Below are 55207 nucleotides of genomic sequence, written 5' to 3'. Positions count from 1 at the left end.
ACTACGCGTTGCGTAAAGGGATGAGCGTGGCGGAAGTTGAACGCTGGTTAGCGCCGAATTTGGGATATGACGCGGACTAATTGGTATTGCCGGGGCGTTTAGCGCCCCGGCTTTGCAAATAGTTGCTCAATGGATTGGGTTGGGTAAAACAGCGCGTTGTTGTTGTTACCGCTTAAAGGAATAAACCCCAGGCTAATGTAAAATTCTCTGGCCTTTTCATTGATTGCCTCAACAAAAAGTCCATAAATACCCACGGCGTGTGAGGCGTGATAGACGACGTTCATCGCATGAGCTACTAGCGTAGAACCCCATCCAGCACCTTGTAGCGATTTGTCTACCGCCAGTCTGCCGAGCATGACGCAGGGAACATTTTGATAAATGACTTTCTTCTGCTGTGAACGTGACGGCAGCGTCGCTTTTTCAAAACTGCTGCCTGACAGCGTGTAATAGCCGAGAATTTTAGAGGCGGGCGAGACCGTCCTGAGCACGTATCCCCTTAATATTTTGCCATCATGTTGCCTTCTCAGATGTGCAGTCAGAAAGGTGTTTAACGTGGTATCGCCGCAGTCAAATTCATCCATGCTATAGAGAAGGTTATCAGATAGCATCTCTATACGAAGTTCATCCATGTTTTATTCCATATCACGCAGACGTCGGGCCGCTTGCCGTAACCGCTCGTTAGGTTCAGGCGGATTACTGATGGCTTCCATTACCTGATTCCAGGACTCCTCGTTCAGCTGTAAGCGGCGATGCTGTTCAATGACCTCCGCTGCGTGCGCAGAAGCGCTGCTCACCATAAATTGGGTCATTGACTGGTTCGTGAGTGCGGCGGCTTCTTCAATCATGGACTTATCATCTGGGGTTAATCGCAGATCGATTCGTTGTTTTTTCAGTACGGTCATAACGTGTCTTTTAATCTAAATGTACGGTGATAATCCGTACATTTAAATGTAGTGATGTCGGTATGTTTTTTCAACAGTTATTTCTGCGGGGATTTGATGGTGCCATCAAACTGTCACCTTTCCTTACAACTAACAAGGCGCTCAATGAGCGCCCTGTCTCTTTATTGTGTTTAAACCCTTATACTGAAACAAGGTTTGCGGGCGCGGCTTGCCGGATGGCGGCGTAAACGCCTTATCTGGGCTACGGGAGAATCTTTTGTAGGCCTGATAAGCGCAGCGCCATCAGGCATGATGCCGATGCCTTGAGCCTCAGGAACCGATAAATATAAGGAGAAGCTGATTCCGTGTTAACTCTGCTACACCTGCTTTCTGCCGTCGCCCTGCTGGTGTGGGGCACCCATATTGTTCGCACCGGCGTGATGCGCGTCTACGGTGCACGCCTGCGAAGCGTTCTGAGCAGCAGCGTGGAGAAAAAGCCGCTCGCCTTCTGTGCGGGCATCGGTGTCACCGCGCTGGTCCAGAGCAGCAACGCCACCACCATGCTGGTCACCTCTTTTGTCGCTCAGGACCTGGTGGCGCTGGCTCCTGCGCTGGTAATGGTGCTGGGGGCGGACGTCGGTACCGCGCTGATGGCGAGGGTGCTGACCTTCGACCTGTCATGGCTTTCGCCGCTGCTGATTTTTATCGGCGTGATTTTTTTCCTTGGGCGCAAGCAAACGCGCGCAGGCCAGCTCGGACGCGTGGGGATTGGCCTGGGGCTGATTCTTCTCGCGCTGGAGCTGATCGTACAGGCGGTGCATCCCATCACCCAGGCCAACGGCGTGCAGGTGATTTTCGCCTCGTTGACCGGCGATATTATGCTGGATGCGCTGATTGGCGCGGTATTCGCGATCATCAGCTATTCAAGCCTGGCCGCGGTGCTGCTGACCGCCACGTTAACCTCGACCGGTGTGATTTCATTTCCGGTCGCGCTGTGCCTGGTGATTGGCGCTAACCTCGGCTCTGGGCTGCTGGCGATGCTCAATAACAGCGGGGCGAATGCCGCCGCGCGCCGCGTTGCGCTTGGCAGCCTGCTGTTTAAGCTGGTGGGTAGCCTGATTATCCTGCCGTTTGTTCATGTCCTGGCGGAGGTGATGCATAAGCTGCCGTTAGCGGAAGCTGAGCTGGTTATCTACTTCCACGTCTTCTACAACCTGATCCGCTGTATCGCCATGGTGCCGTTCGCTGAGCCGATGGCCCGTCTCTGTAAGCGTTTGATTCGCGACGAGCCGGAGCTGGACGCGCGACTGAAGCCGAAGCATCTCGATACTTCGGCGCTGGATACCCCCGCGCTGGCGCTGGCCAATGCCGCTCGCGAAACGCTGCGTATTGGCGATGCGATGGAGCAGATGCTGGAAGGCCTGCGCAAGATCATGCACGGTGAGTCGCGCGAGGAGAAAGAGCTACGGCGGATGGCGGATGACATCAACGTGCTTTATACCGCGATTAAGCTCTATCTGGCGCGGATGCCAAAAGAGGAGCTGGCGGAAGAGGAATCCCGCCGCTGGGCGGAGATCATCGAAATGGCGCTCAACCTGGAGCAGGCTTCGGATATTGTCGAGAGGATGGGCAGTGAAATCGCCGATAAATCTCTGGCTGCGCGCCGCGCTTTCTCCATGGAGGGGCTGAAGGAGCTGGATGGGCTGTACGATCAGTTACTGAGTAATCTACAGCTGGCGATGTCAGTCTTTTTCTCCGGTGACGTGCCGAGCGCCCGTCGTCTGCGGCGTAGTAAGCATCGTTTTCGCATTTTAAACCGTCGCTATTCGCATGCCCACGTTGACCGCCTGCATCAGCAAAACGTGCAGAGTATTGAAACCAGTACGCTGCATCTGGCGCTACTGGGTGACATGAAGCGTCTGAACTCGCTGTTCTGCTCGGTGGCCTATAGCGTGATGGAGCAGCCGGATGAGGACGATGAGCGGGATGATTATTAACCGGTGATGTCGCAAAAATCCCCGGTGGCGCTGCGCTGACCGGGCTACAGGTTCACAGCAGTCTGCGGTTTGGTCACCCGGACAAGGTGCGTCAAGCGCCGCCTCCGGGAAATTCCCCGGGTCGCGGCAGACGCCTTACCCGGGCTACAGGCCCGTGCGGTCTGGGGCTGGGTAGCCCGGACAGGCGCGTTGAGCGCCGCCTCCGGGAAAGTGAGATCAAGGGATCAGAAACGATGCCCTGCGTTAAGAGTTACCGCCTCTTCTCCAGCCCTGAACACCAGCGTCGGGTTCGGGCCGCCGAGGGTCGCGTGGCCCTGCGTCACCTGAATCCAGTTGCCTTCCGGCAAGCCGATAATTGTCAATTCCGGCGCAACCACCAGCAACTCACGAATGCGCTGTTCGCGGGTTTCGCCTTTATGGCCTTCCGGTAGGGCGTTGGTGAAATGCGGGTTAATCTGCAGCGGGAACAGCCCCAGCGCATCAAAGCCCTGAGGGTCGACAATCGGCATATCGTTAGTGGTGCGGATGGTCGGGCAAGCAAGGTTAGCCCCCGCGCTCCAGCCGACGTATAGCGCACCGCGCTTCACCACATCCACCATCGGCACCAGCAGGCCGCGCTCGCGGCACTCTTTCAGCAACTGGAAGGTATTACCGCCGCCAACGATAACTATCTCTGCGTTTTCAATCGCCGACACCGGGTCAGCCACGCTGTGAATTCCGGTAACCGCCACGCCCATGGGGCCAAAGACGGCGGCGGTTTTCGCAGTGTAATCGTCCCAGGTTTGCGTCACCCCGGCGAAAGGAATAAATACCGCAGAACGGCGACCGTTTAGCTGCCCGGCAATCGTCGGTAGCGCATGTTCCATCCAGGCTTTGCCCGGTAGCGTTGAGTTACTTAATAGCAGCAGTTCCATTATTTCTCCATTCAGCCAGATGATTCGTCGGCTGAGGATGTTAGCACAGCTTATCATTCTGCTTGCTGACGTGGCTCACGCTAAAATGAGCTTAACGCGGAAGATAAGCCGCCATAAACACCTCAACGGCGCGGGCTGTAACCTGCTGCACTTCTTCATCGCTAACGCGGTCCTGCTGGCGGAATAAAAACCGGTCCATCAGCTCTGCTTGCAACAACGCGCTCAAGTGCAGCGCCGTAATGCGCGGATCGGCATGGCGCAGCAAACCATTCTCCATGGCGAGAGATAAAAAATCGGCGATCAGCTGCTGAACGCGCAGGATGCCGCGCTGATAGATCAGATCGCCCAGCTTGTTGTTACCGGAACCGGCAATCGCCAGCCGCTGGTTGGATTGCACATCCGGAGAGTAGATAAAGTGTAAAAAGCGCTGACCAAACTGATTTAGCGCGAGCGTAATGTCGCCGCGCTCCAGCATTGATGGCTCCACCAGCTTGAGCACCGCGGAGAATTCTTCTTCGCACAGGCGCGACATCACTTCAAAAAATAACTCATCTTTCGAGGCAAAATGGTTATACAGCGTGGCCTTCGAGCCGCCGACGCGGGCGCAGATTTCCGCCATTGAGGCCCCTTCATAGCCCAGTTCGCGAAATACCTGCGTGGCCTCATCAAGGATATTTTGTCGTTTTACTTCGGTTCTGGTGCTTTTCATATTTGACGACCGGCTGAGAAAAGAAAGGGCTGTTCAATTTTATCACGACTCTGATACACTCCAAAACTGTACCGTACAGTACAGTTCAATATCAGGATAGACATAATTATGGAACAGGATGCCTTACCTTCATTTTTTACGCGCACTGCCTGTCGCAGAACGCTGATGCCGCTGGCAGTTGCGCTGTGGCTGGTCGGCTGTGCGCAGCTACCGGATGCACCGCCTAAGGCGGAACTCAAAGCCGTTGAAAGCTATGGGGCGAGTACGCTGCCGCTGAATGCGCAGGCGGTCTGGCCGACGCAGCAGTGGTGGCGCGGCTATGGAGACAGCCAGCTCAATACGCTTATTGACGAGGCGCTGGCAAACGCCCCCGATATGACCATTGCCGCCGCGCGTTTGCGCAGCGCCGAGGCCAGAGGCCAGCAGGCGCAATCGGCACTGCTGCCGCAGCTCAGCGCTTCGGCAACGGCCAGCCAGCAGCGTCAGTCCTACAACTATTTACTGCCGCGCGAAATGTCGCCCATTGGCTGGAAAGAGTATGGCCAGATGACGCTCGACCTTTCGTGGGATCTGGATTTCTGGGGTAAAAACCGCGCCTCGCTGGCGGCGGCGACTTCGGTAATTGAGGCGACCCGCGCGGAGCAGTATCAGGCGCAGCTGGAGCTGTCCGCCGCGGTCGCGATGGCGTATGCCGATCTGGCGCAATATTACGCCGAACGCGACAGCGTCGCGGAGGTAGTGGAGGCGCGGCGCAAAACCGCAGAGCTGTTTGATAAACGCTATCACAATGGTATGGAAACACGCTCGGCCTTGCATATTGCCCAGTCGCGGCTGGCCGCCGCGCAGGGCGAGCTACAGGTGCTTGATGAGCGTATCCAGCTTACGCGCTATCAGCTTGCAGAACTGCTGGGGGCCGGGCCGGATCGCGGGCTGGCCATCAAGCGGCCGCAAATTAATTTGCACAACGTGCGCGGACTGCCGGAACAGCTCCCCGTCAACCTGCTGGGTCGTCGCCCGGATATCGTCGCTGCCCGCCTGATGGCACAAGCGCAGGATAGTCAGGTTAGCGCTCATAAAGCGGCGTTTTACCCCAACATCAACCTGTCGGCATTTATCGGCTTCCAGGCGCTGGGGCTGGATAACCTCATCGAATCAGGATCGAAATTCGGCAACGCCGGACCGGCTATTTGGCTGCCTATCTTCAGCGGTGGTCGCCTGCGCGGTGAGCTGCGCGGCGCGATGGCTGAGTACGATATCGCCGCCGCCCGCTACAACGCTACCGTCACCCATGCGTTGCAGGAGGTGGCGAGCGCGGGGTTGAGCCAGAAAGCGCTAACGGCGCAGATTGCCAGCGCGCAGACGGCGGCAACCGAGGCCAGCGAGGCCTGGCGGGTGGTGAGCAAACGTTATGAAGGAGGCTTGGCGACGTACATCGATGTGCTGTACGCCCAGGATTCGGTACTGGAATGTCAGCGCCGACTTGCCGTGGTGCAGTCGCGCGCCTTCTCTGTTGATGTCGCGCTACAACGCGCGCTGGGTGGCGGCTACCAGCAGCCGCAGGATGAAGAAGCAAAAGGATCTGATGATGTCTAAAACCCCAAACGTAAGCCAACAACGACGTAAAGCACAGCTGATGCTGCTGGCTGGCGTAGTTATCATCGCCGGGGCGCTATCCGGTGGATACTGGTTTTTGTATGGCTCGCATTTTGTGGCCACCGATAACGCCTATGCGGCGGTGGAAATCACTCAGGTGACGCCGTCTATTGGCGGAACGGTCGGTGAAGTGCTGGTCAAGGATACGCAGACGGTGAAAAAGGGCGACCTGCTGGTGCGTATCGACCCCACCGATGCTCAACTGGCGAAGGCCCAGGCCGACGCGGAGCTGGAAAACACTATCCGGCGGGTGAAGGGCTATTTTACCACCGACAGCAACCTCCATTCGCAGATTCAGGCCCGTGAAGCCGATGAATTGCGGGCGGCGGCGCAGCTGGCGGTTGCGCAGGCAGATTTCTCCCGCGCCAGTATTGACCTGAAGCGGCGTAAAGCGCTGGTGTCTGACGGCGCGGTATCCGGCGACGAGCTGACGCAGGCGCAGAACGCCTGGGATAGCGCCAAAGCCCGGCTGGCGGCGGAGCAGGCGGCGGCCAGCCAGGCGAAAGCTAACCGAGCGTCGGCCCTTAGTGCGCGGGAAACTAACGCGGTGCGGATCAGTGATACCTCCGTGGACAACCATCCGGAAGTCGCGCTGGCTCGCGCGCGCCGCGATCAGGCCGCCGTCGATTTGGCGCGTACTGAAATTCGTGCGCCGGTCGAAGGTATTATTGCTAAACGTCAGGTTGAACCGGGGCAGCGCGTGCAGGCGGGGATGCCGCTGATGACCGTCGTGCCGGTCCATGAGATGTACGTTAACGCCAACTATAAAGAGGTGCAGCTAACCAACGTCCGCGTCGGCCAGCCTGTGGAGCTGCATGCCGATCTGTACGGCAGCTCCGTGACCTATCACGGCGTGGTGGAAGGCTTCTCCGGCGGCTCCGGCTCAGCGTTTTCAGCTATTCCAGCGCAGAACGCCACCGGCAACTGGATCAAGGTTGTTCAGCGTCTGCCGGTACGTATCAAGCTTGACCCGATCGAGCTGGATAAGCATCCGCTGAAGGTGGGGCTGTCAATGCACGCTGAAATCGACACCCGTGGACGCTGATGGGGGATGGTATGAATCAGTCTGTTGCAGAGCCGCAGATCCAGCCGTTAACCGGCGCTGCGCTGTGGCTCGCCGCCATTATCCTGGCGACGGCCAACTTTATCGCCGTGCTGAATATGACCATCGCCAACGTGGCGGTGCCGCATATTGCTGGCGCTCTGGGGGCCGCGAGCAGTCAGGGCACCTGGGTGATTACCGCCTATGCGGTGGGGGAGGCGATCACCGTGCCGCTGACCGGCTGGCTGGCGTCGCGCTTTGGTTCGGTGCGGGTGTTTATCACCTCGATGGTGCTGTTTGGCGTTTTCTCTATCATTTGTGGCATTTCCGGCTCCATTGGCATTCTGGTGGTGGCGAGGGTCTTCCAGGGGCTGAGCGGCGGCCCGCTGATGCCGCTGTCGCAGACGCTGCTGATGCGCATCTTCCCGCGTGAGAAGGTCTCTGCCGCGATTGGCCTGTGGTCGATGACGACGATGGTTGCGCCAGTGATTGGGCCGATCCTCGGCGGTTATCTTTGCGATGACTTCAGCTGGTCATGGGTCTTCTTCCTCAACGCGCCCATCGCTGGAATCAGCGCTTTCTTCGCCTGGAACCTGCTGAAGCGCTATACCGATAAGCTGTCGCGCAGCGGCATTGATATGGTTGGGTTGGTTCTGCTGGTGGTGTGGGTGGGCGCGCTGCAACTGATGCTGGATGAGGGGAAAAACCTCGACTGGTTCTCATCAAGCACCATTATCACTCTCTGCGTTGTGGCGGTAGTGGGGTTTATCGCCTTTCTTATCTGGGAGTGGCACGAGGAGACGCCAGTGGTGGACCTGCGGGTTTTCCGCCATCGCGGCTTTTCGGTCAGCGTACTGACCATCAGCCTGGCGTTTGCCGCCTTCTTTGGCGTTAACGTACTGACGCCGTTGTGGCTGCAAAACTTTATGGGCTACACCGCAACGCAAGCAGGGTTTGCCACCGCCTGGACCGGGGTCAGTTCTTTCCTCGTTGCGCCGCTGGTGGCGATGGCCGCTGGTCGTTTCGACCCGCGTAAGCTGGTGTTCTGGGGCGTGCTGTGGATGGGCGTGGTTTCATTTTGGCGCGCCATCGCCAACACCGATATGGCGTTCTGGGATGTGTCTATTCCGCTGCTGGTGCTCGGGTTCGCGCTGCCGTTCTTCTTTATCCCGACCACCACTCTGGCGCTGGCCAGCGTCGAGGAGCGGGAGATGGATTCCGCCGCCGGGCTGATGAACTTCCTCCGTACCCTCTCAGGCGCATTTGCTACTTCGCTGGTGACCACCGTCTGGGATAACCGTATCACCTATAACCACGCCGAGCTGGTGGGGATCGTGGACAGCGACGGCAGCGTGCGCGAGATGCTGACCCACAGCGGGATGCCGGTGGATGCGGTGAATCAGGCGATTGACGGTTTGATTGTCGGCCAGAGCTCGATGCTGGCGACCAACCAGATGATGATCGGTATCGGCATCGCATTTGTGATCGCCGCCAGCGTTATCTGGCTGGCGCCGCGCCCTTCACGCGTGGTGGAGGCCGGCGCAGGCGGACACTAAGTCTTATCTTTACGCTAAACCCCCGGCGCAGCGAGGCTGTTTACGTCGGGGGCTTAAATATCAAACCCCTTCTGCTTTAACTCTTTTCTGATAATTCGTTTAATCCAGGCGGCTAACGATTCGTCTCCATCTAAACGTTGTGCCTCTTCCATTGCCTTTCTCAGTTCCGGGTCCAGGCGAAACTGAAACGGTGGGTTTCCTCTTCTTTCATTCATGTGTGTTGACACCTAAATTACACTAGAGTAGTGTGAGCATGTGTGATGACACATTACTATCACATGCTAAAAATGACAACGCCCCGAAAGTGCAGCAACACGATCGGGGCGTCTGACCACCACATTATACGAGGTAATGCCATGGCTGCTGCTAATCGTACCACTAACGCCTGCCCCGAGTCTTTCTCCCCGATCCCCGAGGCTAATCTGCTCCATTTCCCGCTTGTCGACGCGATCCATCATCTCGATTTTAGTCCGTTAACTCCTGAAGAAAATCTGGCGCTCTCTTTTGGCTGCGAGGAGTGTCTGGCGGGGTTGTGCCACACGCTGCATTTTCTGGGTGACAGCCTTGTCACGATGGCTAACGAAGATCCGGTGCCTTTTTCCGCCGAAAGCGTATGTCAGTTAGGGCATAGCCTGGCCTGCATCAGCCAGTTGATTCCTGCGCTGGCGCTGCTGGAAGCGAAGGCAGATCGGCAAGTTTTTGCCAGCGACTCTCTGAATTAATCTGGAAAGCGCCTCGCAGACTGACTCTTCGGGGCGTGTTACCCGTCTGGAAATACGATAAGTTTGAGAGGAAGAAATGTTATCTGGAGAGCCTATTATGCAAAAAGATACGCGAGAAGAAGGGGCACCAGCGGATGAAGCGTCCGGGTGGCAATGGGAAAATCAGCGTTCGATTGATGCCATTAACCAGTGGGTGGCTGAAAATGGCTCATTTAGCGATTTTCAGCGATCATTTTAACTATGTCTTCCCGGTGGCGCTGCGCTGACCGGGCTACGGGTCCGTGCGGTCTGAGGTTTGGTAGCCCGGACAAGGCGCGTCAAGCGCCGCCTCCGGGACATTCCACGGATAGTTTACTGAGCGTTACCCTCACCGCAGCCCTTATGTCTTGACCTTCTCCGTTCCGGCGGAGAAGATCCCCGACTGATCATCGGGAGGTTACCGGTGAGCATCACCCAGCCCTGGAGCCCCTGAGCCCGCGGGAGAGATTATGCCCCGGTAACCTGTTTCCCTGTCGCCTCAAGACCGAACGGTATCCTGTGCCCTGAGCACCCACATATAAGGATGGTCCGGCGATAATATTCATAAGGTTACGGAGTACCATGATGAATCTTGTCCCTGTCGGCGTTGATATCGCCAAACTCAAATTCGACGTTGCTGTCCAGCTGCCAAACCAGAAGTACAAAACCAAAAAATTCGCCAATACCCCAGCCGGATGCCGCGAATTTCTGAACTGGCTCTCCCTTAAAAAGGGAGAGGGAGTACACCGTGCCTTTTCCGGGCTACCTGTTCCTTACCCTCTGGCAAACGCCGAGGCTTCGGCGACCAGCGCATCGTCAGGGCGTACGCCGGTGTAGAGCGCAAACTGCTCCACGGCCTGTAAGGCAATGACTTCCGCGCCGCTGATCACCTGCTTATCCAGCCGCTGTGCCAGCTTGATAAGCGGGGTTTCCGGCGGCAGGGCGACCACATCAAACACCACGCTGGCCTGTTCCACCATTGTCTGGCTGAAGGCCAGAGTTTCGCTTTCCGCGCCGCCCGCCATACCGAGCGGGGTGACGTTAACCAGAATATCCACCGGGATCCCTTCCGGTTTTGGCTGCCATTGAAAGCCATACTGCTTCGCCTGCGCCAGACCATTATCACGGTTACGGGCGGCGATAATCACGTCGCGGAACCCCGCATCGCGAAAGGCGGCGATCACCGCTTTACCCATCCCGCCGCTGCCCTGGATCATCACTTTGGCAGAGGAATCGAGCTGATTGCTGTCAATCAGGCTTTTCACCGCGATGTAGTCCGTGTTCAGCCCGGTCAACTTACCGTCGTCGTTGACAATGGTATTAACCGAGTCGATCACCTTCGCCGAAGGGTCGATAGCGTCGAGAAACGGCATGCAGCTCTCTTTAAACGGCATCGATACCGCGCAGCCGCGAATACCTAACGCGCGCACGCCTTTGACCGCCGCTTCAATATCCCTGGTCGTAAAGGCTTTATAGATGTAGTTCAGTCCCAGCTTTTCATACAGATAGTTATGAAATCGGGTGCCGAAGTTGCCCGGACGACCAGCCAGGGACATACACAGCAGCGTGTCGCGATTAATCATGAGTAATATCCTCCGCGTGGGCCAGCAGGTACTCTTCCGCCTCTTTTGACCAGATGCCGTGGTTGCGCTCCATAATCGCCGCCAGCTCCGGGTCGCTAATTTTCCCCAGCGGCGTGAGCGGAATGTTTTTCCCGGTGTAGACCAGCTTTTTACCGCCGCCAACCGCCGGTAAATCCAGGGTGGTGTCGCCCGCCGCATTAAGTCCCAGAATATGGGTCACCACTTTTGCAGTCTGGACTTTTTTCGCCTGCATCAGCGCTACGGCGGCGCGCATATCGTCGGTATTACCGCCGGAGGTGCCCACATAGTGGGTGAAAGCGTAATGCACATCGTAAAAATTGACCGGCGCGCTGAACTGTTTATCCTGCGGACCGGCGAAGAAGTTCAGGCAGCCGTCAGCAGCCAGCAGCGATGAAGCCATGGTGATGAGCTGTTCGTTAGGGACGAAAACGAAAATATCGTCAAAACCGTGGCCGCCGGTAAGTGCCATCAGCGTTTCTCGACTGGCATCATGACCATCAAGATAGTGAATCAGCGTTTGCGGCTCGGACGGGTAGTGCTGACGCGCATAGCTGAGTTTTGGCTTATTGGTATCGGTCACCACCAGCAGCGACGGATTGATCGGGCCATGCAGCGCGTAATCGATAGCCAGCAGCCCCATCGGACCTGTGCCGCCGAGGATCAGCGTACGTCCCTGCGGACGAATGCCCATCACGTGGTTATAGCTGCCTTCTTGCAGATGATAGTTGGCGTTGAACGCGCCAATCACACAGGAGAGCGGCTCCACCAGCGAGCCTTCAAACCAGGTGTCGCCTTCCCAGGAAAGCAGGCAATCTTGTTCCATCACCTCGTTAGGGATCACCACGTGGGTCGCTTCGCCGCCGATCCACGGGAATGAATAGCCGGGGCAGTCCGGGCGATCCGGCAGTTGCAGGTTGGCCTGAATCACATAACGTTGACCGGCGTGGAACTTGTGCTGCCACTTTTTACCGACGGCGATAATCTCGCCGCAGAACTCATGGCCGATGATGATCGGGTTGGTCGCCACATCGTCCGGCACTTTTTTGTGGTCCTCGCCCTGATTCGCCTCTTTCCACGAGGAGAGGCACAGGCTGTCGGTGACCACGCGGGCGAGGATTTCATCATCCTGCATCGCCGGGAGTTCGAAAGTTTCCAGGCGCAGGTCGCGTTTGCCGTACAGGCGAAGAGCAGTTGTTGTTTGCATAAACCACCTCATATTTAGCACAGTAGCCCCGGCATCGCCGGGGCGGAATAATCAGGACAGGAAGCCCAGCGCGTTACCGATAATCCCTAAACCAAACAGGGCAAAAATCAGCCATACCGGGTTCACTTTTTTATTAAGCAGACGCACCATCAGCAGCGTCAGGCCAAGGGCCAGCAGGCCGGGGCAGAGCTGATCGAGGATGTTCTGCACGGTCATGGTGACGGTCGAACCATCGGCGCCCGGCGTTTGCGAAACCACCAGCGGCACGTTGATGGTGGTCCACTTGGTGACCAGCACGCCCATCACAAACAGGCCCAGAATGGAGGCCCCTTCGGTCAGTTTTTGCAGCAGGTTGCCGCCCATATCGCTGACGATATTGACCCCTTTACGAAAGCCCAGCTGCAGTCCGTACCATTTCATGGCCAGACGTACTGCGTTGAAAATAAAGAAGAACAGCAGCGGGCCAAGAATATTGCCGGAGAGCGCCAACGATGCGCCGAGGGCGGCGGTAATCGGCCGCAATGTCCCCCACACCAGCGGGTCGCCAACCCCGGCCAGCGGGCCCATCAGGCCGACTTTGATACCGTTGATTGCGCCGTCGTCGATAGCCGCGCCGTTAGCCCGCGCTTCCTCCATCGCCACCGTTACGCCAATGACCGGGCCGCAGACTGCCGGGGTGGTGTTAAAGAACACCAGGTGGCGTTTCAGCGCGGCAACCTGATCCTCTTTCAGCGGATAGAGACGCTTAATGGCCGGGATCATGTCGTAGCAAAAGCCAAGCCCATGAATACGTTCGAAGTTGAATGACGCCTGCTGCAGGTTGGATCGCAGAAACATGCTCACCAGGTCGCCTTGGGTAATTTTTCTCTGTTCCATGTTGGGCTCCATCAGTCGTCAAGCTGGTCAAGGGCGGTGGAAGAGGTGGCGGTGGCCTGCGGTTCAGGTTTGCGCCACTGGGGGTTCAGTTGGATATAAATCAGCGCGATGATGACCCCTACGCCGCCGAAGGCCAGCAGGCTGAAGTCGAGGTAACCGCCCGCGAGGAAGCCGAGGAAGAAGAAGGGCATCAGATACTTCACGCCCATCATGCGCAGCACCATGGCGTAGCCGACCACGACGATAAAACCGCCAGCGATTTGCAGACCGCGAGTGACGAATTCCGGGATGGCGTTAAGCATATTGCTGACCATATCGGCGCTGACGAACAGCGAGACCACCAGCGCGGGGATAGCGACGCGCAGCGCCTGGACGCCCAGCGCTGAGACGTGCAGCAAATCGATGGTCCCAAAGCGCGCCTCTTCTGCTGCTTTATCCGCCGCATGCTGGAACACCACGGTAATGGTACGGGCGAACACGGTGAGCACCTGGCCCGCAGCGGCGACCGGTAGCGCGATAGCTATCCCGGTGGCGATGCTTTGATGGCCGACAATCACCAGGATGGCCGAGATAATACTGGCCAGCGCCGAGTCCGGAGACTGCGCCGCGCCGACGTTCATCCAGCCCAGCGCAATGAGCTCCAGAGTGCCGCCGAGCATAATCCCGGTTTTTAAATCCCCGAGAATTAAGCCAATGACGGTACAAGCGATTAATGGGCGGTGAGTCTGGAATTCATCCAGTACGCTGCCCATCCCGGCAATACAGGAAAAAATAAATATGGCTATTATTTGTAGGGTACTGATTTCCATAATTTGTCACCTTGAGGGTATAAGAATCCCTGCCTGTTACGGCATATCACTACAGGCGCGATTTATTATTCTGTAACGGATTGCTCAGCTATTTTGTCGAGAATATTAACCGATGGATCGGAGGCCACGACGCGTAAATCGAGTTTAACGCCCAGCTTATCCAGTTGCTGAAAAGCATGAATATCCGCTTCGTCTAATGACACCGCTTTGGTTAATTGTTTTTTACCCGGTCGCCAGGCCATGCCGCCAATATTCAGCGTCGCTATTTTCACGCCCTGCTGCACCATGGTTAATACGTCCTGCGGGTTAGTGAATAAATAAAAAACCGTTTCGTCTTTATATTGCGGATTGTGATAGACCGCGACGGCTTTTTCGAGATTCACTACGTTAACCTTCATCCCCGGAGGTGCGGCCTGGCGAAGTAACGTACGGCGAACTTCGTCGTTATAAACATCGTCATTACAGATAATAATTCGCTGGGCGTTGGCCACTTTTGACCACACGGTGGTGACCTGACCATGAATTAAACGGTCATCGATACGGGCGAGCGTAATGTTCATCAGAAATCCTCCTCAACGGTTTCCGGCTGCTGCCAGGTGACGCAGCACTGGCTGGCGATGGTCTCCAGGTGTTGGCACAGTTCGTCAGCGTTCATCGTTTGCTGGTTATCCACCAGTTCCAGAGCCAACGGTAGCGACAAGCCGCTGATGACCCGAAGCTGCGGGTTGCTCATCGCCAGCCCGGCGGCGGCGTTCCAAGGGCTGCCGCACTGTAAATCGACGGCAATAAGCCATTGCTCACCACTGTGAGTGCTTACTAACTTTTCGATCTTTGTGGCGATATCCCCCGCGTTCTCGCCAGGGATAAATTCCACAGCGTTGACGTTGACGTCGCCATAAACCATACGGACTGAGTCGAGCATGGCACAGGCCAACTGACCGTGGGCACAGAAGATGACATTAACCATTTTTCCTCCTTAGCCGCGCGTTTTTCCGCCCGCGATGTTAGTGGTTACTCCGGTGATATAGCTGGCGCGCTCTGAGAGCAGATAGCAAACAAAATCAGCGACTTCAGAGAGACGACCTGAGCGACCAATCGGAATGGAGTTCTTGGTGTAGCCTTCGCGTAGCTGTTCAACGGTGATGCTGCGGGTCCAGGCCAGCGCTTCTTCGTATTCCGGCGTACGCAGTCCTGTTTTTTCCAGAATGCCGGGCGCAACGCCTACGACGCGGATGCCGTGTTTGCCCAGCTCTTTCGACCAGGAGCGGGTAAAGCTATTCAGCGCGGCTTTGGTTGCGGCATAACAACTCTGGCCTTCGGAGCCTTCCAGCCCGCTTTCCGACGAGACGTTAACGATCACGCCGTCGCGCTGTTTGACCATCTGACGAGCCACCGCTTGCGACATCAGGAACACGCCTTTCTGGTTGATATTGACCATTTTTTCGAATGCGGCTTCATTTAATTCATAACGACCGGCCGGCGCTTTCTCATCGACTAATAAACGAGGGAAGTTAACCCCGGCATTATTTACCAAACCATCAATGCGGCCAAAACGTTGAATGATACTGTCGATAGTTTTATTCACTTCGCTGGCACTGGAGATATCGGTCGGCCAGAAAGTATAATTTTCACCGTCCTGATGTTTATCACCGCCGTGAATATCGCTCATCTGCACATTTGCGCCCTGGGCTAATAACTCATCGACAATGGCCAGACCAATTCCTGATGCACCACCGGTAACAATAATAATTTTTCCTTTTAAATTTAACCACGTTTCCATTATCGACTCCTGTTTTCTTTAGATAAAGGGATCCCCCGCAGCAGCGCTGCGTGAAATCATATTCTTGAAATTTACTTCAGTAACGACTCGGCAGTTTCTCTGTTTGTCACCAGACAGTTAATATAATTTCCATTTAATGCGCCAAGAATACCGGAGTATTTTTCCTCGCCCATCGCGATACCTACGGAATAACGTGCTTGCTTAAGTTTCGCCATCTCAATAGAGAGCGTTTTTTCGCTCATGGCGGTTTCTACCATTCCGCCATCAATGTCGTAAAAGCGTGAACAGATATCACCAGCGACCTGGCGGGCGTTGAGGTCGTCACTCTCTTCGCTGCCGTAAAATGCATGCCAGTTGGCGCCATCGCGAATCGCCGGAGAACCAATCCCTACCAGTGCGACGTCGAGGTTATCCCAATAGGAGGCAATCGTTTTAAAGTGCTGGGACTGCATAATGCCGTTGCGAATTAATGTGTTATCCAGCAGCGCCGGAAAGTCGGCGAGATGCGATTCTGCCTTTAGCTTCGCCGCCGCGCCGTAGGTCAGCGTATTGACGTGGTAGCGGCTTTCCAGTTTGCCGGAGGGGCCGCCTATGATCGGTACGCAAATAACCTGACGCGACTGGCTGGCTTGGGGTAGATTCTCTACCAGCGCACGCACCGCGCGGCCCCAGGAGAAACCGACGATATCGCCAGGTTCCAGCAACCTGTCGACCAACTGTGCGCCGTGCTGACCGATAAGATTAAGCTGATCCTCTTCCAGCAGGGAGTCGCAGGTGGCGACCACCGCCTCTTTGAGGCCAAATTTTTGTTTGAGCTGCTGTTCAAGCCACAGGTTTTCGTTGTAGTCGTAATTAATGGCGATAGTGACGATGCCCTGTTCGCGACCGCGTTTTAATAGACGGCTGATGGTGGTGCGATAAATCCCCAGTTCGCGGGCAATCTGCGCCTGGGTCATATCCTGTTCGTAATAGAGCTGGGCGATTTTCACGATCAGGCGGATATCGTCGCTATTTTCCATCGTCATCTTTCGACTCCTGCACATTTGTGCAAATCACATATTTGCTGTCCTGATCTGATATAACCCTATCGATGCTGTACTTCAAAGCAATTTTCATCTATTTCATGACGATATACTGGCGGTTTCTGTTGCACATTTGATGTGTGAGTGGGTGGTTTACGGCACGTTTGTGCTGGTAGTGCTAAAGGCCTGATTCTGCTTTATTTCGCCGGTCAAAGTTGCAGAGGTCTTAAATGAACACTTTTGTGTTGAAAGGCGCGATAGATCACATTTAGTGCCAGGCAGCGGGTACGCGATTATTTTTTATCGTTCGCAAGGTAGGGTATATTTCGCTTTTTAAACATAAAAGCATTCAAGTTTTATCAAGGCGGCAAGAGAGTGAGCGCCCGGACAACTTGAAGGATGAAGTGTTTCAGGAGAGGTTATGCTGCCCGACTCGTCAACCCGACTCAATAAATACATCAGCGAAAGCGGAATTTGCTCGCGCCGCGAGGCCGATCGCTTTATCGAACAAGGCAACGTTTTTATCAACGGCAAGCGCGCCACCATTGGCGACCAGGTGAAAGCTGGCGACGTGGTAAAGGTCAATGGTCGGTTGATCGAGCCGCGTGAAGCGGATGATTTAGTGCTGATTGCGCTGAACAAACCCGTTGGCATTGTCAGCACCACCGAAGACGGCGAGCGCGACAACATCGTCGATTTCGTTAACCACAGCAAACGCGTTTTTCCGATCGGTCGTCTGGATAAAGACTCACAGGGGCTGATCTTTCTGACCAATCACGGCGATCTGGTTAACAAGATCCTGCGTGCCGGTAACGATCACGAAAAAGAGTATCTGGTTACCGTCGATAAGCCGGTGACCGATGAGTTTATCCGTGGGATGGGGGCGGGCGTACCGATTCTCGGGACGGTGACGAAGAAGTGCAAAGTCAAAAAGGAAGCGCCGTTTGTGTTCCGTATCACCCTGGTTCAGGGGCTGAATCGCCAGATCCGCCGCATGTGCGAGCACTTTGGCTATGAAGTCACGAAGCTTGAACGCACGCGGATTATGAACGTCAGCCTGACGGGGATCCCGCTGGGGGAATGGCGCGATCTGACTGATGATGAGCTGATTGATCTGTTTAAGCTGATTGAAGGGTCTTCTTCAGAAGCGAAACCGAAGGCGAAAGCGAAGCCGAAAACGGCGGGGATTAAACGCCCGGTGGTGGCAATCGAAAAGACGGCTGAGAAATCACGCCCGGCGTCGAACGGTAAACGTTTTGTTCAGCCGGGGCGCAAAAAGAAAGGGCGCTAACGCCTGCCGCGCGTCGGCGTACTCGCCGACCAGGAAAACGATGCTTCACTATCCGGTTTATAAGCCTGCTTTTTCTTCAACTGGCGGGCTTTTTTGGCTTCTGCTTCGCGTAAAACCATCAGTTTATCGATGTACTCTTTTTTCACGCTATTGGTTTCCGCGTTAGTCAGCGGACGGCCATGCGCAATGCGCGCGCGATCGAGTAGGGTTTTTAGTTCGCGCTGTTCGCGCTCGGTCATCTCTTTTTGGGTAATGCGGGGGAGTGCCATAGTGGTGCCCTCAGTTAGCCGATGACTTCAGTGTACGGTATTCGATACAAAATAGAACTAATCCTGAAAGCGACTCGCAGATTATTCCCTTCTGAAGTGACGGGCCGTTCTGGCTGACGTAGCGTAGCAATGGAGAAGCGCTCGTCTCGGCTATCTCTCTTTGGTTTGTATAAAATTTTATACAAGGATGTGGTATGCTATTACAGAAGCGAGAACATAAGTCTATTGCATGGATTGGAAGTTCGTTTGAGGATTTGCTTAGTTTTCCTGAAGACGTTCGTAAAGATGCCGGATACCAGTTGCATCGTTTACAAGCGGGCTTAGAGGCTGCCGACTGGAAACCGATGTCGGAAATTGGTCGTGGAGTGGAAGAAATAAGGCTTCGTCAGACGTCCGGGACATTCCGGATTATCTATCTTTCCCGTTTTGGCAATGCGGTGTATGTCCTGCACTGCTTCAGTAAAAAAACACAGCGAATTTCCGACCATGATAAACGCATAGCAAGAGTTCGTTTCCAGGCCGTTCAGCAAGAGCACAGGAGCCATAAATGAGCAAAGTCATCGACAGTAACATTCGCCATATCACCTCTGCGGATGCCAATATTTTTGCCGAATTGGGATTTGATGAGACTCAGGCAAACCTGCTCCAGCAGGGCGCTGAGCGTGAAGTTGAGCAGCTTATTATTCTTAAGCAACAGCTTATGCAGGAGATCTCTGACTGGATTGATGAGAACCATCTGAAACAGACGGAGGCCGCAGCGAAATTAAACATCTCCCGCCCCCGGGTTTCGGATGTCGTTAACCTAAAAACGAATAAATTCACCCTGGATGCGCTGGTGATGATGTTGGGAAAATTAGGCAGACCGGTCACGCTCCTGGTGGGTTAAGACAATGCTTCCAGTGTGCGGTAAGTATAAAACCCGCAAACTCGTAGCCTTGGTAAGCGCGGCACCATCAGGTGAGATCCCGGAGGCGGTGCTTTGCACCTGTCCGGGCTACCAGACCGCAAACGGCTGTGGACCTGTAGCCCGGTCAGCGCAGCGCCACCGGGAGATTTTCATCAAAGTTACGTTTTATCTGCTCTTTTTTCCTGCCTTAAGCGATTCATCCGCAATCGGCTTCCCTGACCAGTAACCCGCCAGCAGCGAGCCGGACAGGTTGTGCCAGACTGAGAACAGTGCGCCTGGCAGCGCGGCCAGCGGGCCAAAGTAGATTTTCCCCAGCGCGGCGGCCAGACCTGAGTTCTGCATCCCTACCTCAATCGCTAGCGTACGGCAGGTGGATTCATCAAAACCAAACAGTCGTCCGCCCCAGTAGCCGCCGAGCAGGCCGATGGTGTTGTGCAAGATAACCGCGATGATTACCACAAAGCCCACGGAGGCGATATGCGAAGCGGAACCGGCTACCACGGCGCAGATAATCGCCAGAATACAAACCATTGAGAAGGCCGGGAGGAACGGTTCTACCGCCCTGACGACTTTTGGCAGAAGGTGATGAACCACCAGTCCCAGCGCAATCGGGATCACCACGATTTGCAGAATGCTAAGCAGCATCCCCATCACGTCCACCTGAATATGTGCATCGACGTAAAGGCGCGTCAGCAGCGGCGTTGCCACCACGCCGACCAGCGTGGAAACCGACGAGATGGTGACCGACAGTGCCACATCGCCTTTAGCCAGGTAGATCATGACATTGGATGCCGTGCCGCTGGCAACGCTGCCGACCAGCACCATCCCGGCGGAGAGCTCCGGCGGCATATTGAAAATCAGCGCCAGCAGCCAGGCGGCAAGCGGCATCACCAGATAGTGCAGAAAAATCCCCGCCGCTACCGGTGCCGGGCGGGAAAGGACGCGTTTAAAGTCGTCCACCTTCAGGTGAACGCCCATGCCGAACATAATCAGCATCAGCAGCGTCGGGACCCAGGGACCAATGGGAGTGAAAGTGGATGGCGTGTAATACGCGATAACCGAGAGCAGCAGCGCCCATAATGGGAACAGCCGCGTAAGCGTGGCGAGCATGTTGTTTTCCTTGCACGTATGTTGTGTTTGCTTGTTATAAACAGGCCGGGATCGAGCCCGGCCATAGCTATTGTTTATCGTGCTAAGGAATATTATTCAAACTAATTATGTTCATGTTCCACTGCGGATACTCTCCCAGCTCAGCCCAAAGCGGGCTAAATACTTGCGCAGGCGGTCGGCATCATTGGGATTGGCCTTTTTCTGACGGGAGACGGCGAACAGCTCGCGTCCGGCTTCGGACAGCGAAGCGCTGCGTTGGCACACCTCCAGAACGGTTTCCAGTTGGCGGCGATCGAACAGATCGATTTCCATTTCGATATCAGGAGAAGATGTGGTGAGCTGCCAGCTCTCTTGTAAGAGCGCCATCTCCTCTTGCGCAAGAGCGAGCGTAATCCGCCCTTGCTCGGCCAGGGTTGCCATTCGCGCGACGGACGATCCGAGCTCGCGAAAATTGCCGCGCCACTGGGCCTGTGGGGAACAGGCAAAAGTCAGATAGCGCTCGCGGGCGTCTTTATCGAAACGGATCTGCGTTTGCCGTTCGTTTGCAAAGCGCTGTAATTCATACTCTACGTTTGGTGCGATATCTTCCCGCCGCTGCGCCAGGCCCGGCAGGGCAAAGCGCCACATATTGATACGCGCATAGAGATCTTCGCGAAAACGACCTTCCGCCACCCATTGCTGCATATCGCGATGGGTACCGGCGATCAACTGGAAATCGCTGTGTACCTCTTTATCGGAACCAAATGGGAAAAAGGTTTTCTCCTCAATGGCTTTTAGCAGCATGGCCTGCTCATCCAGCCCCAGCTCGGCGATTTCATCAAGAAACAGCACGCCGCCGTCGGCTTCGCGTAACAGTCCGGCGCGAGGTGTAACCGCGCCGGTAAATGCGCCTTTGACGTGACCAAACAGTGTGGACATAGCGTTATCGCCGCGCAGGGTGGCGCAGTTTACTGCCACCAGCCTGCCTGCAACCTGATGACGCGACTGGCGAAGCTGAAAAATACGTTTGGCGAGGAAAGACTTACCGGCACCAGTTGGGCCGGTGAGCAGGATCGGATCGGTCGATCGGATCGCCACGCGCTCAATACGATCGATAAGTTTATTGAACGTCGCGTTGCGCGTATCAATACCGGCCTTCAGGAAGGAGACGGACTGCTGCTGCTCGCGCTGAAAGCGGCTGGTGAGCGTGGCGTAGCGGCTTAAATCAAGGTCGATAACCGAGCAGGTGCCAGCTGCGATCTGCTCATCTGCTGAACCTTTCGGCGCAGGGCTGGTTTGCAGCAGGCTGGCGGGAAGATAGCGCGCTTCCGTCAGCAGAAACCAGCAAATCTGCGCCACGTGAGTCCCGGTGGTGATATGTACCAGATACTCTTCGTTCTCGGTATCAAACTCGTAGTGAGTCGCAAAATCGAGGAAGGCGGCGTAAACCTCTTCAAAATCCCACGGATCGTTAATTTCGACCGTATGTGGCCGCACTTGGGTATGGGGTGAAAGCAGAGCCACATCTTCAATCAACCTTTGCGCCATGCTTTCATCACGCGGCTGGTGGAGCAGTTCCAGCCTGTCGACGGGAAAATCGGCCTGCTGGCATAGCCCAACGGTGGGCCGCCACTTTTTTAATCGATTTGCCCGCTTACCGCGCTTGTCCAGCACCGTTCCGAGTACGCCAATCACTACCCGCCGCTTTTTCATGATTTATCCAAAAAGATAATGCTCGATATTTAAAGATAAAAAAATTGCTTCCTGGCGGCAATGGTAAAAAAGGCGTGTCAAAATAAACACATAAAAATCAATTAGATAAAAATTTATTTCGTCATTTGTTCTTTCTGGCACGCATCTGGCAATAACTCTCTCGTCAATACGCTGAAAACGCAGGGGGTTAAACCCCGCCGGCACCTCAGGAACGGCAGAGGCTGTTTTTCTGAAGTGTTCCGTCAGCCGATGACCACCACGGGTTCGATTCCCAATTTCATCTCCGAATGAAAAATGGTTGTTAATCATAGAAATAAAACGGGGCGTTGAGCTGTCAGCAATCCCCAAAACAGGCCGCCGGTAAAGACGCCGGGCCGCAGGCAAAAGGGAATTCCCCTGCGGCTTCGCCCCTGCATCCGCGCCTGATTAACTTTTAAAGGAATAAAAAATGACGAAGAAAATTACGATACGCAAAGGTCAACTGGGTCTTTTATCCCGTGAGGGTGACTACTATCAGGTTCTGGAGGCGGGTACGCACCGCCTGCCGTGGTTTAACGTCCCTGAAGTGCTGATCGTCAACATGGACGGTAGCGAAGTGCCGGAAGCGCTGGCGGAGTATTTACGTCAGTTTCAGCCTGCATGGGTTGAACGTTATTGCCTGGCGGCGGATCTGACGGATACCGAGACCGGAGCGCTGTATACCAACGGCGCTTTGCAGGAAATTTTACCGCCCTCTACGCGTCGTCTGTATTGGCCCGCCAGCGAGGATATGAAGCTGATACGCATGGATACCCGGCAGGTTCAAGTTCCGACTGCGGTGATGAATGCCGTATTGCAGCCGCGACGTCACGGTGCGGTAAAAGGCCGTGAGTCGATCCTCACCGTATCGGTTCCTGCGTGGCACGTTGGGGTGCTGAAAATCGATGGCGAGACCCAGCCGTTACTGCCGCCGGGCCTGTCTGCTTACTGGAAGATTAATCATCTGGTGGAAGCCGAAGTGGTCGATACCCGTTTACAGGTACTGGAGGTCGGCGGCCAGGAGATCCTGACTAAAGATAAAGTGAACCTGCGTTTAAATCTGGCGGCGAACTGGCGCTACAGCGATGTTTTGCAGGCTTATTGCCAGCTGACGAAACCGCTGGATCATCTGTATCGCGAGCTGCAGTTTGCCCTGCGTGAAGCAGTGGGGACGCGCACGCTGGACGAGCTGCTGGAAGATAAGCAGATGATTGATGAAGTAGTGAGCGCGCAGGTGAAAGCCCGCATGACGCCCTTTGGCATCGAAGTCGCGTCCCTGGGGGTGAAAGATATTGTGCTGCCGGGCGATATGAAAGCGATTTTGTCACAGTTGGTCGAGGCAGAAAAGTCGGCGCAGGCGAATGTGATCCGTCGGCGTGAAGAGACCGCCGCCACCCGCTCGCTGTTGAACACCGCGAAGGTGATGGAAAACAACCCGGTGGCGCTGCGCTTAAAAGAACTGGAAACGCTGGAAAGAGTGGCGGAGCGTATCGATAAAATCTCAGTCTTTGGCGGTCTGGACCAGGTGTTGCATGGCCTGGTGAATATAAAAGGATAACGAAAATGACGTGTAACGGAGTAGATGCCGCCATGCGCCAGCGGGTGCAGCGGCAACTGGAAGCGGTGGAGCAACGCTATGGCGTCAAGGTGCTCTACGCCTGCGAGTCCGGCAGTCGGGGCTGGGGCTTTGCCTCGCCGGATAGCGATTATGACGTGCGATTTCTCTATGTGCATCCACCGGAATGGTATCTGCGAGTAGAGGTACCGAGAGATGTGATCGAATTGCCGATAGACGATGAGCTGGACGTTTGCGGCTGGGAGTGGCGTAAGGCGCTGGGCTTGCTGAAAGGGGCTAACCCGACGCTTATCGAGTGGCTGGATTCGCCGGTAGTTTATCAACAAGATGCGGCGACGATATCAGCGCTTAAGACGCTGGTTCCGCAATGGTTTTCCCCGGCCCGCGCGCGCTGGCACTACTACTCGATGGCGCGGAAAAACTTTCGCGGTTATCTGCAAGGTGATGATGTGCGATTGAAAAAGTACTTCTACGTGCTGCGTCCCTTGCTGGCCGTTCGCTGGGTTGAGGCGGGAAAAGGCGTGCCGCCGATGCGTTTTGCTGAATTGCTGGCGGGGAGCGAACTGGAAGCGGGGTTACGTCAGGAAATAGACGAGCTGCTGGAGCGTAAACAGCGAGCAGGAGAGGCAGAGTATGGCCCGCGTCGCCCACTGTTGCATGCGTTTATTCAGTCAGAACTGGCAAGAGGTGAGGTTCCGCCGATGCTGCCGGATAGTCGGACGGGCGATGCCAGAGAGCTGGACAAACTGCTGATGACCACGGTGATGGGGAACTAAAAGTTGGGACGTTTGACACGGATGGTGAACCTGTTGGGGTTATTGTGCCCGCATTATCTGCAAGGCAATTCCAGAGAGGCGCACGTTGTCAGCAGTCTGAAGTGGCCCGGCAAGATGGACTGCGGGCCATTTTATTTGGCAATTACTCGAACAGATTATGATGTAGCTTCTGCACCACTTTCTCGGCATCCGCGCCAGGTACGAGGAAACACAGGTTATGGCTGGATGCGCCGTAACAAATCATACGAATATTGAACGGCTCCAGTACGCCAAACACCTCTTTACCGACGCCGCACGCTTTCGACAAATCATTGCCAATTAGCGCGACCAGCGCCAGATCCTGCTCGACCTCTACGCGGCACAGGGAAGACAACTCGGTCAGCAGCGCCTGGGTTAACAAGGTGTCGCCTGCGGAAGTGGAACCGGTGGTGTCCATGGTCAGCGCCACGCTCACTTCTGAAGTGGTGATGAGATCCACGGAGATATTATGTCGCGCCAGGATGCCGAACACTTCGGCGAGAAAACCGCGAGAGTGCAGCATATTCAGGCTGTGCAGGGTCAGCAGAGTCTGCTTGCGGCGCAGCGCCAGCGCGCGGAACAACGGTGGATTTTCGGTCGTGTTGCATACCAGCGTACCGCCCGCTTTCGGCTCTTTGCTGGAGCCAACAAATACCGGAATCTCGCTACGCACGGCGGGAAGCAGGGTTGCCGGATGCAGGACTTTCGCGCCAAACGTCGCCATTTCCGCCGCTTCTTCAAAGGCGATGACGTCAATACGTTTGGCCGCCGGAGCAACGCGTGGGTCGGTGGTATAGATGCCGGGAACATCGGTCCAGATATCAACGCGAGTCGCATGCAGCGCTTCGCCCAGCAAAGCGGCGGTGTAATCGCTGCCGCCGCGACCGAGCGTGGTGGTGCGGCCTTTGGCTTCGCTACCAATAAAGCCCTGAGTGATCACCAGGCCTTCTGCAAGGCGCGGAGCCAGTAACTGTTGGGTGAGTTCAGAAAGTGCGGCGATATCCGGTTCCGCGCGGCCAAAGCGATCGTTGGTGCGCATAATTTTACGCACGTCAAACCACTGGGCGGCGATACCACGCTCGCGCAGGATCTCGACAAACAGTAGGGTGGACATCAGCTCACCGTGACTGACCAGTTCATCAGTCAATGCGGTTGAGCTCGCCAGCGATGCGGCTTCTGCCAGAGCGGTAATATTTTCCAGCAGGCGCTCAATCTCGTCGCGAATCACGTTCGGATAGCGCAGGCGCTCCAGGATATTGAACTGGATCTGGCGCATGGCATCGAGTTTCTCGAAGCGTTCGCCAGGTTCCAGCCCATCCGCCAGAGCAACCAGCAGATTAGTCACGCCCGCAGAAGCGGAAAGCACGACCACGCGGGTATTGGCATCCAGCAGCGCGACGTCTACGCTGCGGTTCATGGCATCAAAATCGGCAACGCTGGTGCCGCCAAATTTGGCGATAACTAAGTCTGTCATAACAACCTCGTGTCAGGGGGCCTGACTTATTAAAACGATTCCTGACAACCAATCCTGGTAAGGCTGGACGCATCCGGATTGCAATAAAATGTCTTAATAAGCCAGGCCAAATTATTCAGCCATGGCACAAGGGAAGAGCGAAAAACAGGGTGGGCGCAGAGCGATAAACAAACTACGATGTCACCCAGAAGTGCTCCACCTTGTAGACCCGCTTCCTGATGCATTGCACCATTTGGCGAGTATGAAACGCCCGACTGCGAACGTTTCTGGTGACAGCCCAGAGGATTCAGCCTCTGTGGCCGGTGATGAGCGTAACCAGACGCTTATTCACCTCGGCGCTGCTCCCCCTCACGTATTTTCCCCGGACTGGCTCCTCCAATACGGTTACCTGGGCAACGCACCTCTTCTGGCAATTACCGACGTCTTTCACTTTGCCTGGGGGGACGCGGGTCATTATACCCCCCTGCAATACCCTTTCGCTGTAGCGTGAAATGCGCGAGCAATATACCTACGTGAATGTATAGGTATTGCCGTTATATAAAGGCTTCAGGCGAAGTATGTCAACGTCAGGGTTATGCGGATTTTTCATACACGAGTGGCTGAAAGAAAAAAGCCTTATGATGGCTATACTATCAGGGACGTTTTGCCCCAAATTGCCCCTATTTCTGACACGTATCATCGGCATAACACAAAAATCATCACAATTTTCCGCCACCGGCGCTACAATCGACCGCAGTCACAATTCTCAAATCAGAAGAGTATTGCTAATGAAAAACATCAATCCAACGCAGACATCTGCCTGGCAGGCACTACAAAAACACTTTGATGAAATGAAAGACGTTACCATCGCGGACCTGTTCGCGAAAGATAGCGACCGTTTCACTAAGTTTTCCGCAACGTTCGACGATCTGATGCTGGTGGATTTCTCCAAAAACCGCATCACCGAAGAAACGTTGGCAAAACTGCAGGATCTGGCCAAAGAGACCTTCCTGGCAGACGCCATTAAGTCCATGTTCTCCGGCGAAAAGATTAACCGTACTGAAGATCGTGCGGTACTGCACGTTGCGCTGCGTAACCGTAGCAATACTCCGATTGTGGTTGATGGCAAAGATGTGATGCCGGAAGTGAACGCGGTGCTTGAGAAGATGAAATCCTTCTCTGAAGCCATTATCTCCGGTAACTGGAAAGGCTATACCGGCAAAGCGATTACCGACGTGGTTAACATCGGTATCGGCGGCTCCGACCTTGGCCCGTTCATGGTGACCGAAGCGCTGCGCCCGTACAAAAATCATCTGAATATGCACTTTGTGTCTAACGTCGATGGCACCCACATCGCCGAAGTGCTGAAAGGCGTGAACCCGGAAACCACCCTGTTCCTGGTCGCTTCTAAAACCTTTACCACTCAGGAAACCATGACCAACGCCCACAGCGCGCGCGATTGGTTCCTGGCGACCGCTGGCGATGAGAAGCACGTGGCGAAACACTTTGCCGCGCTCTCGACCAACGGTAAAGCAGTCGGCGAATTCGGTATCGACACCGCCAACATGTTCGAATTCTGGGACTGGGTCGGCGGTCGTTACTCACTGTGGTCAGCCATCGGCCTGTCGATCATCCTGTCCGTCGGCTTCGACAACTTTGTTGAGCTGCTGTCCGGCGCGCATGCGATGGACAAACACTTCTCCACTACCGCGCCGGAGAAAAACCTGCCGGTGCTGCTGGCGCTGATTGGTATCTGGTACAACAATTTCTTCGGTGCTGAAACCGAAGCGATTCTGCCGTACGACCAGTATATGCACCGCTTTGCCGCTTACTTCCAGCAGGGCAATATGGAATCTAACGGCAAATACGTTGACCGTAACGGCAACGCCGTGGATTACCAGACTGGCCCAATCATCTGGGGCGAGCCGGGTACTAACGGTCAGCATGCGTTCTACCAGCTGATTCACCAGGGGACCAAAATGGTGCCTTGCGACTTTATCGCCCCGGCGGTTACCCACAACCCGTTGTCCGATCACCATCCGAAGCTGCTGTCTAACTTCTTCGCACAGACTGAAGCGCTGGCGTTTGGTAAATCCCGCGAAGTGGTTGAGCAGGAATATCGCGATCAGGGTAAAGACCCGGCGACCCTGGACCACGTGGTGCCGTTTAAAGTGTTCGAAGGTAACCGTCCGACCAACTCCATCCTGCTGCGTGAAATCACTCCGTTCAGCCTGGGCGCGCTGATTGCCCTGTATGAACACAAGATCTTCACTCAGGGTGTGATTATGAACATCTTCACCTTCGACCAGTGGGGCGTTGAGCTGGGCAAACAGCTGGCTAACCGCATCCTGCCGGAACTGAAAGATGGCAGCGAAGTGAGCAGCCACGACAGTTCTACCAACGGTCTGATTAACCGCTATAAATCCTGGCGTGCATAATTAGACTGACGTCTGAGCGGGCCTGCGGATGGTAGATTGTTTTGTAGGCCGTGCAAGGCGTTAGCCGCCGCCCGGCAAAAATGCGAGCACAATGCCGACCCACGTGGTCGGCATTTTTTATTCTAACCGCCGCAACAGCTTCGCCGGGTTTCCCGCCCACACGCCTTTCTCGGTAATCGACTTCGTCACCACGCTGCCTGCGCCGATCACCGCGCCATCGCAGATGCTGACCGCCAGGATAGTCGCGCCGCTGCCAATCGACACATCGCTGCCAATCACAATTCTCCCCCAGCTTTCGCGGTCTGCGTTGGGCTTGCCGTCGCGGAACATATCGTTGGCGAACATCACCCCGTGGCCGATAAAACAACGCTCGCCGATGGTGACGTACTCGCAAATAAAGGTATGGGATTGAATTTTGCTGTTGTTGCCGATACGGGTATAGCCCTGAATTTCAACGAACGGCCCGACGAAGACATTATCGCCAAGCGTGCAGTCGTAGAGGTTGGCGGGCTGGTAAATCACCACGTTCTCGCCGCTGGTGACGTTGCGAATAGCAGTTTCTCGAAGCGTATGCATGCTGCCTCTCAGATCTGTTTGGCCAGAATATGTAATGTGCTTTGTTGGGTGGCGGAATGAAATTCAACGTCTTTCACGTGCTGCATCCCCTGACGCTCATAGAAACGACGGGCGCGAGTATTGGCGTCGAGCACTTCCAGCCATAGCCAGCTTTCACCGGCCTCTTTTGCTCGCGTCTCAATGGCGTTAAAAAACTGCTCGCCGTAGCGATGCCCCGTTGCGTCAGGCAGCAGGTAGAGCTTATGCAGTAGCGTGCCGGACGGGCCATCGGGGTTGATATCCTGGCGGCAGGCGTATTTAGCAAAGCCAATCGGGTGCGTGGCTTCAGCAATTAACCAGCAGCACTGCGTATCGGCCAGGCTGCGTTCCAGAGAGGCCATGGAATACTCTTGCCGCAGGTAGAGTTCCATCTCGTCGGCGTTATGCCAGAGGTGAGCAAAGTGGTGGCGGTAGCTGGCATTACCCATTTCGTTGAGCAAGGCTGCATCTTCTGGCCCTGCAATACGAATTTTGAACATGGTTGTTTCCTTTTTAACCTGTCAGTGTGGCAAGTGATTGTTACATCTACGCCGCCGGTGGCAAAAAGTTAACGAATAATGTCGATCTGGATCACACTTTTGCGTTATACAGGTCACAAATAATGATGATTATGAGGTGTATCTATGCCGCCGGTTTATCGTCCGTTGGTGAGTTTTATCGCAACCGCAATGCAAACCGTTTTGAACCTCGGCCTGCTGTGCCTGGGGATTATTCTGATTGTTTTTCTGGGCAAGGAGACACTGCATCTGGCGCACGTGCTGTTTACCCCGGAGCCAGTCAGCAAGTACAAGCTGGTGGAAGGGCTGGTGGTTTACTTCCTCTATTTTGAGTTTATTGCGCTGATTGTGAAGTACTTCGAATCGGGATTTCACTTCCCGCTACGCTATTTTGTCTATATCGGCATTACCGCTATCGTACGCCTGATTATTATCGATCATGACTCGCCGATGGCGGTGCTGATTTACTCCGCCGCGATCCTGATTCTGGTGATTACGCTCTGGCTGTGTAACTCCAACCGCCTGAAACGCGAATAAAAAAAAGCGGCCTCCAGGGCCGCTGACCAACAGTCACAAATATAATTTATGTAGGGTCCAGTTGAGGATAGCAGTGGCATTTGCCTTACTTTTTCAGCTGAGGGTGACAGCGGCAATACCCGGTTGGGGTCGTGCATTGCCGCTAAATCGTCATCCCTCCTCTGAAATTTGGGGCGGGTGTTACAAAAACTTAACCTTTCACTCCGCCTGCCGTCAGGCCGTTAACCAACCAGCGCTGGGCCAGCAGGAACACCACAGTAATCGGGATAGCGGAGAGTACCGCCGCAGCGGCAAAGTCGCCCCACAGATAGTTCTGCGGGTTGAGATACTGCTGCATTCCGACCGCCAGGGTGTAGCTGTTCACATCGCGCAGCAGTAGCGAGGCTACAGGCACTTCGGTAATCGCGGCGATGAACGACAGAATAAACACTACCGCCAGAATCGGCACCGACAGCGGGAGCAGCACCAGGCGGAAAGCCTGCCACGGGGTCGCGCCATCCAGCGCCGCTGCTTCTTCCAGCGAGCCGTCAATGGTTTCGAAATACCCTTTAATCGTCCAGACGTGCAGCGCGATACCGCCCATGTAGGCGAAGATTACGCCGCCGTGGGTATTCAGGCCGACAAACGGCACGTACTGGCCGAGGCGATCAAACAAGGCATACAGAGCAACCAGCGACAGAACCGCCGGGAACATCTGGAAAATCAGCATCCCTTTGAGCAGCGTGGCTTTACCCGGGAAACGCATACGGGCAAAAGCGTAAGCACAGGTGGTAGAGAGCGCGACGATACCAATCGCGGTAATGCCCGCCACCTTGATGGAGTTCCACAGCCACAGCAGGACCGGGAAGGGGGGCGGCGTGACGCGACCGTCAGCGTGTTCAACGCTAAAGCCTAACGCCAGCCGCCAGTGCTCCCAGGAGATACTTTCAGGGATCAGGCTACCGGTAGCGAAGTTACCTTCGCGCAGAGAGATAGCGATGACCATCAGCAGCGGGAACATAATCGCCGCGATAAAAATCAGTAGCAGGAGATGCGTCGTCAGTAGACGCAGCTTCTGAGATTTGGGTTGAACCATAGCCATAATATTTTTACTCCCCTTGATACCGCTCCAGGCTATTTTGCTTGCCATTTTGAACTCGGGCAGTGCTCAGAATCCTCACGTACTACGTGTACGCTCCGGTTCTTCCGCGCTGGCCGAGCTCAAACTGCCCGCGCCAATGACGCCTGGTTATTCCAATTAATCGAACTTCATACGTGTGGCTTTCAGGTTAATAATCGCCAGCGCGCCTACTAACAGGAAGATCAGCGTAGCGATAGCCGCCGCGAGGCCGAAGTCCTGGCCGCCGCCGCCTTCGAAGGCGATACGGTAGGTATAGCTCACCAACAGGTCTGTATAGCCCGCTGGCGTGGTGGTGCCGAGTCGGTCCGGCCCGCCGTTGGTCAACAGCTGAATCAGCACGAAGTTGTTAAAGTTAAACGCGAAACTGGCGATCATCAGCGGCGTTAGCGGCTTGATCAGCAGCGGCAGCGTAATCTTAAAGAAGTTCTGGAACGGGGTTGCGCCGTCCATTGCCGAGGCTTCATACAGGTCGTCAGGAATCGCTTTCAGCAGGCCCATGCACAGAATCATCATGTACGGATAGCCGAGCCAGGTGTTGACGATGATGATCATGGTACGTGCGGTAATCGGGTCGCTAAACCAGGCCGGTTTAATGCCGAACAGCGCGCTGAGCATCATGTTGATCTCACCAAAGCTCTGGTTGAACAACCCTTTGAAAATCAGAATCGAGATAAACGACGGTACGGCGTAAGGCAGAATCAGCAGTACGCGGTAAATCGCTTTGCCTTTTAGGGCTTCCCACTGCACGAGGCAGGCGAGAATCATCCCTACCGCGACGGTCAGAATGACGGTCAGGATGGAGAATACTACCGTCCAGACGAAGATTGCGAAGAACGGTTTCTGAATACCTTCGTCCTGGAACACGCGGGTGAAGTTATCCCAGCCGATGGTCACCGTATAGCCTGGGCTCAGCTTTTCGCTGCCCCAGCTGCCATCGGCGTTAACGGCCTGGTAGAAGCCAACATCAGCATTCGGACGATACTTCACGCCGCTCTGGTTGTTGGTCAGCATGCCGTCATCCGCCAGCGCATACAGCGGTTGGGTGCCGGAGAATTGACGTAGCGAACTCATGATGACTTTGCTTTCGTCGGGCAGTATCGCGGTCAGCTGGTTCAGGGCGGTACGGTTTTGCGTAATGACACGCAGGTTAGCGCGTTCACCTTCCGGCAGCGCATCGGCTTCTTTAAGGGCCAGCTTCTGCTCGCCGCCGAATTTAAACGCATCGGAAAGGTAGTTTTTGCCGCTGTCGCCGTCGGTCAGCGCCAGCTTCCACTCATCTCCAGCGGGATAGAGTGCGAAGTTGTAGGATTTACCCGCCTGGAAAGAGCGGTCCATCAGCACTTGCTGAGCGCGTTCGAAGGTCAGCTGGTTGGTGCTGCTGTAGTTGGTAAAAGCGATAGCGATGGTGCAGATCAACGGGAACAGAACGAACAGTCCCATCCCGGCAACACCCGGATAAACATAGCGCCAGGCATAGGCCTTGCGATTGGAAAAAATATACAGGCCAACCGAGCTTAAAATCAGCGTCATGATGGCAAACAGGTACTCCCCCTGGGCGTACATCAAAACAACAAGGTAACCCACCAGCAGGCACAGCAAGCCGATCACAGACCATGTGAGCTGCGGGCTTTGCCACCAGTGTTTCTTTTTCACGACATCCATGGGGATCATCCTCTTTACACTTTATCCTTCTCGCTACCTCTTTGTTGGCTGCGGATGCGCACCCCAGTCACTTACCGATGTAAGCTCCTGGGGATTTGCATCCTTGCCGCCTCGATGTAGCGCGAATGATTTCGTGTAACAACGTATTCAATAAACCTTACTTCCTAAGAAATAAGGGAAACTGTATTACTTGGTGATACGAGCCTGTGCATCTTTCAGCGCGGCATCGACGGTCTGACGACCGCTAGCTGCGTTGATAACCGCGGTACGTACGGCATACCAGAAAGCGGACATCTGTGGGATGTTCGGCATGATTTCGCCTTTCTGGGCGTTCGCCATGGTGGCGGCGATACGCGGATCTTTTTCCAGTTTCTCCTGGAAGGATTTCAGCGCAACGGCACCCAGCGGTTTGTCCTTGTTCACTTCATCCAGACCCTGGTCGGTCATCAGGTAGTTTTCGAGGAACTCTTTCGCCAGTTCTTTGTTCGGGCTGGCGGCGTTAATACCGGCGCTCAGAACACCAACGAACGGTTTGGACGCGTTGCCTTTAAAGGTTGGCAGCAGGGTAACGCCGTAGTTAACCTTGCTCTTATCAATGTTAGACCATGCCCACGGACCGTTGATGGTCATCGCGGTATCGCCTTTGTTGAATGCCGCTTCAGCGATGGAGTAGTCGGTGTCGGCGTTCATGTGTTTGTTTTTGATAAGGTCGACCAGGAAGGTCAGGCCTGCTTTCGCGCCAGCGCTATCAACGCCAACGTTTTTCACGTCATATTTGCCGTTTTCAAACTTGAACGCGTAACCGCCGTCGGCAGCAATCAGCGGCCAAGTGAAGTACGGTTCTTGCAGGTTAAACATCAGCGCGCTCTTACCTTTCGCTTTCAGTTCTTTATCCAGCGCAGGGATCTCTTCCCAGGTTTTCGGCGGGTTTGGTACCAGGTCTTTGTTGTAAATCAGCGACAGCGCTTCTACCGCGACCGGGTAGGCAATCAGTTTGCCGTTATAGCGTACGGCGTCCCAGGTGAATGGATACAGTTTGTCCTGGAAGGCTTTGTCCGGGGTGATTTCTGCCAGCAGGCCAGATTGGGCATAGCCGCCGAAACGGTCATGGGCCCAGAAGATGATGTCCGGGCCGTCGCCGGTTGCAGCAACCTGCGGGAATTTCTCTTCCAGCTTGTCAGGGTGTTCGATGGAAACTTTAATGCCAGTGTCTTTTTCGAACTTTTTACCGACTTCAGCGAGGCCGTTGTAGCCTTTGTCGCCGTTAATCCAGATAACCAGCTTACCTTCTTCTATTTTCGCGAGGGCAGAGGCGGAAAACATCATCGTGGTCAATGCAGACAGCGCGAGGATGCGAGCGCCAGTTTTGATTTTCATATACCCGTCCTATTTGGTGATGTGCTCGTGGATACACTTGGATGGCTTAACGGTGATGAGTTTCCTTTTTTAACAACCTCTTTCCATCCTCCCTATGTCTACGCCCCACCCATCGTTTGTGTGATCTCCATTGCAGAATCGCCGGTTATGAGCCCTGGAGCACATAAAAACGAGGCCATTTTTGTCGCCTACATCACGAAATCGGTATCAGCCCGTCCCCCCCGGAGGCGAGACGTCATCTCTCATCCTCCCGTCTCCTCCCCCATAAAAAAGCCGGGGGTGGAGGATTTACCAGATTTATGAATACCGCATAGTCAGCCCATCTTGAATGTGTCGTTAAGTGACTGGTTGTAACGAAGGGAGAAGGGCATGGCGAGCGTACAGCTGCGAAATGTAACGAAAGCCTGGGGCGACGTGGTGGTATCGAAAGATATCAATCTCGAGATCCAGGATGGGGAGTTCGTCGTGTTTGTTGGCCCATCGGGCTGCGGCAAATCCACCCTGCTGCGTATGATTGCCGGGCTGGAAACGGTGACCAGCGGCGATCTTATGATTGGCGATACCCGAATGAACGATGTCCCGCCCGCCGAACGTGGTATCGGGATGGTGTTTCAGTCTTATGCGCTTTACCCCCACCTTTCCGTCGCGGAAAACATGTCTTTCGGCCTGAAGCTGGCCGGTGCCAAAAAAGACCTGATTAATCAACGCGTCACCCAGGTAGCAGAAGTCCTGCAACTGGCTCATCTGCTGGAGCGTAAACCAAAAGCGCTTTCCGGCGGTCAGCGTCAGCGTGTGGCGATTGGCCGTACCCTGGTGGCCGAACCGCGCGTTTTCCTGCTTGATGAACCTCTCTCTAACCTTGATGCCGCGCTGCGCGTACAGATGCGTATCGAGATTTCCCGTCTGCATAAGCGCCTTGGGCGCACGATGATTTACGTGACCCACGATCAGGTCGAGGCGATGACCCTCGCTGACAAAATCGTGGTACTGGATGCCGGTCGCGTCGCGCAGGTCGGGAAACCGCTTGAGCTTTATCACTACCCGGCGGATCGCTTCGTCGCGGGCTTTATTGGCTCGCCGAAGATGAACTTCCTGCCGGTTAAAGTCACCGCTACCGCCATTGAACAGGTTCAGGTGGAACTGCCTAACCGCCAGCAAATCTGGCTGCCGGTGGACAGCGCCCGCGTTCAGGTCGGCGCGAATATGTCCTTAGGGATTCGCCCGGAACATCTGCTGCCCAGCGATATCGCTGACGTCACCCTCGAAGGCGTGATTCAGGTGGTGGAACAGCTTGGTAACGAAACACAAATTCATATCCAGATCCCCGCCATCCGTCAAAACCTGGTTTACCGCCAGAACGACGTGGTGCTGGTCGAAGAGGGAGCCACATTCGCCATCGGCTTGCCGCCGGAGCGTTGCCATTTATTCCGTGAGGATGGCACCGCTTGTCGTCGGCTGCATAAAGAGCCGGGCGTGTAAGGCTTCCCATTAAAAAAAACGTGCACCCTGGAGCGCCGAAAAACAGGCGCAACAACAGGCGAAGCGTTCAAAGAAAAGCAATGATCTCAGGAGATAGAATGATGATTACTCTGCGCAAACTTCCACTGGCGATCGCCGTTGCAGCAGGCGTTATGTCTGCTCAGGCGCTGGCCGTTGATTTCCATGGCTATGCTCGTTCTGGTATCGGCTGGACCGGTAGCGGTGGCGAACAACAATGTTTCCAGGCAACGGGTGCTCAAAGCAAATACCGTCTTGGTAACGAATGTGAGACTTATGCAGAACTGAAGCTGGGTCAGGAAGTGTGGAAAGAGGGCGATAAGAGCTTCTACTTCGACACCAACGTGGCCTACTCCGTAGCACAGCAGAACGACTGGGAAGGTACCGACCCTGCGTTCCGTGAAGCGAACGTCCAGGGTAAAAACCTGATTGACTGGCTGCCAGGCTCCACCATCTGGGCCGGTAAGCGCTTCTACCAGCGTCATGACGTTCACATGATCGACTTCTACTACTGGGATATCTCTGGTCCTGGTGCCGGTATCGAAAACGTAGACCTGGGCTTCGGTAAACTGTCTCTGGCAGCAACTCGTTCTCAGGAAGCGGGTGGTTCTTATGCTTTCAGCAGCCAGAATATTTATGACAAAACCAAAGATACTGCGAACGACGTCTTTGACGTGCGTTTAGCGCAGATGGCTATCAACCCAGACGGCATGCTGGAACTGGGTGTTGACTACGGTCGTGCAAATACCACCGATGATTACAGCCTGGCAAACGGTGCCTCTAAAGATGGCTGGATGTTCACCGCTGAACATACTCAGAGCATGCTGAAAGGCTACAACAAGTTTGTTGTTCAGTACGCCACTGACTCCATGACCACACAGGGTAAAGGCCTGTCCCAGGGTTCCTTCGGTTCTTCTAGCGTGACCATTGATGGCGTGAGATATGCCAACAATGTTGTAAATAACAACGGTAGCCTGGTGCGCGTATTAGACCACGGTGCAATCTCTCTGGGTGACGATTGGGACCTGATGTACGTTGGTATGTACCAGAATATCGACATGGATAACGACCTGGGAACCGAATGGTATACCGTGGGTATCCGTCCAATGTACAAATGGACGCCAATCATGAGCACCCTGCTGGAAGTTGGCTACGACAACGTGAAATCTCAGCAGACTGGCGATCGTAACAGCCAGTACAAAATCACCCTGGCACAACAATGGCAGGCGGGCGACAGCATCTGGTCTCGTCCAGCTATCCGTGTGTTCGCAACTTATGCGAAATGGGATGAAAACTGGGGCTACGCGAAAAACAGCAACGGCGATGCAACTCGTTATGCCGTTTCAAGCAACTCCAGAACGTCCAACACCAGCCGCGGCGACAGCGATGAGTTCTCCTTCGGTGCGCAGATGGAAATCTGGTGGTAATGCAGCGCTAACCTAAAGTAATAATCTGATGAGGGGCGCAAGCCCCTCTATTTCATAAGGTTTAGCGCGCTATTGCCTGGCCACCGCTAGATCGGCGATTTCTGAGGTTATCATAATGAAAATGAAAAAAAGTCTCGTTGCTCTGTGCTTAACCGCTGGATTAATGGCGAGCGTCCCGGGTATCAGCCTTGCTGACGTAAACTATGTGCCGCAAAACACCAGCGCCGCGCCAACCATCCCGATGTCGTCCCTGCAGCAGTTGACCTGGACGCCGGTCGACCAATCTAAAGTCCAGTCCACGCAGATTGCCGTGGGCGGACAAACGCTGAATGTTCCAGGTATCACCGGTAAAGTTGTTGCTTACAGCGTACCGGCTAACATTGGCGAACTGACGCTGACGCTCACCAGCGAAGTGAACAAACAAACTACTGTCTTTGCGCCGAATGTGTTGATTCTTGATCAGAATATGACACCTTCTGCCTACTTCCCAAGCAGCTACTTTACCTACCAGGAACCGGGCGTCATGAGCGCTGACCGTCTGGAAGGTGTTATGCGTCTGACGCCAGCGCTGGGGCAGCAAAAACTGTACGTCCTGGTCTTTACCACTGAACAAGATCTCCAGCAGACCACCAAGCTGTTGGACCCGGCAAAAGCTTATGCCAAAGGTATTGGCAACGCGATCCCGGATATTCCAGACCCGATTGCCAGGCACACCACTGATGGCGTGCTGAAGCTAAAAGTGAAAACCAATAGCGGCTCTAGCGTGCTGGTCGGCCCGCTGTTTGGCTCTTCCGGCCCTGGCCCTGTAACCGTCGGTAATACGGCGGCGCCTGTTGCTGCACCGGTAGCCGCCCCAGCTCCGGCGGCGAAAAGTGAGCCGATGCTTGATGACACCGAAACCTACTTCAACAACGGTATCAAGCAGGCTGTCGCGAAAGGCGATATCGACAAGGCTCTGAAATTGATGAACGAAGCTGAACGTCTTGGCTCGAAATCTGCTCGTTCCACCTTTATCAGCAGTGTAAAAGGCAAGGGGTGATCGTCTCCCCACAATGCTGATGTTTAGGCACAGCCTTTAGGTGCGTCCGCCTGGCCGCACCTTTTTTTATCGCGCGATAGCCGCTGTTGCATGGCTGTTGCGCGGATGATCGTATATTGACGTTTGCCCGCCCCCACCGCCCCATTCTGCGATACAATAGTTTCTCGTTATGTTCCGGAGAATCAGGCATGTCACATCCTGCGCTGACGCAACTGCGTGCGCTGCGTTATTTTGCCACTCAGCCCCCGCTGGACGCACATCTGCGCGATTGGTTATTGCTTGAAGACTCAATGACCAAACGTTTTGAGCAACAAGGGAAAAAAATCAGCGTCATCATGGTGAACGAAGGTTTTGTTGGACGCGAAGCGCTGGCGGGTGAAGAGACCCTGCTCGCGGATGAACCGCGCTACTGGCTACGGGAAATTATCCTTTGTGCCGATGACGAACCCTGGCTGGCCGGCCGGACTATCGTGCCGGAGTCGACGCTCAATGGTCCGGAATTGGCGCTGCAACAGCTTGGGCAGACGCCGCTGGGCCGCTATCTGTTTACGTCGTCTACGTTAACCCGTGATTTTATTGAAATCGGTCGTCATGCAGAGCTTTGGGGGCGTCGTTCCCGCCTCCGGCTGAGTGGCAAACCGCTGCTGCTGACAGAATTGTTTCTGCCTGCATCGCCGTTGTATTAAGAGGAAGAGAAAATGGAGTGGAGTCTGACGCAGAACAAGCTGTTGGCGTTTCACCGCCTGATGCGGACTGACAAACCGATCGGCGCGCTGCTGCTGCTGTGGCCGACGCTATGGGCGCTGTGGGTAGCAACGCCGGGGATACCCCCGCTGTGGATCCTCGCCGTTTTTGTCGCGGGCGTCTGGCTGATGCGCGCTGCCGGCTGCGTAGTGAATGACTATGCAGATCGTAAGTTTGACGGCCACGTTAAGCGCACCGCCCGCCGCCCGCTGCCAAGCGGCGACGTTACCGAAAAAGAGGCGCGAACGCTGTTTGTTGTGCTGGTGCTGTTCTCGTTTCTGCTGGTGTTGACCTTAAACACCATGACCATTTTGCTGTCGGTTGCCGCGCTGGCGCTGGCCTGGGTCTATCCGTTTATGAAACGCTACACCCACCTGCCACAAGTGGTGCTGGGCGCGGCGTTCGGCTGGTCGATTCCGATGGCCTTTTCTGCGGTGAGTGAATCTCTGCCGCTGAGCTGCTGGCTGATGTTTCTCGCCAATATTCTGTGGGCGGTGGCCTACGATACCCAGTATGCAATGGTCGACCGCGATGATGACGTGAAGATTGGCATTAAGTCGACGGCGATTCTGTTTGGCGACAACGACCGTTTAATTATTGGGATTTTACAGGTGGCGGTACTGGCGCTGATGGCGGCAGTGGGCTGGCTGAGCGGTCTGGGCTGGGAGTATTACTGGTCATTGTTTATCGCCGCAGCGCTGTTTGTCTGGCAGCAGAAGCTGATATTTAAACGTGAACGCGATGACTGCTTTAAGGCGTTTTTAAATAATAACTACGTGGGGCTGGTGCTGTTTCTTGGCCTGGCGATGGGGTATATGCAGTAGTTTTGTGGTTTACCCGGCTTGCGGCGTAAACGCCTTAGCCGGGCTACAAAACCGCATTATTCTGGTTGCCCGGCTAAGCGTAGCGCAAGCCGGGATCGCTCTTCAAACGTTACGCTTCATCCTGAGTAACGCTTTCAATCGTTAGACGCACATCAGAAGTAATCAGGTCTGCCAGCATGCGGTAGATCTTCAACGTCTCTTCTGGCTCGGCATCCCCGGTATCGCTGATATAGCCTCTATCACGCAGAGTCAGCACCAAAGTACTAAACACCGCCTTATCGAAGAACTCCGGCGCGTTGATACCGTGCAGCACGGACAGACGCTGAGCCACGGTGCGGCTCTCTTTCTCCAGCGAACTACGGTTCATGGACGGGTTGGCACTCAGCAGCCAGAAGGTGATGGCATAACGCTGCAGCGTTTCGCGCGCGCCTGCGGCCAGCAGTTGCAGAGAGCGGGCGTGAGACGGATTGACGCTCACTTCGTCTTCGTTCAGGGCGATCAGCCCCTGACGCTGCATCTCAGCAATCAGCGCATCGACGACGCCCCCCAGCTCGGCTTTCTCCCAACGCAGGAACAGCTCAGCCTTCAGGAATGGATAGAACATCTCGACATGACGCAATATTTCGGCACGGGTAATGCGACGATGCTGGGTCACAATGGCGGCTAACAGCGACGGCATCACCAGCATGTGGGCGATGTTGTTGCGGTAATAGGTCATCAACACTGCCTGCTCGCGCGGCAGAATGATGATATCGCCAATGGTGTCTTTCTCGACTTCGAACTTGTTCATCTGTAGCGCGTGGTCGATAAGCTCGCTGGCGGAGGCCTCAGGTGTTGTGGCATCCGGCGAATAAGGCACGTTGCGCAGCAGAGCGAGATAGCACTCCAGCTGTTCGGTGAGCTGCTCGCGGGTCAGAGAACGCTGACGTGAGGCCAGCAGCGCGGTACAGCACAGGTTCATGGCGTTTGCCGCGCCGGCGTTATTGATACGCACCATCAGATCGGAGGCGATATTGTTCACCGTCGGCGTCAACCATGACGGACGGACCGCTTCGATAGGATCGATAGCCTCGCGCCAGTCAGGGACATGCTGATTGAGATAGGTCATCAACGGCAGCGGTTCGCCGAAGTTGACGTAGCCCTGGCCGAGGTTGCGCAGCTTGCTGAGGCCTTTCAACATCTGCGGCAGGCTCTCTTTCTCTTTCGTCGCCCCGCGCAGCTCTTTGGCGTAGGTACCGACTTCCATCACGTGCTCGTAGCCAATATAAATCGGCACCAGGGTGATAGGGCGGGTACCGCCGCGCAGCATCGCCTGGATCGTCATCGACAGGGTGCCGGTTTTTGGGTCCAGCAGGCGTCCGGTACGTGAACGACCACCCTCAACGAAGTACTCCACGGAGTAACCGCGACTGAACAGCTCGCCCAAATATTCGCGGAACACCGTCGAATAGAGCTTATTCCCTTTGAAGGTGCGGCGAATAAAGAACGCGCCACCACGACGGAAAATCGGCCCGGCAGGCCAGAAGTTCAGGTTGATACCGGCGGCGATATGCGGCGGCACCAAACCCTGGTGATAGATGACGTAAGAGAGCAGCAGATAGTCCATATGGCTGCGGTGGCACGGAACATAGACTATCTCGTGGCCTTCATGCGCCAGCTGGCGTACGCGCTCGGCGTTATGGACGTTAATGCCCTGATACAGCCGGTTCCAGGTGAAACCCAGTACGCGGTCGGTCAGACGAATCATTTCATAAGAGAAGTTTGCGGCGATCTCTTCCATCAAGGCGATGGCGTTTTGCTGGGCCTTCTCGTGGGAGATTTTCTTGCTACGCGCTTCGTCTTCTACCGCGCGGGCAATGGCTTTTGACGCCAGCAGCTTGTTGAACAGATCCTGGCGCGCAGGTAGGCGCGGGCCGACCGCCGCCAGACGCTGACGGGCGAAGTGCATACGCGCCACGCGGGCCAGCTTTTGGGCGATAATTTTATCGGTACCGTGCTCGTCTGCCATTTTACGCAGAGAGACCGAAGGCGAGAAACGCACAAAGCTGTCGCGACCCAACCACAGAACGGCGAAGAATTTTTGAATGCCGTTTAGCATACGCAGCGGCGGGTTCACTTCGCCTTTTTCACGCCCTGGAGCACGACCAAACATCACAGAAACCGGCACCATCTGCACGTCAAGATCGGGATGGTTACGGTGCAGATCCAGGTAATCATGGAACAGCTTGATGGATTCTTCTTTTGGCGTGTAGTAGGTGAAAACACGCGGGCCGCCGTGAATAAACACGTAGCGGGGAAGCAGGGTACCATCGATCTCCAGCGGCTCAAGCGGGTCCGGTAACTCATGTTCCAGACATTGAGCGCGAAGCGTCAGCAGGTCCGCCTTCGAATTGTAGGGCAGGACGTACATGATGGGACGTGAGGTATCCAGGCCCAATTCCTGAGCAGGTTGTGCCGGAATTGACTTGCTTTTTACCAGTGCCCTTAATGGTAAATTCAGTAATTTATAGTAAATTCGTTGCCAGCCAGACATAGACGATGTGAAGCCTCTGGTTAATCATGCAAATGCGCCGCAAGAATAACAGAAAGTGCGCAAAATTTCCGTTGTAACGCGGCAAACGCGTACACTCATTGACGTCATTTACATAAAAAGGTTTGTTTGATGGCCAATAATACCACTGGGTTAACTCGAATCGTTAAAGCAGCGGGGTATTCCTGGAAAGGATTCCGTGCGGCGTGGATCAATGAGGCCGCATTTCGTCAGGAAGGCATCGCTGCCATTATTGCCGTGGTGATAGCCTGCTGGCTGGATGTCGATGCCATCACGCGCGTTTTGCTGATTGGCTCGGTCCTGATAGTGATGATAGTTGAAATTATTAACAGCGCGATCGAAGCGGTTGTTGACCGTATTGGCCCTGAACATCATGAGTTGTCTGGCCGCGCGAAAGATATGGGTTCTGCGGCGGTCCTGTTGGCGATTATTATCGCGTTGATCACATGGGGAACGCTGTTGTGGGCAAACTACCGCTAAGTCTTGCCATAGCGGCTCGCAAAACGGAAAGAAACTCCTGATTTTTGTGTGAAATATGGTTCCAAAATCACCGTTAGCTGTATATACTCACAGCATAACTGTATATACACCCAGGGGGCGGAATGAAAGCGTTAACGACCAGGCAGCGAGAGGTGTTTGATCTCATTCGGGATCATATCAGCCAGACGGGCATGCCGCCGACGCGTGCGGAGATTGCTCAGCGCTTGGGGTTTCGTTCCCCAAACGCGGCGGAAGAACACCTGAAAGCGCTGGCGCGTAAAGGCGCAATCGAGATCGTTTCCGGTGCCTCCCGCGGTATCCGTCTGCTGACGGAAGAAGAAAACGGCCTGCCGCTTGTCGGCCGCGTCGCAGCAGGTGAACCACTGCTCGCACAGCAGCACATCGAAGGCCACTACCAGGTCGATCCGGCAATGTTTAAGCCGAATGCCGATTTTCTGCTGCGCGTAAGCGGAATGTCGATGAAAGACATCGGTATCCTGGATGGCGACCTGCTCGCGGTACATAAAACTCAGGATGTGCGCAATGGCCAGGTTGTTGTGGCCCGCATTGACGATGAAGTCACCGTGAAGCGTCTGAAAAAACAGGGTAACGTCGTCGAACTGCTACCTGAAAACAGCGAATTTACCCCGATCGTGGTGGATTTACGCCAGCAAAGTTTCACTATTGAAGGTCTGGCTGTCGGCGTTATCCGCAACGGCAACTGGCAGTAACCTCTTCATCTCGCAGCATCATCTGATGCATGGTGCTGCGCTGTTTTCCCTCTTCATTTGGGCTCTTCCCCATGCTTTTTAACGCCGCCGATAAAGCCCTGTGGCGCTTAGCGCTGCCCATGATTTTCTCCAATATCACCGTTCCTTTGCTGGGGCTGGTGGATACCGCCGTTATTGGTCATCTTGATAGTCCGATTTATCTGGGCGGCGTTGCGGTTGGCGCGATGGCGACCAGCTTTCTCTTCATGCTGCTCCTGTTTTTGCGCATGAGTACTACGGGTTTGACGGCTCAGGCATTCGGCGCGAAAGATCCGCAACGGCTGGCGCGTGCGCTGGTGCAGCCGCTGGGGCTGGCACTGGCTGCCGGGATAGCCATCGTCCTATTCAGAATGCCGTTAATTAATCTGGCGCTGCACATCGTCGGCGGCAGTGATGCGGTGCTTGAACAGGCCCGCCGTTTCCTCGAGATTCGTTGGCTGAGCGCTCCGGCATCTCTGGCAAATCTAGTGCTGCTGGGCTGGCTGTTGGGCGTGCAGTATGCCCGTGCACCGGTGATCCTGCTGGTTGTCGGCAATGTACTCAACATCGTGCTTGATTTATGGCTGGTGATGGGCCTGCATATGAACGTGCAGGGCGCAGCTCTGGCGACCGTAACAGCTGAATACGCCACCTTTTTCATCGGACTCGTTATGGCGAAGCGCGTGCTGGTACTACGGGGCGTTTCGCTATCGATGCTGAAAAACGCCTGGCGCGGCGATGTGCGTCGTCTCCTTGCGCTGAACCGCGACATTATGCTGCGCTCGCTGCTGCTACAGCTATGCTTTGGGGCGATGACGGTATACGGTGCCCGGCTCGGCGCTGATGTTGTAGCGGTCAATGCGGTGTTGATGACGATGCTGACCTTTACCGCCTACGCGCTGGATGGTTTCGCCTACGCCGTGGAGGCGCACTCCGGGCAGGCTTACGGTGCCCGCGACGGCAGCCAATTGCTTGAGGTCTGGCGTGCGGCCTGCCGTCAGTCAGGCATGGTAGCGCTGGCGTTTGCGCTGATTTACAGCCTTGCTGGCGAGCAGATTATCGCCTTGTTAACGTCGCTCCCTTCTCTGCAGCAGCTTGCCGACCGCTATCTCATCTGGCAGACAATACTGCCGGTCATTGGCGTCTGGTGCTACTTGTTGGATGGTATGTTTATCGGCGCAACGCGCGGTGCCGAGATGCGTAACAGCATGGCGGTAGCGGCGGCGGGATTCGCCCTGACGCTGCTGACGGTGCCGGTTCTTGGTAATCATGGTCTATGGTTGGCGCTGGCGGTGTTTCTTGCCCTGCGCGGGGCTTCACTGGCGATTGTCTGGCGGCGTCACTGGCAGCGCGGCACCTGGTTTTCATAGCGTGCATTGTTCAGATGGTGGTTAAAGATTCCGAATAATAAATCTTACTCAGAATACTCATCTATAGTTAAGTCATGTCCGGCACACAGCGGGCTGTTCATTCACCGAACGATCACCGAACGATGAGGATGACATGATGAATAAAGATGAAATCGGCGGTAACTGGAAACAGTTGAAAGGTAAAGCGAAAGAACAATGGGGCAAACTTACCGACGATGATATGACCGTCATCGAGGGTAAGCGCGACCAGCTGGTTGGCAGAATTCAGGAACGCTATGGATACGCCAAAGACCAGGCCGAGAAAGAAGTGAAGGATTGGGAAACTAAAAACGATTATCGCTGGTAGCGACTAACGTTCGTGTTTTAACCCGTGGTTATTGCCTGCCCGAATGGTACATGGAGGTACCTATACCCTTGATTCCCGCTGCGGCTAACGCCTCAGCGGGCTTTCTTTTTGATCTGGATGGTGTGGTCATGATGGCAGTGCCCTGGCGTACTGCACGCTTCCACCTCCACACAGGCGGCGCACAGGCCGTGAGCTTCAATCACATTGTGACGCAGGGCAAAACCCATTCTTGCCGCCAGCGTATGCATAATATCTTCTACACCTTCCGCGCACTCTTCTTTGACGCTGCCGCAGCGGTCGCAGATAAACATCGCCGAGCTGTGGGTTGGCTGATCGAAAAGGTGGCACAGTACGTAGCTATTGGTGGACTCCACCTTATGCACGAACCCTTGCTCCAGCAGAAACTCCAGCGCCCGATAAACCGTCGGCGGTTTAGCCTGAGGTTCTTTTTCGCGCAGCAGATCGAGCAGGTCATAGGCGCTAATAGCCCCTTTTTGCAGGCTCATTAGACGCAACACTTCAAGGCGCTGCGGGGTCAGGCGCACGCCACGCTGCGCGCAGAGCTTTTCAGCATGCGCTAACATTTGTTGCGAAGTGGTCTTATCCATGAGCGTCCTCTGGTTGCGTGAATTCGAAGCTGTTACTTTATCACGATCCCAGTAAAACACCGAGACCCGCCAGGTGTGCTATACATGATGCATCTCATTTTCGGGAAAAAACGATGAAACGACCTGATTGCATTCGACATTGGCGCGAACTGGAAGGTGCGGACGATTCCACCTATCCCGACAGTACGGAGCTTTTCTCTATTGGCGCACCGTTGGCGCGCGGCCTGCGCCTGAACCGCTTAGGGATTCATCACGAGCGCTTGCTGCCCGGGCGTCGTACCTCTTATCCGCATGCGGAAAGTGACGAAGAAGAATTTATCTACGTGCTGGATGGTTATCCTGAAGTGTGGATCAACGGCTATCTCTGGAAGCTGGAGCCGGGGGATAGCGTCGGTTTTCCTGCCGGAACCGGCGTTTGCCACACTTTCCTTAACAACACCGAACAGGAAGTTCGCCTGTTAGTGGTGGGGGAGGCGAACAAAAAATTTAATCGCATTTACTATCCGCTTAACCCCGGTTATGCCGCCACGCGCCAGGATCGCTGGGTCGATCATCCACCGCAGTTTTTTGGCCCGCACGACGGTAAGCCGCGGAGAAAATAGCGCTTCTTACCGGATAGAGGATGTGAACGCTGGCGCGATGCGCCAGTGGTTTATCTTTATGCTATAGTAGCGCCCCTTTTTACCCGGATGCTTATTTATTCGCCATGATGTCAGAATCAACGCCTACTGCTTTTGCTGCTCACCGTTTTTCCATCGCGCCGATGCTCGACTGGACCGACAGACACTGCCGTTACTTCCTGCGTCAACTGTCGCGCCATACGCTGCTGTACACCGAAATGGTGACCACCGGCGCGATTATCCACGGCAAAGGCGACTATCTGGCCTATAGCGAAGAAGAACATCCGGTTGCTTTGCAACTGGGCGGCAGCGATCCGGCTGCGTTGGCGCACTGCGCGAAGCTGGCGCAAGCGCGCGGATACGATGAAATAAACCTCAACGTCGGCTGCCCTTCCGATCGCGTGCAAAACGGCATGTTTGGTGCCTGCCTGATGGGTAACGCGCAACTGGTGGCGGATTGCGTCAAGGCGATGCGCGACGTGGTGTCCATCCCGGTGACGGTTAAAACCCGTATTGGCATTGACGACCAGGATAGCTACGAATTTCTCTGCGATTTCATTGAAACCGTGTCCGGTCGCGGCGAGTGCGAGATGTTTATCATCCATGCGCGTAAAGCCTGGCTTTCCGGCCTGAGCCCGAAAGAGAATCGTGAGATCCCACCGCTGGACTACCCGCGCGTTTACCAGCTCAAGCGCGATTTCCCGCACCTGACCATGTCCATCAACGGCGGCATCAAGTCGCTGGAAGAGGCAAAGCTGCACCTTGAGCATATGGATGGGGTGATGGTGGGGCGTGAGGCTTATCAGAATCCGGGTATTCTGGCTTCGGTTGACCGGGAAATTTTCGGCATTGAAGGCATCGATCCCGACCCGGTTGCCGTGGTTCGCGCGATGTATCCTTATATCGAACGTGAACTGAGTAGCGGCACTTACCTGGGCCATGTGACGCGTCATATGCTGGGGTTATTTCAGGGGATCCCGGGCGCACGTCAATGGCGTCGCTATCTGAGTGAGAATGCGCATAAAGCCGGTGCCGATATTAATGTGCTGGAGCAGGCGTTGCAGCTGGTTGCCGACAAGCGTTAATTTTTTCACTAAAACCTGGTCAAATTCACCACGCCTTGCGTTAATTACGCAGGGCGTTTTGCTTCAAATTCAATAGTTTAAATTTGGCACGTTTTTTGTAATATCCGGGAAGACATACAGAAATTCTTTGGGGAGAAGACGATGCTGGAACTCTTATTTGTTATTGGCTTTTTTGTCATGCTGTTGGTTACCGGCGTATCGCTGCTGGGAATTATCGCCGCAATAGTCGTCGCAACCGCGCTGATGTTTGTCGGCGGCCTGTTTGCATTAATGATTAAACTGTTGCCATGGTTGCTGCTGGCCGTTGTCGTCGTCTGGGTGATTCGGGCGATAAAATCGCCAACTGAAAGTCGTTATCGCCGTAATAACCGTTGGCGTTACTAAGGTATTGAGCGGTATGTCACAACCTGAAGATTTTTGCATAAAGCAGCGTAGGCTTTGCTTATTAAATCTGTCACTATTAGCGCGTTAACGAATTCATCGAGCTGTACCCTACATACAGCCGAACAAAAAAAGTAAGGGCTTCCCATGTGGAAGCCCTAAACTTTTGTGCTCCGGCCATTACGGTAATAGCAAACTCGAACCCTGCGTTGCCCGACTTTCCAGCACCTCATGTGCGCGTCTGGCATCGGTTAATGCATATTTTTGGCTCTCCGCCACATCCACTTTTATCACGCCGCTGGCAATTAGCGAGAACAGCTCATTGCTGGCTTCCGTCAGCTCTTCGCGGGTGGTGATATAGCCTTGCAGCGAAGGGCGGGTCACATATAGCGAACCCTTCTGGTTGAGGATCCCAAGGTTCACGCCGGTCACCGGGCCGGACGAGTTGCCGAAGCTGACCATCAGTCCCCGGCGCTGTAGGCAGTCGAGTGACGCCTCCCAGGTATCTTTGCCTACCGAGTCATAGACCACGTTAACTTTCTTACCGCCGGTTATCTCTTTTAAGCGCTCGACGATATTCTCGTCACGATAGTTAATGATCTCCCAGGCTCCGGCCTGTTTAGCGCGCTCAGCTTTTTGCGCGCTGCCGACGGTGCCGATCAGTTTAGCGCCCAGCGCTTTTGCCCACTGACAGGCAATCAATCCTACGCCACCGGCCGCCGCGTGAAACAGGAACGGTTCACCCGCCTTAATTTCGTGGGTTTTGCGCAGCAGATAATAGACCGTCAACCCTTTCAGGAATGAGGCTGCCGCCTGCTCGAAAGAGATAGCGTCAGGTAAAATGGCGGCTTTATCGGCAGGTACGTTATGCACCGAACTGTAGGCCCCCAGGGGGGATTGCGCATAAACCACCCGATCGCCCGCTTTAATATGCTTCACGCCGCTGCCGACTTTACTCACTACGCCTGCGGCTTCGGTGCCCAGTCCGCTCGGTAGAGAGGGGGGCGGATAAAGGCCGCTGCGGATGTAAGTATCAATGTAGTTGATACCGATGGCTTTGTTTTCTACCTGAATTTCGTGCTCCGCCGGATCCTTCGGTGTGAACTCCGCCGCTTGCAGAACTTCAGGCCCTCCGTGCTTGTGAAATTCAATACGTGTTGCCATGCTTCCTCCATAAATGTGGTAATCTTTCGACCCATTCACTATCTCGGTAACTCCATTCACTATGGCAGGAAATAAACCCTTCAACAAACCACAGACTGAACCCCGTGACCGCGATTATCAGGTTGCCGGGCTGAAAGTCCCGCCGCACTCGATTGAAGCGGAGCAGTCGGTGTTGGGTGGTTTAATGCTGGATAACGAACGCTGGGACGATGTCGCTGAGCGCGTGGTTTCAGAAGACTTTTATACTCGCCCGCATCGCCATATTTTTACCGAAATGGCGCGCCTGCAAGAATCGGGTAGCCCGATTGACCTGATCACGCTCGCGGAATCGCTGGAGCGTCAGGGGCAACTGGACAGCGTCGGCGGCTTCGCCTATCTGGCTGAATTATCGAAAAATACGCCAAGCGCAGCGAACATTAGCGCTTATGCCGATATTGTGCGCGAACGTGCAGTTGTGCGTGAAATGATCTCGGTGGCGAATGAAATCGCTGAGGCCGGTTTCGACCCCCAGGGCCGTACCAGTGAAGACCTGCTCGATCTGGCTGAGTCCAGAGTCTTCAAGATCGCCGAAAGCCGCGCCAATAAAGATGAAGGCCCCAAAAATATCGCCGATGTTCTGGATGCCACCGTTGCGCGTATCGAACAGTTGTTCCAGCAACCGCATGATGGTGTCACCGGAGTGAACACCGGCTATGACGACCTGAACAAAAAGACGGCGGGTCTCCAGCCGTCAGACCTGATTATTGTCGCAGCCCGTCCGTCGATGGGTAAAACAACCTTTGCGATGAACATCGTCGAAAACGCAGCGATGTTGCAGGATAAGCCGGTTCTTATCTTCAGTCTCGAGATGCCCTCGGAACAGATTATGATGCGTACGCTAGCTTCGCTGTCGCGCGTTGACCAGACCCGCATTCGTACCGGTCAGCTTGACGACGAAGATTGGGCGCGTATCTCCGGCACCATGGGGATCTTGCTGGAAAAACGCAACATCTATATTGATGACTCCTCCGGTCTGACGCCGACGGAAGTGCGCTCCCGCGCGCGCCGTATTGCCCGTGAACATGATGGTATCGGTCTTATCATGATCGACTACCTGCAGTTGATGCGCGTGCCGTCGCTCTCCGATAACCGAACTCTGGAAATCGCCGAAATTTCCCGCTCTTTGAAGGCGCTGGCCAAAGAACTTCATGTCCCGGTGGTCGCACTGTCGCAGCTTAACCGCTCTCTGGAACAGCGTGCGGATAAGCGCCCAGTTAACTCGGACCTGCGTGAATCCGGCTCCATCGAGCAGGATGCCGACTTAATCATGTTTATCTATCGTGACGAGGTGTATCACGAGAACAGTGATTTAAAGGGCATTGCCGAAATTATTATTGGTAAACAGCGTAACGGCCCCATCGGGACGGTACGTTTGACGTTTAACGGTCAGTGGTCGCGCTTTGATAACTATGCCGGGCCACAATACGACGACGAGTAAATCTCCGTCATCCTTCATGCCGCAGATGCGTTGACTACGCCTGTTCACCCCAGCCACTTAGTTTACTAAGCTCCCGGGGATTCTCAGGCTTGTCGCCTTCCTGCAACACGAATGATTTAGGAGATTCTTTTATTAAGGAATTTAAATGCAAGCGGCAACTGTAGTGATTAACCGCCGCGCTCTGCGACACAACCTGCAACGTCTACGCGAACTGGCTCCTGCCAGCAAGCTGGTTGCGGTGGTGAAAGCGAACGCCTACGGACACGGTCTTCTGGAGACCGCGCGAACGCTCCCTGACGCCGATGCTTTTGGCGTCGCCCGTCTCGAAGAAGCGCTACGCCTGCGCGCAGGCGGTATCGCCCAGCCGATCCTGCTGCTGGAAGGTTTCTTTGAGGCCGCCGATCTGCCGGTGATCTCCGCCCAGCGCCTGCACACAGCGGTACACAGCCCGGAGCAGTTGGCGGCGCTGGAAGAGGCTGATTTGCCCGAGCCAGTGACCGTATGGATGAAGCTGGATACCGGGATGCATCGATTAGGCGTCCTGCCGGAACAAGCGGAAGCGTTTTATCAGCGCCTGAGCCAGTGCAAAAACGTCCGCCAGCCGGTCAACGTGGTCAGCCATTTTGCCCGTGCCGATGAACCGGAATGCGGTGCCACCGAACGTCAGCTGGATATCTTTACCACCTTCACAGAAGGTAAACCGGGGCTGCGTTCCATCGCTGCCTCGGGTGGGATTTTGCTGTGGCCGCAGTCGCATTTCGACTGGGCGCGTCCTGGAATTATTCTCTACGGCGTATCGCCGCTGGAAAACCAGTCGACAGGTGCGGATTTTGGTTGCCTGCCGGTCATGTCGCTGACTTCGAGCCTGATCGCGGTCCGCGAGCATAAAACCGGTGAACCGGTTGGTTATGGCGGCACCTGGATAAGTGAACGCGATACGCGTTTAGGTGTGGTGGCGATGGGCTACGGCGATGGTTATCCGCGCGCTGCGCCATCCGGAACGCCGGTGCTGGTCAATGGCCGCGAGGTGCCGATTGTCGGACGCGTGGCGATGGATATGATTTGCGTCGATCTCGGGCCCGAATCGCAGGATAAATCGGGCGACCCGGTCGTGCTCTGGGGTGAAGGCTTGCCCGTCGAACGTATTGCTGAGATCACAAAAGTAAGTGCTTACGAACTTATCACGCGCCTGACTTCAAGGGTGTCGATGAAGTACGTAGATTAATACATACCTCGTTCGGGCTATGCTGAGGTCAGGTAGCCCGGACAGGGCGCGTCAAGCGCCGCCGCCGGGACAGTCCCCGATTTGTTATTGCCCTGTTTTATCCGCCAACATCCTCTCGATCTTCCTGCGCATCCGGTTTATTGTGTAATAACCTGCCTTATGTAAACCTGGAGAAACATCACGTGTTTCAGAAAGTTGACGCCTACGCTGGCGACCCCATTCTCTCCCTGATGGAGCGTTTCAAAGAAGATCCGCGTAGTGACAAAGTAAACCTCAGCATCGGTCTTTATTACAACGAAGATGGAATTATCCCGCAGCTACAGGCGGTTGCGGAGGCGGAAGCGCGCCTTAATGCCCAGCCGCATGGTGCTTCTCTGTATTTACCGATGGAAGGGCTGAATACCTACCGTCACGCGATTGCACCGCTGCTGTTCGGGGCTGACCATCCGGTACTGGTGCAGAATCGCGTCGCTTCCATTCAAACTCTGGGCGGTTCCGGTGCGCTGAGAGTGGGTGCTGATTTCCTGAAATACTACTTCGCTGACTCGCGCGTATGGGTGAGTGATCCGACGTGGGAAAACCACATTGCAATATTTGAAGGGGCTGGCTTCGAAGTAAGTACTTACCCTTGGTTTGATGATGAGACCAACGGCGTGCGTTTCGAGGCTTTCCTGGAAAAACTCAACACCCTGCCGGAGCGCGATATCGTGCTGCTGCATCCGTGCTGCCATAACCCAACGGGGGCCGATCTGAGCAACGCCCAGTGGGATGAGGTGGTTAAGGTGCTGAAAACGCGCAATCTGATCCCCTTCCTGGATATCGCTTATCAGGGCTTTGGCGCCGGAATCGAAGAGGATGCCTACGCTATCCGCGCGATCGCCAGCGCCGGAATACCGATGCTCGTCAGCAACTCTTTCTCAAAAATCTTCTCCCTGTATGGTGAGCGCGTTGGCGGTTTGTCGGTGGTTTGCGAAGATGCGGAAACCGCGGGTCGCGTACTGGGACAATTAAAAGCGACCGTGCGTCGCAACTACTCCAGTCCACCGAATTTTGGTGCACAGGTTGTGGCGGCAGTATTGAACGATACGGAGCTGAAAGCCTCATGGCTGGCGGAAGTTGAAGGAATGCGTACCCGTATTCTGGCTATGCGTCAGGAACTGGTTAACGTGCTTAAAGATACGGTGCCCGGAGGTAACTTTGATTACCTGCTTAAGCAGCGCGGAATGTTTAGCTATACCGGATTCAGCGCGGCTCAGGTTGATCGCCTACGCGATGAATTTGGCGTCTACCTGATCGCCAGCGGCCGCATGTGCGTGGCCGGGCTGAATTCGCGCAATGTTCAGCGCGTGGCGCAGGCATTTGCAGCTGTAATATAAGTCTTTGCCTGACTTGTTGCCCTTGCCAGTATTTTGGTGGGGCAACTCCCTTCCTGAAGTGTGATCATTCTCTTTTTATATGACATCAAAGCAGAAAAACCTTTCTATCCGGGCTCGTCGGGGGTAAGGTTTTGGTGCATTAATAAGCACACACATTATTGAAAACTATAACGATTCGATTATTTAGGGAAAAATATGCGCAAGATTACCCTGGCCTTTGGGGCCGTCTGCTTACTGTTCGCACTAAATAGCTCCGTCGTTGCCCGCGCTTCCACACCGCAACCGCTGTGGACGGGCACTAATATGGCGAAACTCGCCGAACAGGCACCTATCCATTGGGTTTCCGTGGCTCAGATTGAAAATAGCCTGTTGGGACGCCAGCCGATGGCCGTCGGTTTTGATATTGATGATACGGTTCTGTTTTCCAGCCCAGGATTCTGGCGCGGGCAGAAAACCTATTCACCCGGCAGCGATGATTACCTGAAAAACCCGGAGTTTTGGGAAAAAATGAACAATGGCTGGGATGAATTCAGCATGCCGAAAGAGGTCGCTCGCCAGCTGATCGCGATGCATGTTAAACGTGGCGATAGCATCTATTTTGTCACCGGCCGCAGCCAGACCAAAACAGAAACGGTATCAAAAACCTTGCAGGATGATTTCCTGATCCCGACCACGAATATGAATCCGGTTATTTTTGCCGGCGACAAGCCGGGACAGAACACAAAGACGCAATGGTTGCAGGAGAAGGACATCAAAGTCTTCTACGGTGATTCAGATAATGATATTGCCGCTGCTCGCGACGTCGGTGCTCGTGGTATCCGCATCATGCGGGCTTCAAACTCGTCCTATAAGCCACTGCCGATGGCGGGAGCTCAGGGCGAAGAGGTGATTGTGAATTCAGAATATTAAGCCGCCCGGCGGGTTAATCATTTATCGTAAAAACGGCAGCCCGCAAACTGCCGTTTTTTTGTGCAAAATAAAGCGTCAAAGGTTTTACCTTTTCGCTTATTGCTGCACACTTAGGAGGATTCACTGGTAAAGGAGTCGTTCATGTGGCATCAGCAAACTCTGACCTTAGGGCCGAAATCTCGGGGCTTTCACCTGGTCACTGATGAAGTTCTGGGTCAAATTCGCGAGCTGTCGCGCGTTAAGACCGGCCTGCTGCATCTGCTGCTCCAACATACATCGGCTTCCCTGACGCTAAACGAAAACTGCGATCCGACCGTTCGCTACGACATGGAACAGCATTTTCTCAATGCTGTGCCGGACAACGCGCCGTATGAACACGATTATGAAGGTCCCGATGATATGCCCTCGCACATTAAGTCGTCGATGCTTGGCGTATCGCTGATGCTACCTGTTCAGGACGGGCGCGTCAGACTGGGGACCTGGCAGGGTATCTGGCTAGGGGAGCACCGTATTCACGGCGGATCGCGCCATATCATCGCGACGCTCACAGGGGAATAAAGATGACAATTTCGGAGTTATTGCGCTACTGCATGGCGAAATCAGGTGCGGAGCAAAGCGTGCATAGCGACTGGAAAGCCACGCAGATCAAAGTGGCAGACGTGTTGTTTGCGATGGTAAAAGAGGTGGAAGACAATCGGCCTGCGGTATCGTTAAAGGCCAGCCCGGAGCTTGCTCAGCTGTTGCGGGAGCAGCATCACGATGTTCGTCCCAGTAGACATTTGAATAAAGCCCACTGGAGTACGGTGTTCCTTGACGGCTCCCTGCCGGATTCACAGATTTACTACCTGGTCGATGCTTCTTACCAGCAGGCGCTTGATATGCTCCCTGAAAGTAAGCGCAAGTTGTTGTCATAAAAACTACAGGCCGCCTAATAGCGCCAGCAGCGTGATATCAAAGAGTCGAAGCAGCGTGGACTGAAGATGCGTCTGCATCGCGATACGTTCGTTGTTGGCACGAATGGCGGCAATATCACGCTGCCCTTGCAGCAGCAGAATCAGATCGTCCTGGGTCAACCAGCCCCGTGTCTTCTCCTGTAAGGCCTGAAGCGTTAGCGTTCCGGCGTCGCGGATGCCGCTATCATCATCGTTAATGATGTCTTTTATTAGCTGTAACCACTCCGCCGTATTGACTC

58 protein-coding genes, 1 pseudogene and 1 riboswitch (2 of these 60 only partly in view) are annotated in these 55207 nt (G+C 54.8%); of the genes and pseudogenes, 33 read left to right on the top strand and 26 right to left on the bottom strand.

Features of this window, described 5'->3' with window-relative positions; all coding sequences use genetic code 11:
* Positions 1-80, top strand: the 3' end of a protein-coding gene (metH, locus tag ACMYSL_RS27405) for a methionine synthase (RefSeq protein ID WP_434660701.1). The gene continues 3604 nt to the left of window position 1, outside the view; the window shows 80 of its 3684 coding nt (coding positions 3605-3684); its start codon lies off the left edge, out of view; it ends in the stop codon at positions 78-80.
* Positions 81-98: 18 nt separating this feature from the next.
* Here metH and ACMYSL_RS27400 read toward each other — a convergent pair whose 3' ends face one another.
* Entirely contained in the window at positions 99-629 is a 531-nt protein-coding gene (locus tag ACMYSL_RS27400; protein WP_142462595.1) for a GNAT family N-acetyltransferase, read from the bottom strand.
* A gap of 3 nt (positions 630-632) precedes the next feature.
* On the bottom strand, positions 633-902 hold the full coding sequence (locus ACMYSL_RS27395; protein ID WP_142462594.1) for a DUF1778 domain-containing protein: 270 nt from the start codon (positions 900-902) through the stop codon (positions 633-635).
* Positions 903-1246: 344 nt separating this feature from the next.
* On the opposite strand from ACMYSL_RS27395, the gene ACMYSL_RS27390 reads away from it, so the two are divergent.
* A complete protein-coding gene (locus tag ACMYSL_RS27390; protein WP_181484057.1) occupies positions 1247-2878 on the top strand; it encodes a Na/Pi cotransporter family protein in 1632 nt (543 codons plus the stop codon).
* Between the two features lie 224 nt (positions 2879-3102).
* Here the strand turns inward: ACMYSL_RS27390 and pepE are convergent, their stop codons facing one another.
* Entirely contained in the window at positions 3103-3792 is a 690-nt protein-coding gene (pepE, locus tag ACMYSL_RS27385) for a dipeptidase PepE (protein WP_434660700.1), read from the bottom strand.
* Positions 3793-3883: 91 nt separating this feature from the next.
* Positions 3884-4501: a TetR/AcrR family transcriptional regulator gene (locus ACMYSL_RS27380; RefSeq protein WP_434660699.1), complete on the bottom strand. Its 618-nt coding sequence runs from the start codon at positions 4499-4501 to the stop codon at positions 3884-3886.
* Positions 4502-4609: 108 nt separating this feature from the next.
* Here ACMYSL_RS27380 and ACMYSL_RS27375 point away from each other — a divergent pair, with 108 nt between their 5' ends.
* From ACMYSL_RS27375 to ACMYSL_RS27350, 6 genes and pseudogenes are all read left to right on the top strand, one after another.
* Complete coding sequence (locus ACMYSL_RS27375) at positions 4610-6094, top strand: efflux transporter outer membrane subunit (RefSeq protein WP_434660698.1); 1485 nt, start codon at positions 4610-4612, stop codon at positions 6092-6094.
* A complete protein-coding gene (locus ACMYSL_RS27370; RefSeq protein WP_434660697.1) occupies positions 6063-7199 on the top strand; it encodes an HlyD family efflux transporter periplasmic adaptor subunit in 1137 nt (378 codons plus the stop codon). The genes ACMYSL_RS27375 and ACMYSL_RS27370 overlap by 32 nt, the downstream gene beginning before the upstream one ends.
* Before the next feature lie 11 nt (positions 7200-7210).
* A complete protein-coding gene (locus tag ACMYSL_RS27365; RefSeq protein ID WP_434660696.1) occupies positions 7211-8752 on the top strand; it encodes a DHA2 family efflux MFS transporter permease subunit in 1542 nt (513 codons plus the stop codon).
* Positions 8753-9108: 356 nt separating this feature from the next.
* On the top strand, positions 9109-9474 hold the full coding sequence (locus tag ACMYSL_RS27360) for a hypothetical protein (protein ID WP_434660695.1): 366 nt from the start codon (positions 9109-9111) through the stop codon (positions 9472-9474).
* 148 nt (positions 9475-9622) lie between these two features.
* Positions 9623-9712, top strand: a pseudogene (locus ACMYSL_RS27355) (type II toxin-antitoxin system CcdA family antitoxin); the annotation flags it as partial.
* A gap of 362 nt (positions 9713-10074) precedes the next feature.
* Positions 10075-10329, top strand: coding sequence for a hypothetical protein (locus ACMYSL_RS27350; RefSeq protein ID WP_434660693.1), 255 nt, complete (start codon positions 10075-10077; stop codon positions 10327-10329).
* Here the strand turns inward: ACMYSL_RS27350 and ACMYSL_RS27345 are convergent.
* The 8 genes from ACMYSL_RS27345 to ACMYSL_RS27310 all read right to left on the bottom strand — a co-directional run bounded on the left by ACMYSL_RS27345 (position 10266) and on the right by ACMYSL_RS27310 (position 16784).
* The gene (locus ACMYSL_RS27345) at positions 10266-11075 is read right to left on the bottom strand and encodes a shikimate 5-dehydrogenase (RefSeq protein ID WP_434660691.1); all 810 of its coding nucleotides are present in this window, start codon (positions 11073-11075) and stop codon (positions 10266-10268) included. The genes ACMYSL_RS27350 and ACMYSL_RS27345 overlap by 64 nt on opposite strands.
* On the bottom strand, positions 11068-12300 hold the full coding sequence (gene sorE / locus ACMYSL_RS27340) for an L-sorbose 1-phosphate reductase (protein ID WP_434660689.1): 1233 nt from the start codon (positions 12298-12300) through the stop codon (positions 11068-11070). The genes ACMYSL_RS27345 and sorE overlap by 8 nt, the downstream gene beginning before the upstream one ends.
* 51 nt (positions 12301-12351) lie before the next feature.
* The gene (locus ACMYSL_RS27335) at positions 12352-13176 is read right to left on the bottom strand and encodes a PTS system mannose/fructose/sorbose family transporter subunit IID (protein ID WP_105889496.1); all 825 of its coding nucleotides are present in this window, start codon (positions 13174-13176) and stop codon (positions 12352-12354) included.
* A gap of 11 nt (positions 13177-13187) precedes the next feature.
* Positions 13188-13985, bottom strand: a complete 798-nt coding sequence (locus ACMYSL_RS27330) for a PTS mannose/fructose/sorbose transporter subunit IIC (RefSeq protein ID WP_142514418.1) — start codon at positions 13983-13985, stop codon at positions 13188-13190.
* A 65-nt stretch (positions 13986-14050) separates the two neighbouring features.
* Complete coding sequence (locus ACMYSL_RS27325; protein ID WP_142464690.1) at positions 14051-14545, bottom strand: mannose/fructose/sorbose PTS transporter subunit IIB; 495 nt, start codon at positions 14543-14545, stop codon at positions 14051-14053.
* Positions 14545-14952: a mannose/fructose/sorbose PTS transporter subunit IIA gene (locus tag ACMYSL_RS27320; RefSeq protein WP_434660686.1), complete on the bottom strand. Its 408-nt coding sequence runs from the start codon at positions 14950-14952 to the stop codon at positions 14545-14547. The genes ACMYSL_RS27325 and ACMYSL_RS27320 overlap by 1 nt, the downstream gene beginning before the upstream one ends.
* Positions 14953-14961: 9 nt before the next feature.
* Complete coding sequence (locus ACMYSL_RS27315) at positions 14962-15765, bottom strand: SDR family oxidoreductase (protein WP_304255092.1); 804 nt, start codon at positions 15763-15765, stop codon at positions 14962-14964.
* Between the two features lie 71 nt (positions 15766-15836).
* Entirely contained in the window at positions 15837-16784 is a 948-nt protein-coding gene (locus ACMYSL_RS27310; protein WP_434664289.1) for a sugar-binding transcriptional regulator, read from the bottom strand.
* A gap of 424 nt (positions 16785-17208) precedes the next feature.
* Here ACMYSL_RS27310 and rluF point away from each other — a divergent pair, with 424 nt between their 5' ends.
* A complete protein-coding gene (gene rluF, locus ACMYSL_RS27305) occupies positions 17209-18078 on the top strand; it encodes a 23S rRNA pseudouridine(2604) synthase RluF (RefSeq protein ID WP_434660684.1) in 870 nt (289 codons plus the stop codon).
* On the opposite strand, the gene ACMYSL_RS27300 is transcribed toward rluF, so the two are convergent.
* Positions 18075-18347, bottom strand: a complete 273-nt coding sequence (locus tag ACMYSL_RS27300; protein ID WP_110277236.1) for a DUF3811 domain-containing protein — start codon at positions 18345-18347, stop codon at positions 18075-18077. The two genes, rluF and ACMYSL_RS27300, sit on opposite strands and share 4 nt — an antisense overlap.
* Positions 18348-18541: 194 nt before the next feature.
* On the opposite strand from ACMYSL_RS27300, the gene ACMYSL_RS27295 reads away from it, so the two are divergent.
* A complete protein-coding gene (locus tag ACMYSL_RS27295; protein WP_139540800.1) occupies positions 18542-18898 on the top strand; it encodes a type II toxin-antitoxin system RelE/ParE family toxin in 357 nt (118 codons plus the stop codon).
* Positions 18895-19233 (top strand): helix-turn-helix domain-containing protein, encoded by a 339-nt coding sequence (locus ACMYSL_RS27290; RefSeq protein WP_139540801.1) that lies wholly within the window; start codon positions 18895-18897, stop codon positions 19231-19233. The genes ACMYSL_RS27295 and ACMYSL_RS27290 overlap by 4 nt, the downstream gene beginning before the upstream one ends.
* 186 nt (positions 19234-19419) lie before the next feature.
* Here the strand turns inward: ACMYSL_RS27290 and panS are convergent, their stop codons facing one another.
* The 3 genes from panS to ACMYSL_RS27275 form a co-directional block, all read right to left on the bottom strand.
* Complete coding sequence (panS, locus tag ACMYSL_RS27285) at positions 19420-20364, bottom strand: ketopantoate/pantoate/pantothenate transporter PanS (RefSeq protein WP_434660682.1); 945 nt, start codon at positions 20362-20364, stop codon at positions 19420-19422.
* A 111-nt stretch (positions 20365-20475) separates the two neighbouring features.
* A complete protein-coding gene (rtcR, locus tag ACMYSL_RS27280; protein WP_434660680.1) occupies positions 20476-22056 on the bottom strand; it encodes an RNA repair transcriptional activator RtcR in 1581 nt (526 codons plus the stop codon).
* Positions 22057-22059: 3 nt separating this feature from the next.
* On the bottom strand, positions 22060-22404 hold the full coding sequence (locus ACMYSL_RS27275; RefSeq protein WP_434660678.1) for a hypothetical protein: 345 nt from the start codon (positions 22402-22404) through the stop codon (positions 22060-22062).
* A 100-nt stretch (positions 22405-22504) separates the two neighbouring features.
* On the opposite strand from ACMYSL_RS27275, the gene ACMYSL_RS27270 reads away from it, so the two are divergent.
* Positions 22505-23632 (top strand): slipin family protein, encoded by a 1128-nt coding sequence (locus ACMYSL_RS27270; protein ID WP_434660676.1) that lies wholly within the window; start codon positions 22505-22507, stop codon positions 23630-23632.
* A gap of 5 nt (positions 23633-23637) precedes the next feature.
* Positions 23638-24426: a nucleotidyltransferase domain-containing protein gene (locus ACMYSL_RS27265; RefSeq protein ID WP_434660674.1), complete on the top strand. Its 789-nt coding sequence runs from the start codon at positions 23638-23640 to the stop codon at positions 24424-24426.
* 142 nt (positions 24427-24568) lie between these two features.
* On the opposite strand, the gene lysC is transcribed toward ACMYSL_RS27265, so the two are convergent.
* On the bottom strand, positions 24569-25918 hold the full coding sequence (gene lysC / locus ACMYSL_RS27260) for a lysine-sensitive aspartokinase 3 (protein ID WP_112215905.1): 1350 nt from the start codon (positions 25916-25918) through the stop codon (positions 24569-24571).
* A gap of 180 nt (positions 25919-26098) precedes the next feature.
* A riboswitch (Lysine riboswitch) is annotated at positions 26099-26332 on the bottom strand.
* 353 nt (positions 26333-26685) lie between these two features.
* On the opposite strand from lysC, the gene pgi reads away from it, so the two are divergent.
* A complete protein-coding gene (pgi, locus tag ACMYSL_RS27255) occupies positions 26686-28335 on the top strand; it encodes a glucose-6-phosphate isomerase (protein ID WP_112215904.1) in 1650 nt (549 codons plus the stop codon).
* Between the two features lie 117 nt (positions 28336-28452).
* On the opposite strand, the gene ACMYSL_RS27250 is transcribed toward pgi, so the two are convergent.
* Together ACMYSL_RS27250 and ACMYSL_RS27245 are read right to left on the bottom strand one after the other, a co-directional pair.
* On the bottom strand, positions 28453-28911 hold the full coding sequence (locus ACMYSL_RS27250; RefSeq protein WP_434660672.1) for an acyltransferase: 459 nt from the start codon (positions 28909-28911) through the stop codon (positions 28453-28455).
* A gap of 8 nt (positions 28912-28919) precedes the next feature.
* Positions 28920-29429 carry a GNAT family N-acetyltransferase gene (locus ACMYSL_RS27245; RefSeq protein ID WP_434660670.1) on the bottom strand — a complete coding sequence of 170 codons (510 nt, stop codon included), beginning with the start codon at positions 29427-29429 and terminating at the stop codon, positions 28920-28922.
* 144 nt (positions 29430-29573) lie between these two features.
* Here ACMYSL_RS27245 and psiE point away from each other — a divergent pair, with 144 nt between their 5' ends.
* A complete protein-coding gene (gene psiE / locus ACMYSL_RS27240; RefSeq protein ID WP_110277227.1) occupies positions 29574-29984 on the top strand; it encodes a phosphate-starvation-inducible protein PsiE in 411 nt (136 codons plus the stop codon).
* A 190-nt stretch (positions 29985-30174) separates the two neighbouring features.
* Here psiE and malG read toward each other — a convergent pair whose 3' ends face one another.
* The 3 genes from malG to malE all read right to left on the bottom strand — a co-directional run bounded on the left by malG (position 30175) and on the right by malE (position 34143).
* Complete coding sequence (gene malG / locus ACMYSL_RS27235; RefSeq protein WP_004109572.1) at positions 30175-31065, bottom strand: maltose ABC transporter permease MalG; 891 nt, start codon at positions 31063-31065, stop codon at positions 30175-30177.
* Positions 31066-31221: 156 nt separating this feature from the next.
* Positions 31222-32766: a maltose ABC transporter permease MalF gene (gene malF / locus ACMYSL_RS27230; protein WP_434660668.1), complete on the bottom strand. Its 1545-nt coding sequence runs from the start codon at positions 32764-32766 to the stop codon at positions 31222-31224.
* 186 nt (positions 32767-32952) lie between these two features.
* Complete coding sequence (malE, locus tag ACMYSL_RS27225) at positions 32953-34143, bottom strand: maltose/maltodextrin ABC transporter substrate-binding protein MalE (RefSeq protein ID WP_110277224.1); 1191 nt, start codon at positions 34141-34143, stop codon at positions 32953-32955.
* 369 nt (positions 34144-34512) lie between these two features.
* On the opposite strand from malE, the gene malK reads away from it, so the two are divergent.
* The 5 genes from malK (at position 34513) to ubiA (ending at position 39674) form a co-directional block, all read left to right on the top strand.
* Positions 34513-35622 (top strand): maltose/maltodextrin ABC transporter ATP-binding protein MalK, encoded by a 1110-nt coding sequence (gene malK, locus ACMYSL_RS27220; RefSeq protein WP_110277223.1) that lies wholly within the window; start codon positions 34513-34515, stop codon positions 35620-35622.
* A gap of 98 nt (positions 35623-35720) precedes the next feature.
* Positions 35721-37067 (top strand): maltoporin, encoded by a 1347-nt coding sequence (locus ACMYSL_RS27215; RefSeq protein WP_304255108.1) that lies wholly within the window; start codon positions 35721-35723, stop codon positions 37065-37067.
* 115 nt (positions 37068-37182) lie between these two features.
* The gene (gene malM, locus ACMYSL_RS27210) at positions 37183-38106 is read left to right on the top strand and encodes a maltose operon protein MalM (RefSeq protein ID WP_434660664.1); all 924 of its coding nucleotides are present in this window, start codon (positions 37183-37185) and stop codon (positions 38104-38106) included.
* 188 nt (positions 38107-38294) lie between these two features.
* A complete protein-coding gene (ubiC, locus tag ACMYSL_RS27205) occupies positions 38295-38792 on the top strand; it encodes a chorismate lyase (RefSeq protein ID WP_181484035.1) in 498 nt (165 codons plus the stop codon).
* Between the two features lie 12 nt (positions 38793-38804).
* Complete coding sequence (ubiA, locus tag ACMYSL_RS27200) at positions 38805-39674, top strand: 4-hydroxybenzoate octaprenyltransferase (protein ID WP_181484034.1); 870 nt, start codon at positions 38805-38807, stop codon at positions 39672-39674.
* A 109-nt stretch (positions 39675-39783) separates the two neighbouring features.
* On the opposite strand, the gene plsB is transcribed toward ubiA, so the two are convergent.
* A complete protein-coding gene (plsB, locus tag ACMYSL_RS27195) occupies positions 39784-42207 on the bottom strand; it encodes a glycerol-3-phosphate 1-O-acyltransferase PlsB (protein WP_434660662.1) in 2424 nt (807 codons plus the stop codon).
* Between the two features lie 129 nt (positions 42208-42336).
* Here plsB and ACMYSL_RS27190 point away from each other — a divergent pair, with 129 nt between their 5' ends.
* The 4 genes from ACMYSL_RS27190 to ACMYSL_RS27175 all read left to right on the top strand — a co-directional run bounded on the left by ACMYSL_RS27190 (position 42337) and on the right by ACMYSL_RS27175 (position 45170).
* Positions 42337-42705: a diacylglycerol kinase gene (locus ACMYSL_RS27190; protein WP_110274591.1), complete on the top strand. Its 369-nt coding sequence runs from the start codon at positions 42337-42339 to the stop codon at positions 42703-42705.
* A 122-nt stretch (positions 42706-42827) separates the two neighbouring features.
* Positions 42828-43436 carry a transcriptional repressor LexA gene (lexA, locus tag ACMYSL_RS27185; protein WP_110274590.1) on the top strand — a complete coding sequence of 203 codons (609 nt, stop codon included), beginning with the start codon at positions 42828-42830 and terminating at the stop codon, positions 43434-43436.
* 71 nt (positions 43437-43507) lie between these two features.
* Positions 43508-44824 carry an MATE family efflux transporter DinF gene (dinF, locus tag ACMYSL_RS27180; RefSeq protein ID WP_304255116.1) on the top strand — a complete coding sequence of 439 codons (1317 nt, stop codon included), beginning with the start codon at positions 43508-43510 and terminating at the stop codon, positions 44822-44824.
* Positions 44825-44960: 136 nt separating this feature from the next.
* The gene (locus ACMYSL_RS27175; RefSeq protein WP_110274589.1) at positions 44961-45170 is read left to right on the top strand and encodes a CsbD family protein; all 210 of its coding nucleotides are present in this window, start codon (positions 44961-44963) and stop codon (positions 45168-45170) included.
* 92 nt (positions 45171-45262) lie between these two features.
* Here ACMYSL_RS27175 and zur read toward each other — a convergent pair whose 3' ends face one another.
* Positions 45263-45778, bottom strand: a complete 516-nt coding sequence (gene zur / locus ACMYSL_RS27170; RefSeq protein WP_110274588.1) for a zinc uptake transcriptional repressor Zur — start codon at positions 45776-45778, stop codon at positions 45263-45265.
* A 113-nt stretch (positions 45779-45891) separates the two neighbouring features.
* Between zur and ACMYSL_RS27165 the strand changes: the two genes are divergently transcribed.
* The 3 genes from ACMYSL_RS27165 (at position 45892) to pspG (ending at position 47867) form a co-directional block, all read left to right on the top strand.
* Positions 45892-46380: a cupin domain-containing protein gene (locus ACMYSL_RS27165; protein ID WP_110274587.1), complete on the top strand. Its 489-nt coding sequence runs from the start codon at positions 45892-45894 to the stop codon at positions 46378-46380.
* A gap of 104 nt (positions 46381-46484) precedes the next feature.
* Entirely contained in the window at positions 46485-47483 is a 999-nt protein-coding gene (gene dusA / locus ACMYSL_RS27160) for a tRNA dihydrouridine(20/20a) synthase DusA (RefSeq protein WP_434660658.1), read from the top strand.
* Between the two features lie 141 nt (positions 47484-47624).
* Positions 47625-47867 (top strand): envelope stress response protein PspG, encoded by a 243-nt coding sequence (gene pspG, locus ACMYSL_RS27155; protein ID WP_182235641.1) that lies wholly within the window; start codon positions 47625-47627, stop codon positions 47865-47867.
* Between the two features lie 177 nt (positions 47868-48044).
* Here the strand turns inward: pspG and ACMYSL_RS27150 are convergent, their stop codons facing one another.
* Positions 48045-49028, bottom strand: coding sequence for a quinone oxidoreductase (locus tag ACMYSL_RS27150; protein ID WP_304255119.1), 984 nt, complete (start codon positions 49026-49028; stop codon positions 48045-48047).
* A gap of 61 nt (positions 49029-49089) precedes the next feature.
* On the opposite strand from ACMYSL_RS27150, the gene dnaB reads away from it, so the two are divergent.
* The 6 genes from dnaB to ACMYSL_RS27120 all read left to right on the top strand — a co-directional run bounded on the left by dnaB (position 49090) and on the right by ACMYSL_RS27120 (position 54929).
* Positions 49090-50505 (top strand): replicative DNA helicase, encoded by a 1416-nt coding sequence (gene dnaB, locus ACMYSL_RS27145; RefSeq protein WP_181484027.1) that lies wholly within the window; start codon positions 49090-49092, stop codon positions 50503-50505.
* 145 nt (positions 50506-50650) lie between these two features.
* Positions 50651-51730 carry an alanine racemase gene (gene alr / locus ACMYSL_RS27140; RefSeq protein WP_434660655.1) on the top strand — a complete coding sequence of 360 codons (1080 nt, stop codon included), beginning with the start codon at positions 50651-50653 and terminating at the stop codon, positions 51728-51730.
* Between the two features lie 182 nt (positions 51731-51912).
* Positions 51913-53106, top strand: coding sequence for an aromatic amino acid transaminase (gene tyrB / locus ACMYSL_RS27135; protein ID WP_182235645.1), 1194 nt, complete (start codon positions 51913-51915; stop codon positions 53104-53106).
* A 195-nt stretch (positions 53107-53301) separates the two neighbouring features.
* Positions 53302-54015: an acid phosphatase AphA gene (gene aphA / locus ACMYSL_RS27130; protein ID WP_434660652.1), complete on the top strand. Its 714-nt coding sequence runs from the start codon at positions 53302-53304 to the stop codon at positions 54013-54015.
* Between the two features lie 141 nt (positions 54016-54156).
* Positions 54157-54573, top strand: a complete 417-nt coding sequence (locus ACMYSL_RS27125) for a secondary thiamine-phosphate synthase enzyme YjbQ (protein ID WP_181484023.1) — start codon at positions 54157-54159, stop codon at positions 54571-54573.
* A gap of 2 nt (positions 54574-54575) precedes the next feature.
* A complete protein-coding gene (locus tag ACMYSL_RS27120; protein ID WP_112215887.1) occupies positions 54576-54929 on the top strand; it encodes an MmcQ/YjbR family DNA-binding protein in 354 nt (117 codons plus the stop codon).
* Between the two features lie 3 nt (positions 54930-54932).
* Here ACMYSL_RS27120 and ACMYSL_RS27115 read toward each other — a convergent pair whose 3' ends face one another.
* A protein-coding gene (locus ACMYSL_RS27115) for a hypothetical protein (RefSeq protein WP_434664284.1) crosses the window boundary here: on the bottom strand, positions 54933-55207 show its 3' portion. It continues 43 nt past the right edge of the window; 275 of the gene's 318 nt are visible here — the last part of the coding sequence; the start codon falls outside the window, past its right edge; its stop codon occupies positions 54933-54935.

The sequence above is a fragment of the Klebsiella sp. MISC125 genome (assembly GCF_051131775.1).
In the GTDB taxonomy this organism is placed as follows: Bacteria; Pseudomonadota; Gammaproteobacteria; order Enterobacterales; family Enterobacteriaceae; genus Klebsiella.
The sequence above is the reverse complement of the archived record's forward strand: the minus strand, read 5'-3'. Positions and strand labels throughout refer to the sequence as shown.

What these genes read in the sequence shown, in the direction of transcription:
- sorE (WP_434660689.1), bottom strand. Translation starts at nt 12,300, where the DNA reads ATGCAAACAACAACTGCTCTTCGCCTGTACGGCAAACGCGACCTGCGC.
- ACMYSL_RS27125 (WP_181484023.1), top strand. Translation starts at nt 54,157, where the DNA reads ATGTGGCATCAGCAAACTCTGACCTTAGGGCCGAAATCTCGGGGCTTT.
- ubiC (WP_181484035.1), top strand. Translation starts at nt 38,295, where the DNA reads ATGTCACATCCTGCGCTGACGCAACTGCGTGCGCTGCGTTATTTTGCC.
- ACMYSL_RS27395 (WP_142462594.1), bottom strand. Translation starts at nt 902, where the DNA reads ATGACCGTACTGAAAAAACAACGAATCGATCTGCGATTAACCCCAGAT.
- ACMYSL_RS27250 (WP_434660672.1), bottom strand. Translation starts at nt 28,911, where the DNA reads ATGCATACGCTTCGAGAAACTGCTATTCGCAACGTCACCAGCGGCGAG.
- ACMYSL_RS27245 (WP_434660670.1), bottom strand. Translation starts at nt 29,429, where the DNA reads ATGTTCAAAATTCGTATTGCAGGGCCAGAAGATGCAGCCTTGCTCAAC.
- ACMYSL_RS27270 (WP_434660676.1), top strand. Translation starts at nt 22,505, where the DNA reads ATGACGAAGAAAATTACGATACGCAAAGGTCAACTGGGTCTTTTATCC.
- ACMYSL_RS27310 (WP_434664289.1), bottom strand. Translation starts at nt 16,784, where the DNA reads ATGGAAAATAGCGACGATATCCGCCTGATCGTGAAAATCGCCCAGCTC.
- alr (WP_434660655.1), top strand. Translation starts at nt 50,651, where the DNA reads ATGCAAGCGGCAACTGTAGTGATTAACCGCCGCGCTCTGCGACACAAC.
- pepE (WP_434660700.1), bottom strand. Translation starts at nt 3,792, where the DNA reads ATGGAACTGCTGCTATTAAGTAACTCAACGCTACCGGGCAAAGCCTGG.
- panS (WP_434660682.1), bottom strand. Translation starts at nt 20,364, where the DNA reads ATGCTCGCCACGCTTACGCGGCTGTTCCCATTATGGGCGCTGCTGCTC.
- malK (WP_110277223.1), top strand. Translation starts at nt 34,513, where the DNA reads ATGGCGAGCGTACAGCTGCGAAATGTAACGAAAGCCTGGGGCGACGTG.
- ACMYSL_RS27400 (WP_142462595.1), bottom strand. Translation starts at nt 629, where the DNA reads ATGGATGAACTTCGTATAGAGATGCTATCTGATAACCTTCTCTATAGC.
- ACMYSL_RS27300 (WP_110277236.1), bottom strand. Translation starts at nt 18,347, where the DNA reads ATGGCACTCCCCCGCATTACCCAAAAAGAGATGACCGAGCGCGAACAG.
- malF (WP_434660668.1), bottom strand. Translation starts at nt 32,766, where the DNA reads ATGGATGTCGTGAAAAAGAAACACTGGTGGCAAAGCCCGCAGCTCACA.
- ACMYSL_RS27360 (WP_434660695.1), top strand. Translation starts at nt 9,109, where the DNA reads ATGGCTGCTGCTAATCGTACCACTAACGCCTGCCCCGAGTCTTTCTCC.
- ACMYSL_RS27120 (WP_112215887.1), top strand. Translation starts at nt 54,576, where the DNA reads ATGACAATTTCGGAGTTATTGCGCTACTGCATGGCGAAATCAGGTGCG.
- pgi (WP_112215904.1), top strand. Translation starts at nt 26,686, where the DNA reads ATGAAAAACATCAATCCAACGCAGACATCTGCCTGGCAGGCACTACAA.
- ACMYSL_RS27375 (WP_434660698.1), top strand. Translation starts at nt 4,610, where the DNA reads ATGGAACAGGATGCCTTACCTTCATTTTTTACGCGCACTGCCTGTCGC.
- pspG (WP_182235641.1), top strand. Translation starts at nt 47,625, where the DNA reads ATGCTGGAACTCTTATTTGTTATTGGCTTTTTTGTCATGCTGTTGGTT.
- lysC (WP_112215905.1), bottom strand. Translation starts at nt 25,918, where the DNA reads ATGACAGACTTAGTTATCGCCAAATTTGGCGGCACCAGCGTTGCCGAT.
- zur (WP_110274588.1), bottom strand. Translation starts at nt 45,778, where the DNA reads ATGGATAAGACCACTTCGCAACAAATGTTAGCGCATGCTGAAAAGCTC.
- dnaB (WP_181484027.1), top strand. Translation starts at nt 49,090, where the DNA reads ATGGCAGGAAATAAACCCTTCAACAAACCACAGACTGAACCCCGTGAC.
- ACMYSL_RS27215 (WP_304255108.1), top strand. Translation starts at nt 35,721, where the DNA reads ATGATGATTACTCTGCGCAAACTTCCACTGGCGATCGCCGTTGCAGCA.
- ACMYSL_RS27345 (WP_434660691.1), bottom strand. Translation starts at nt 11,075, where the DNA reads ATGATTAATCGCGACACGCTGCTGTGTATGTCCCTGGCTGGTCGTCCG.
- ACMYSL_RS27150 (WP_304255119.1), bottom strand. Translation starts at nt 49,028, where the DNA reads ATGGCAACACGTATTGAATTTCACAAGCACGGAGGGCCTGAAGTTCTG.
- ACMYSL_RS27325 (WP_142464690.1), bottom strand. Translation starts at nt 14,545, where the DNA reads ATGAACATTACGCTCGCCCGTATCGATGACCGTTTAATTCATGGTCAG.
- ACMYSL_RS27320 (WP_434660686.1), bottom strand. Translation starts at nt 14,952, where the DNA reads ATGGTTAATGTCATCTTCTGTGCCCACGGTCAGTTGGCCTGTGCCATG.
- lexA (WP_110274590.1), top strand. Translation starts at nt 42,828, where the DNA reads ATGAAAGCGTTAACGACCAGGCAGCGAGAGGTGTTTGATCTCATTCGG.
- ACMYSL_RS27315 (WP_304255092.1), bottom strand. Translation starts at nt 15,765, where the DNA reads ATGGAAACGTGGTTAAATTTAAAAGGAAAAATTATTATTGTTACCGGT.
- malM (WP_434660664.1), top strand. Translation starts at nt 37,183, where the DNA reads ATGAAAATGAAAAAAAGTCTCGTTGCTCTGTGCTTAACCGCTGGATTA.
- ACMYSL_RS27350 (WP_434660693.1), top strand. Translation starts at nt 10,075, where the DNA reads ATGATGAATCTTGTCCCTGTCGGCGTTGATATCGCCAAACTCAAATTC.
- ACMYSL_RS27265 (WP_434660674.1), top strand. Translation starts at nt 23,638, where the DNA reads ATGACGTGTAACGGAGTAGATGCCGCCATGCGCCAGCGGGTGCAGCGG.
- aphA (WP_434660652.1), top strand. Translation starts at nt 53,302, where the DNA reads ATGCGCAAGATTACCCTGGCCTTTGGGGCCGTCTGCTTACTGTTCGCA.
- ACMYSL_RS27290 (WP_139540801.1), top strand. Translation starts at nt 18,895, where the DNA reads ATGAGCAAAGTCATCGACAGTAACATTCGCCATATCACCTCTGCGGAT.
- malG (WP_004109572.1), bottom strand. Translation starts at nt 31,065, where the DNA reads ATGGCTATGGTTCAACCCAAATCTCAGAAGCTGCGTCTACTGACGACG.
- ACMYSL_RS27175 (WP_110274589.1), top strand. Translation starts at nt 44,961, where the DNA reads ATGAATAAAGATGAAATCGGCGGTAACTGGAAACAGTTGAAAGGTAAA.
- ubiA (WP_181484034.1), top strand. Translation starts at nt 38,805, where the DNA reads ATGGAGTGGAGTCTGACGCAGAACAAGCTGTTGGCGTTTCACCGCCTG.
- ACMYSL_RS27190 (WP_110274591.1), top strand. Translation starts at nt 42,337, where the DNA reads ATGGCCAATAATACCACTGGGTTAACTCGAATCGTTAAAGCAGCGGGG.
- malE (WP_110277224.1), bottom strand. Translation starts at nt 34,143, where the DNA reads ATGAAAATCAAAACTGGCGCTCGCATCCTCGCGCTGTCTGCATTGACC.
- ACMYSL_RS27370 (WP_434660697.1), top strand. Translation starts at nt 6,063, where the DNA reads ATGAAGAAGCAAAAGGATCTGATGATGTCTAAAACCCCAAACGTAAGC.
- psiE (WP_110277227.1), top strand. Translation starts at nt 29,574, where the DNA reads ATGCCGCCGGTTTATCGTCCGTTGGTGAGTTTTATCGCAACCGCAATG.
- dusA (WP_434660658.1), top strand. Translation starts at nt 46,485, where the DNA reads ATGATGTCAGAATCAACGCCTACTGCTTTTGCTGCTCACCGTTTTTCC.
- ACMYSL_RS27380 (WP_434660699.1), bottom strand. Translation starts at nt 4,501, where the DNA reads ATGAAAAGCACCAGAACCGAAGTAAAACGACAAAATATCCTTGATGAG.
- ACMYSL_RS27165 (WP_110274587.1), top strand. Translation starts at nt 45,892, where the DNA reads ATGAAACGACCTGATTGCATTCGACATTGGCGCGAACTGGAAGGTGCG.
- plsB (WP_434660662.1), bottom strand. Translation starts at nt 42,207, where the DNA reads ATGTCTGGCTGGCAACGAATTTACTATAAATTACTGAATTTACCATTA.
- dinF (WP_304255116.1), top strand. Translation starts at nt 43,508, where the DNA reads ATGCTTTTTAACGCCGCCGATAAAGCCCTGTGGCGCTTAGCGCTGCCC.
- ACMYSL_RS27365 (WP_434660696.1), top strand. Translation starts at nt 7,211, where the DNA reads ATGAATCAGTCTGTTGCAGAGCCGCAGATCCAGCCGTTAACCGGCGCT.
- rtcR (WP_434660680.1), bottom strand. Translation starts at nt 22,056, where the DNA reads ATGAAAAAGCGGCGGGTAGTGATTGGCGTACTCGGAACGGTGCTGGAC.
- ACMYSL_RS27330 (WP_142514418.1), bottom strand. Translation starts at nt 13,985, where the DNA reads ATGGAAATCAGTACCCTACAAATAATAGCCATATTTATTTTTTCCTGT.
- ACMYSL_RS27295 (WP_139540800.1), top strand. Translation starts at nt 18,542, where the DNA reads ATGCTATTACAGAAGCGAGAACATAAGTCTATTGCATGGATTGGAAGT.
- ACMYSL_RS27335 (WP_105889496.1), bottom strand. Translation starts at nt 13,176, where the DNA reads ATGGAACAGAGAAAAATTACCCAAGGCGACCTGGTGAGCATGTTTCTG.
- rluF (WP_434660684.1), top strand. Translation starts at nt 17,209, where the DNA reads ATGCTGCCCGACTCGTCAACCCGACTCAATAAATACATCAGCGAAAGC.